General features: G+C 42.0%; 52 protein-coding genes, 3 tRNA genes and 1 riboswitch (1 of these 56 running past the window's edge). Of the genes, 21 read left to right on the forward strand and 34 right to left on the reverse strand.

What is annotated here, in order from left to right; translation table 11 throughout:
* Nucleotides 1-258 precede the first annotated feature (258 nt).
* Both PR675_RS15600 and PR675_RS15605 read right to left on the reverse strand, forming a co-directional pair.
* Nucleotides 259-846 (reverse strand): DUF6630 family protein, encoded by a 588-nt coding sequence (locus PR675_RS15600; RefSeq protein WP_227698337.1) that lies wholly within the window; start codon nt 844-846, stop codon nt 259-261.
* Between the two features lie 373 nt (nt 847-1,219).
* A complete protein-coding gene (locus tag PR675_RS15605; RefSeq protein ID WP_004925011.1) occupies nt 1,220-1,834 on the reverse strand; it encodes a LysE family translocator in 615 nt (204 codons plus the stop codon).
* Nucleotides 1,835-2,003: 169 nt separating this feature from the next.
* Between PR675_RS15605 and folA the strand changes: the two genes are divergently transcribed.
* Complete coding sequence (gene folA / locus PR675_RS15610; protein WP_004925009.1) at nt 2,004-2,507, forward strand: type 3 dihydrofolate reductase; 504 nt, start codon at nt 2,004-2,006, stop codon at nt 2,505-2,507.
* Nucleotides 2,508-2,689: 182 nt separating this feature from the next.
* On the opposite strand, the gene apaH is transcribed toward folA, so the two are convergent.
* The 6 genes from apaH to lptD form a co-directional block, all read right to left on the reverse strand.
* Nucleotides 2,690-3,517: a bis(5'-nucleosyl)-tetraphosphatase (symmetrical) ApaH gene (gene apaH / locus PR675_RS15615; protein WP_004925002.1), complete on the reverse strand. Its 828-nt coding sequence runs from the start codon at nt 3,515-3,517 to the stop codon at nt 2,690-2,692.
* Between the two features lie 2 nt (nt 3,518-3,519).
* Nucleotides 3,520-3,897, reverse strand: coding sequence for a Co2+/Mg2+ efflux protein ApaG (apaG, locus tag PR675_RS15620; RefSeq protein ID WP_004924999.1), 378 nt, complete (start codon nt 3,895-3,897; stop codon nt 3,520-3,522).
* 19 nt (nt 3,898-3,916) lie between these two features.
* The gene (gene rsmA, locus PR675_RS15625; protein WP_014657655.1) at nt 3,917-4,726 is read right to left on the reverse strand and encodes a 16S rRNA (adenine(1518)-N(6)/adenine(1519)-N(6))-dimethyltransferase RsmA; all 810 of its coding nucleotides are present in this window, start codon (nt 4,724-4,726) and stop codon (nt 3,917-3,919) included.
* A complete protein-coding gene (pdxA, locus tag PR675_RS15630) occupies nt 4,723-5,718 on the reverse strand; it encodes a 4-hydroxythreonine-4-phosphate dehydrogenase PdxA (RefSeq protein WP_060561242.1) in 996 nt (331 codons plus the stop codon). The genes rsmA and pdxA overlap by 4 nt, the downstream gene beginning before the upstream one ends.
* Nucleotides 5,699-7,018, reverse strand: a complete 1,320-nt coding sequence (gene surA, locus PR675_RS15635; protein WP_004924993.1) for a peptidylprolyl isomerase SurA — start codon at nt 7,016-7,018, stop codon at nt 5,699-5,701. The genes pdxA and surA overlap by 20 nt, the downstream gene beginning before the upstream one ends.
* Before the next feature lie 138 nt (nt 7,019-7,156).
* Nucleotides 7,157-9,523, reverse strand: a complete 2,367-nt coding sequence (lptD, locus tag PR675_RS15640) for an LPS assembly protein LptD (protein WP_014657657.1) — start codon at nt 9,521-9,523, stop codon at nt 7,157-7,159.
* Between the two features lie 181 nt (nt 9,524-9,704).
* Between lptD and djlA the strand changes: the two genes are divergently transcribed.
* Nucleotides 9,705-10,520, forward strand: coding sequence for a co-chaperone DjlA (gene djlA, locus PR675_RS15645; RefSeq protein WP_004924988.1), 816 nt, complete (start codon nt 9,705-9,707; stop codon nt 10,518-10,520).
* Between the two features lie 95 nt (nt 10,521-10,615).
* Here djlA and rluA read toward each other — a convergent pair whose 3' ends face one another.
* The 6 genes from rluA to thiB form a co-directional block, all read right to left on the reverse strand.
* Nucleotides 10,616-11,269, reverse strand: coding sequence for a bifunctional tRNA pseudouridine(32) synthase/23S rRNA pseudouridine(746) synthase RluA (gene rluA / locus PR675_RS15650; RefSeq protein WP_060561240.1), 654 nt, complete (start codon nt 11,267-11,269; stop codon nt 10,616-10,618).
* 151 nt (nt 11,270-11,420) lie between these two features.
* Complete coding sequence (gene rapA / locus PR675_RS15655; RefSeq protein WP_060561239.1) at nt 11,421-14,327, reverse strand: RNA polymerase-associated protein RapA; 2,907 nt, start codon at nt 14,325-14,327, stop codon at nt 11,421-11,423.
* 380 nt (nt 14,328-14,707) lie between these two features.
* On the reverse strand, nt 14,708-17,059 hold the full coding sequence (locus PR675_RS15660; RefSeq protein ID WP_004924981.1) for a DNA polymerase II: 2,352 nt from the start codon (nt 17,057-17,059) through the stop codon (nt 14,708-14,710).
* 53 nt (nt 17,060-17,112) lie between these two features.
* Nucleotides 17,113-17,820: a thiamine ABC transporter ATP-binding protein ThiQ gene (gene thiQ, locus PR675_RS15665; RefSeq protein WP_004924979.1), complete on the reverse strand. Its 708-nt coding sequence runs from the start codon at nt 17,818-17,820 to the stop codon at nt 17,113-17,115.
* Entirely contained in the window at nt 17,804-19,417 is a 1,614-nt protein-coding gene (gene thiP, locus PR675_RS15670; protein WP_060561238.1) for a thiamine/thiamine pyrophosphate ABC transporter permease ThiP, read from the reverse strand. The genes thiQ and thiP overlap by 17 nt, the downstream gene beginning before the upstream one ends.
* Nucleotides 19,393-20,397: a thiamine ABC transporter substrate binding subunit gene (gene thiB, locus PR675_RS15675; RefSeq protein WP_060561237.1), complete on the reverse strand. Its 1,005-nt coding sequence runs from the start codon at nt 20,395-20,397 to the stop codon at nt 19,393-19,395. The genes thiP and thiB overlap by 25 nt, the downstream gene beginning before the upstream one ends.
* 59 nt (nt 20,398-20,456) lie before the next feature.
* Nucleotides 20,457-20,555: riboswitch (TPP riboswitch) on the reverse strand.
* Nucleotides 20,556-20,668: 113 nt separating this feature from the next.
* On the opposite strand from thiB, the gene rppH reads away from it, so the two are divergent.
* The 13 genes from rppH to PR675_RS15740 all read left to right on the forward strand — a co-directional run bounded on the left by rppH (nt 20,669) and on the right by PR675_RS15740 (nt 39,990).
* Nucleotides 20,669-21,202 carry an RNA pyrophosphohydrolase gene (gene rppH, locus PR675_RS15680; protein ID WP_004924973.1) on the forward strand — a complete coding sequence of 178 codons (534 nt, stop codon included), beginning with the start codon at nt 20,669-20,671 and terminating at the stop codon, nt 21,200-21,202.
* A 4-nt stretch (nt 21,203-21,206) separates the two neighbouring features.
* Nucleotides 21,207-23,453 (forward strand): phosphoenolpyruvate--protein phosphotransferase, encoded by a 2,247-nt coding sequence (ptsP, locus tag PR675_RS15685; protein WP_060561236.1) that lies wholly within the window; start codon nt 21,207-21,209, stop codon nt 23,451-23,453.
* A gap of 75 nt (nt 23,454-23,528) precedes the next feature.
* Nucleotides 23,529-24,431: a prolipoprotein diacylglyceryl transferase gene (gene lgt, locus PR675_RS15690; RefSeq protein WP_004924969.1), complete on the forward strand. Its 903-nt coding sequence runs from the start codon at nt 23,529-23,531 to the stop codon at nt 24,429-24,431.
* 183 nt (nt 24,432-24,614) lie between these two features.
* Nucleotides 24,615-25,466, forward strand: a complete 852-nt coding sequence (locus PR675_RS15695) for a thymidylate synthase (RefSeq protein ID WP_004924967.1) — start codon at nt 24,615-24,617, stop codon at nt 25,464-25,466.
* A 269-nt stretch (nt 25,467-25,735) separates the two neighbouring features.
* A complete protein-coding gene (locus PR675_RS15700; RefSeq protein ID WP_004924961.1) occupies nt 25,736-26,221 on the forward strand; it encodes a prepilin-type N-terminal cleavage/methylation domain-containing protein in 486 nt (161 codons plus the stop codon).
* 9 nt (nt 26,222-26,230) lie between these two features.
* On the forward strand, nt 26,231-26,818 hold the full coding sequence (locus PR675_RS15705; protein ID WP_004924958.1) for a prepilin peptidase-dependent protein: 588 nt from the start codon (nt 26,231-26,233) through the stop codon (nt 26,816-26,818).
* Nucleotides 26,815-27,258, forward strand: coding sequence for a YgdB family protein (locus PR675_RS15710; RefSeq protein WP_060561235.1), 444 nt, complete (start codon nt 26,815-26,817; stop codon nt 27,256-27,258). The genes PR675_RS15705 and PR675_RS15710 overlap by 4 nt, the downstream gene beginning before the upstream one ends.
* Nucleotides 27,255-27,632, forward strand: a complete 378-nt coding sequence (locus PR675_RS15715; protein ID WP_004924951.1) for a prepilin-type N-terminal cleavage/methylation domain-containing protein — start codon at nt 27,255-27,257, stop codon at nt 27,630-27,632. Before PR675_RS15710 ends, PR675_RS15715 begins: the two co-directional genes overlap by 4 nt.
* Nucleotides 27,610-30,984, forward strand: coding sequence for an exodeoxyribonuclease V subunit gamma (gene recC / locus PR675_RS15720; RefSeq protein ID WP_060561234.1), 3,375 nt, complete (start codon nt 27,610-27,612; stop codon nt 30,982-30,984). The genes PR675_RS15715 and recC overlap by 23 nt, the downstream gene beginning before the upstream one ends.
* 18 nt (nt 30,985-31,002) lie before the next feature.
* Nucleotides 31,003-33,900 carry a pitrilysin gene (gene ptrA, locus PR675_RS15725; RefSeq protein ID WP_036943241.1) on the forward strand — a complete coding sequence of 966 codons (2,898 nt, stop codon included), beginning with the start codon at nt 31,003-31,005 and terminating at the stop codon, nt 33,898-33,900.
* Between the two features lie 5 nt (nt 33,901-33,905).
* Nucleotides 33,906-37,514, forward strand: coding sequence for an exodeoxyribonuclease V subunit beta (gene recB / locus PR675_RS15730; RefSeq protein ID WP_239686468.1), 3,609 nt, complete (start codon nt 33,906-33,908; stop codon nt 37,512-37,514).
* The gene (recD, locus tag PR675_RS15735; RefSeq protein WP_171831082.1) at nt 37,514-39,370 is read left to right on the forward strand and encodes an exodeoxyribonuclease V subunit alpha; all 1,857 of its coding nucleotides are present in this window, start codon (nt 37,514-37,516) and stop codon (nt 39,368-39,370) included. Before recB ends, recD begins: the two co-directional genes overlap by 1 nt.
* Before the next feature lie 50 nt (nt 39,371-39,420).
* Complete coding sequence (locus PR675_RS15740; RefSeq protein WP_004924935.1) at nt 39,421-39,990, forward strand: hypothetical protein; 570 nt, start codon at nt 39,421-39,423, stop codon at nt 39,988-39,990.
* A 53-nt stretch (nt 39,991-40,043) separates the two neighbouring features.
* Here the strand turns inward: PR675_RS15740 and argA are convergent, their stop codons facing one another.
* Nucleotides 40,044-41,387, reverse strand: coding sequence for an amino-acid N-acetyltransferase (gene argA / locus PR675_RS15745; RefSeq protein ID WP_040132408.1), 1,344 nt, complete (start codon nt 41,385-41,387; stop codon nt 40,044-40,046).
* 246 nt (nt 41,388-41,633) lie between these two features.
* Here argA and amiC point away from each other — a divergent pair, with 246 nt between their 5' ends.
* A complete protein-coding gene (amiC, locus tag PR675_RS15750) occupies nt 41,634-42,884 on the forward strand; it encodes an N-acetylmuramoyl-L-alanine amidase AmiC (protein WP_014657669.1) in 1,251 nt (416 codons plus the stop codon).
* Nucleotides 42,885-42,980: 96 nt separating this feature from the next.
* On the opposite strand, the gene PR675_RS15755 is transcribed toward amiC, so the two are convergent.
* The 3 genes from PR675_RS15755 to PR675_RS15765 form a co-directional block, all read right to left on the reverse strand.
* Nucleotides 42,981-43,057: transfer RNA gene (locus PR675_RS15755), tRNA-Met, on the reverse strand.
* 29 nt (nt 43,058-43,086) lie between these two features.
* Nucleotides 43,087-43,163 (reverse strand) — tRNA-Met (locus PR675_RS15760).
* A gap of 31 nt (nt 43,164-43,194) precedes the next feature.
* Nucleotides 43,195-43,271 (reverse strand) — tRNA-Met (locus PR675_RS15765).
* Between the two features lie 339 nt (nt 43,272-43,610).
* Between PR675_RS15765 and mltA the strand changes: the two genes are divergently transcribed.
* Together mltA and tcdA are read left to right on the forward strand one after the other, a co-directional pair.
* Complete coding sequence (gene mltA / locus PR675_RS15770; RefSeq protein ID WP_004924922.1) at nt 43,611-44,702, forward strand: murein transglycosylase A; 1,092 nt, start codon at nt 43,611-43,613, stop codon at nt 44,700-44,702.
* A 21-nt stretch (nt 44,703-44,723) separates the two neighbouring features.
* Complete coding sequence (gene tcdA, locus PR675_RS15775) at nt 44,724-45,542, forward strand: tRNA cyclic N6-threonylcarbamoyladenosine(37) synthase TcdA (RefSeq protein WP_014657670.1); 819 nt, start codon at nt 44,724-44,726, stop codon at nt 45,540-45,542.
* Nucleotides 45,543-45,567: 25 nt separating this feature from the next.
* On the opposite strand, the gene csdE is transcribed toward tcdA, so the two are convergent.
* Nucleotides 45,568-46,029, reverse strand: a complete 462-nt coding sequence (csdE, locus tag PR675_RS15780) for a cysteine desulfurase sulfur acceptor subunit CsdE (protein ID WP_004924917.1) — start codon at nt 46,027-46,029, stop codon at nt 45,568-45,570.
* Between the two features lie 9 nt (nt 46,030-46,038).
* Nucleotides 46,039-47,247: a cysteine desulfurase CsdA gene (gene csdA, locus PR675_RS15785; RefSeq protein ID WP_060561232.1), complete on the reverse strand. Its 1,209-nt coding sequence runs from the start codon at nt 47,245-47,247 to the stop codon at nt 46,039-46,041.
* A gap of 612 nt (nt 47,248-47,859) precedes the next feature.
* Between csdA and PR675_RS15790 the strand changes: the two genes are divergently transcribed.
* The 3 genes from PR675_RS15790 (at nt 47,860) to rlmM (ending at nt 50,432) form a co-directional block, all read left to right on the forward strand.
* The gene (locus tag PR675_RS15790) at nt 47,860-48,801 is read left to right on the forward strand and encodes a transcriptional regulator GcvA (protein WP_004916582.1); all 942 of its coding nucleotides are present in this window, start codon (nt 47,860-47,862) and stop codon (nt 48,799-48,801) included.
* A gap of 145 nt (nt 48,802-48,946) precedes the next feature.
* Nucleotides 48,947-49,342 carry a DUF423 domain-containing protein gene (locus tag PR675_RS15795; RefSeq protein WP_014657673.1) on the forward strand — a complete coding sequence of 132 codons (396 nt, stop codon included), beginning with the start codon at nt 48,947-48,949 and terminating at the stop codon, nt 49,340-49,342.
* Nucleotides 49,335-50,432, forward strand: coding sequence for a 23S rRNA (cytidine(2498)-2'-O)-methyltransferase RlmM (rlmM, locus tag PR675_RS15800; RefSeq protein ID WP_004916579.1), 1,098 nt, complete (start codon nt 49,335-49,337; stop codon nt 50,430-50,432). The genes PR675_RS15795 and rlmM overlap by 8 nt, the downstream gene beginning before the upstream one ends.
* An 88-nt stretch (nt 50,433-50,520) precedes the next feature.
* Here the strand turns inward: rlmM and xni are convergent, their stop codons facing one another.
* The 14 genes from xni to PR675_RS15870 form a co-directional block, all read right to left on the reverse strand.
* The gene (gene xni / locus PR675_RS15805) at nt 50,521-51,279 is read right to left on the reverse strand and encodes a flap endonuclease Xni (RefSeq protein WP_036943252.1); all 759 of its coding nucleotides are present in this window, start codon (nt 51,277-51,279) and stop codon (nt 50,521-50,523) included.
* 30 nt (nt 51,280-51,309) lie between these two features.
* Nucleotides 51,310-52,677 (reverse strand): nucleotide 5'-monophosphate nucleosidase PpnN, encoded by a 1,368-nt coding sequence (gene ppnN, locus PR675_RS15810; RefSeq protein WP_014657675.1) that lies wholly within the window; start codon nt 52,675-52,677, stop codon nt 51,310-51,312.
* Nucleotides 52,678-52,742: 65 nt separating this feature from the next.
* Nucleotides 52,743-53,807: a site-specific integrase gene (locus tag PR675_RS15815; protein WP_053110611.1), complete on the reverse strand. Its 1,065-nt coding sequence runs from the start codon at nt 53,805-53,807 to the stop codon at nt 52,743-52,745.
* Nucleotides 53,764-54,021: an excisionase gene (locus PR675_RS15820; protein ID WP_121874706.1), complete on the reverse strand. Its 258-nt coding sequence runs from the start codon at nt 54,019-54,021 to the stop codon at nt 53,764-53,766. Before PR675_RS15820 ends, PR675_RS15815 begins: the two co-directional genes overlap by 44 nt.
* Nucleotides 54,022-54,222 carry a hypothetical protein gene (locus PR675_RS15825; RefSeq protein WP_121874705.1) on the reverse strand — a complete coding sequence of 67 codons (201 nt, stop codon included), beginning with the start codon at nt 54,220-54,222 and terminating at the stop codon, nt 54,022-54,024.
* 7 nt (nt 54,223-54,229) lie between these two features.
* Nucleotides 54,230-54,862 carry an MT-A70 family methyltransferase gene (locus PR675_RS15830; protein ID WP_272582784.1) on the reverse strand — a complete coding sequence of 211 codons (633 nt, stop codon included), beginning with the start codon at nt 54,860-54,862 and terminating at the stop codon, nt 54,230-54,232.
* On the reverse strand, nt 54,849-55,208 hold the full coding sequence (locus PR675_RS15835; RefSeq protein WP_272582785.1) for a phage protein NinX family protein: 360 nt from the start codon (nt 55,206-55,208) through the stop codon (nt 54,849-54,851). Before PR675_RS15835 ends, PR675_RS15830 begins: the two co-directional genes overlap by 14 nt.
* Before the next feature lie 144 nt (nt 55,209-55,352).
* Complete coding sequence (locus PR675_RS15840; RefSeq protein WP_272582786.1) at nt 55,353-55,562, reverse strand: hypothetical protein; 210 nt, start codon at nt 55,560-55,562, stop codon at nt 55,353-55,355.
* Nucleotides 55,563-55,713: 151 nt separating this feature from the next.
* Nucleotides 55,714-55,983 carry a hypothetical protein gene (locus PR675_RS15845; protein WP_272582787.1) on the reverse strand — a complete coding sequence of 90 codons (270 nt, stop codon included), beginning with the start codon at nt 55,981-55,983 and terminating at the stop codon, nt 55,714-55,716.
* Nucleotides 55,983-56,180, reverse strand: a complete 198-nt coding sequence (locus PR675_RS15850) for a hypothetical protein (protein WP_272582788.1) — start codon at nt 56,178-56,180, stop codon at nt 55,983-55,985. Before PR675_RS15850 ends, PR675_RS15845 begins: the two co-directional genes overlap by 1 nt.
* A gap of 168 nt (nt 56,181-56,348) precedes the next feature.
* A complete protein-coding gene (locus tag PR675_RS15855; protein ID WP_163768728.1) occupies nt 56,349-56,507 on the reverse strand; it encodes a hook protein in 159 nt (52 codons plus the stop codon).
* Nucleotides 56,508-56,770: 263 nt separating this feature from the next.
* Nucleotides 56,771-56,947, reverse strand: a complete 177-nt coding sequence (locus PR675_RS15860; RefSeq protein WP_272582789.1) for a hypothetical protein — start codon at nt 56,945-56,947, stop codon at nt 56,771-56,773.
* Nucleotides 56,948-57,146: 199 nt separating this feature from the next.
* Nucleotides 57,147-57,485: a hypothetical protein gene (locus tag PR675_RS15865; protein ID WP_272582790.1), complete on the reverse strand. Its 339-nt coding sequence runs from the start codon at nt 57,483-57,485 to the stop codon at nt 57,147-57,149.
* A gap of 15 nt (nt 57,486-57,500) precedes the next feature.
* Nucleotides 57,501-57,671 carry the final stretch of a single-stranded DNA-binding protein gene (locus PR675_RS15870; protein ID WP_272582791.1) on the reverse strand. The gene runs 357 nt beyond the window's last position, so the window shows 171 of its 528 coding nt (coding positions 358-528); its start codon lies beyond the right edge, outside the window; its stop codon occupies nt 57,501-57,503.

Here is a 57,671-nt window from a genome sequence, read left to right on the forward strand (position 1 = left end):
TGTACAGTTCGGTTAAAACGGGTTTTTGCTGACGTTATTTTAGTCGTGATAGCGTTGATGCATGATGGGATATTGGTCATTTTTATTGAATACCAAATCAAGGCACGATAGTAAGGTGCAGCAAGTTAAGTGAGGCTACTTGTCGGGTTGTGGGGGCTGACAATGAGTCGTGTTATCAGTCATTGTATAGAAAAAGGGTACTTTAAAGCTAATTTCAAGCCTTAAAGCACCGCTAAAATAATGGGGGGATTTACTGATTTAGTTCGGAATAAAATCCATAAACATTTCAGTTTCTATGACCGAATTATTCTCGATACTTGTAATAAAGATAGGGTATGAATCATAATCCACATGTAGCACCCACATTTTATAGCCATACTTTTCAATAAAATCTTGTAAGAGGCTAAACTTTTCTGCGAAGTAATCCGTACTGCTTTCAAACTCTTCATTCTCTAATTCACTGTTATCAACATGCTCTTTAAGCGTTTTGAACAGCTGTTCTTTTTCAAGGGTAGGATCAAATTGGGAGATCCGCTGAGACAAAAAGGTGATTAACTGATCATCATCATCTTCACCACGCCAATCAATAGCGACAACGATATTATGACTGTGACAGAAGATATCAAACAGTAGTTGTAACCTATCGTCGTCATCTTCATCAAACACAGCTTCTAAATCCGAATAGTTTGAATATTTTTCATCTTCTAAAACATCATCGGGATGATGAATAGCTTTTTGCAAAAGTGAATTCCACTCAGCGAGTTCGGAAGGCGGTAATATGGAAGAGGCAAGAGTACTGATTTGTTCCATTTCATCTTCATCAAAAAGAGTCGTATTTTGTTCCATGATCATAAGGCCCATGTTTAATTTTATTTATCTATTAAAGTTAAATTATACAATTTGATGAAAAGGCTGAACAAGATTATTCTTGTTTTTGGTTTTAGTTAAGTCGATGCTTTTTACTGATGATAATGAAAAGTATGAGTTAAATAATTAAGTAATTCGATAGGGGAATTAATTAACTGTAGGAGGAGATCAGATCTTTCAATCTTAGAGTTAGGGTTTAAAGCTATTTGTGAATATTTTTATATTAGCTATCGTTAAATAAGCGTGATTGATAGGGAGTTTTTAACAATAGGCGAGCATGGTTTAAAAACCATTTATGTATTTCCCCCAGACATTAAACAATCATGGCTGAGGGATTTTTTTATTCATCTGATTAACTGAGTGCAACTCGAACCCCGAAAGCAATAAGTACAACGCCAAGCACTTTATCGACATATTTTTGTACTTTAGCTAACCCTTTTCTTACAGGAGCACTCTGGATCAAGCACACCAGCAGTGGCCAGTAAATAGCAGCAAGCCCCCAAATGATAAAGGCGATCCACAGCTTTTCACCAAACGTCGAATCAACACTTAAAACTTGAGTAAAAACAGCAAGAAAGAACAATGTTGCTTTAGGGTTTAAAACATTACAAAGGAAACCTTGCATAAATGCTTTTTTGAAAGTGACGATTTCGTGTTGTGTATTGTTGAGGTCTAGGTTTTGTCCTTTATTTGGCATCAAACTTTTAACACCAATCCAAATCAGATAAGCCGCTCCTGCGTATTTTAATACGTTAAATAACCAAGGTGTGGTGGTGATAAGAACCGCAAGCCCAGCGACACAATAAGTCATATGTAGGGCAACCGCACAAATGACGCCCATTGCAGTCATGAGCGCTGCTGAACGCTGATAGCGCGCTGAGTTTTTAACGATAAGAAAAAAGTCTGGCCCGGGGGAAAGCATGCCTAATGTGGCGATAGTGGCAATTAAAAGGGAGGTCTCGTACATTTGCACTCTCTATATTGATTTTATTTTTAATGTTATTTTTAGTCGGCTTTATCACTAACTGAGTATAAATTAATAATCACTTTTTAAGGAAGATTAAATTTAGTCGACGAAGCATTTCTGTTTACGTATAGTGAGCACAAATTTGTATATTAGCCTCTAAGGTGACTCAATGAATATTAGTTTAATCGCAGCGATGGCGATTGATCAGGTTATCGGCATGGAAAAAGCGATGCCTTGGCATTTACCCGGTGATCTTGCTTGGTTTAAACGTAATACGTTAAATAAGCCAGTCATAATGGGTCGAGTGACTTACGAATCAATTGGTCGTCCGCTTCCACAGCGCGTCAACATTGTATTAAGTAGTAAGCCGGGTTCGGATAAAAATGTTATCTGGGTCTCCTCCGTAGAAGAAGCATTGGCGGCGGCTAAGCAAACCAAGACAGGCTCTGACGATGACGAAGTCATTGTGATTGGAGGCGGAAAAGTTTACCAACAGTTTTTACCTCTGGCGAATAAGCTGTATTTAACTCACGTGGATGCAGAAGTGATTGGCGACACTCATTTCCCAATTTACGAGCCAGATGAGTGGGATTCTATTTTCACCGAGTACCATGAGGCGGATGAGAACAATTCACATGGTTATTGTTTTGAGATTTTAACCAAAAGAATTTAATAGCGTCGTAATTTTAAAAACGGAGCGTATTGCTCCGTTTTTGCTTATTAATATATGAAAGCAGCGAATTAAATCACTATTCAAAAATAAATCTAATGAATTTATTACCACTATTCAGTTTAAATTAAAAAGAATAGCTTTTAAGTTATGTCTATTTAAGGGAAATAAACATAACTTAATGATTAATCTTTACGGCGTTTTTGGTGTGATTTTTGGTGGTAATACTGTTTTGCTTCCCAATGGAACAGCGTCAATTCTCCCCCCCAGCAACAACCAGTATCTAGCCCATACACATTTTCTGGCGTATGTTTCCCTTCCAAAGACGCCCAATGACCAAAAAAGATAGAATAGCCTTCAGGGAGTTTATTGGGCAGTGCAAACCAAGGTTTAAGGGGAGAAGGGGCTTTGGCTGGACTTTCCTTACAAATCATATCCAGTTGACCATGAGGGAAACAGTAGCGCATCCGTGTTAATGCATTTGTACTAAAGCGTAAACGCGGTAGCCCCATTAAATTCTCAGACCAATTATTTGGCATGTCGCCATACATAGAATCAATGAATAGCGGATAAGCATCGCTTGATAAAACCGATTCTACTTCCCGTGCGCACATGCGTGCTGTCGGCAGATCCCACTGTGGTGTGATCCCAGCGTGAGCCATGATGATCTTTTTCTCTTCATCGACCTGTAGCAGCGGTTGGCGGCGTAACCAATTGATTAATTCATCAGCGTCGGGCGCATTGAGTAGCTCATCGAGATGATCTTTCGGTTTATTCCGGCTGATTTTGCAGTAAATACCTAATAAGTGCAGATCGTGGTTACCTAGCACTATGCGTACGGAATCACCGAGGCTTTTGACATAGCGAAGGACCTGTAATGAGTCAGGCCCTCGGGCAACCAGATCGCCAGTGAGCCACAAAGTATCTTTTTGCGGCTCAAAATTCACTTGTTCGAGTAATGCACGCAATTCGCGATAGCAGCCGTGTACATCACCAATAAGATATGTCGACATAATTAATTAATCAAAGTAGGTAAAGCAAGGCGGAATGGAGGAATATCCACATGAATGTGTTCTCCTCGGCTGTTTAACATGACGTAATAACCTTCCATTGTACCCATGGGAGTTTCTAATATTGCTCCACTGGTATAACGGTATACCGCACCGGGCTGGATGATTGGTTGTTCACCGACAACGCCTTCGCCTTGAACTTCAGTTTTATGACCATCACTGTTAGTAATGAGCCAATAGCGGCTCATTAACTGTAGTGGCTCTCGGCCTAAGTTACGGATAGATATGGTATAGGCAAATACATATCGTCCTATTTCAGGTTGAGACTGGCTGACGATATAGACACTCTGTACTTGGATGCTAACATTAGGTTCGTTAAGCATAGTGCCTCCTTTTCGATACTTATTCAGACAAACTTGCTAGGTAGTTCGCCATTTTGCAATAAGCTTCAACGGAAATATTTTCAGCGCGAGTACCGGGATCAATGCCTAGCTCTGTGAGCTGCTCAACATTGAGTAAATCCCCCAAACTATTGCGGATCGTCTTACGACGCTGGTTAAATGCTTGTGTGGTAATACGACTGAGCATTTTAATATCTTTCAGCGGGTAAGGGTTCTCGCGATGAGGTATAAGCCTAACAACCGCAGAATCAACTTTTGGTGGCGGTGCAAAGGCCGTTGGTGGCACTTCTAACACCGGAACAACTTGGCAGTAATATTGCGCCATAACGCTTAAACGGCCGTAGGCTTTACTCCCAGGACCTGCAACTAGGCGGTTTACAACCTCTTTTTGCAGCATAAAGTTCATGTCAGCAATAGAGTTTGTAAAGGTAAATAGGTGGAACATTAGCGGGGTCGAGATATTATAAGGCAGGTTACCAAAAACACGTAAAGGTTGCCCTGCCTGCTTCGCTAATTCACCGAAATCCACTGTCATGGCATCTTGCTGGATAATTGTAAGCTTATCTTTTAACTGTGGGTGAACATGCAAGCGCGCAGCGAGATCACGGTCTAGCTCAACAACCGTCATCTTATCCATTCTACTACCAACAGGTTCAGTTAGTGCGCCAAGACCGGGGCCAATCTCCACGATAGCTTGCCCTGGTTGTGGATGTATTGCATCTACAATACTGTCGATAATAAATTGGTCAGTTAAAAAGTTCTGCCCGAAACGTTTGCGGGCAAGATGCCCCTGATGGACTCGATTATTCATGAATTCTTATATGTCATTTGGATAGCTAACTTCAATGCGGTAATAAAGCTGCCCGCATCGGCACGACCCGTACCTGCTAACTCTAGCGCAGTGCCATGGTCAACAGAAGTACGAATGAAAGGCAGACCCAGCGTAATGTTCACGGCTCTACCAAAACCTTGGTATTTTAACACAGGAAGACCCTGATCGTGATACATTGCGAGTACGGCATCCGCATCTTCTAAATATTTAGGCTGAAATAGGGTATCAGCGGGCAGCGGCCCGATGAGATTCATACCTTCAGCACGAAGACTCTCAAGTGTTGGGATAATGGTTTCTATCTCTTCCATTCCCATATGTCCTCCTTCACCCGCGTGCGGGTTTAGGCCACAGACATAGATATTTGGTGTATCAATCGCAAATTTTGTACGTAAATCGTGATTTAAGATTGTAATCACTTCCCGCAGACTTTGTTGAGTGATTGCCGCTGAAACATCTTTTAAGGGTAAGTGGGTCGTGGCGAGAGCCACACGTAACTCTTCTGTGGCTAACATCATCACCACACGGTGACAATGGCTCCTATCGGCAAAAAATTCAGTATGCCCGCTAAATGGAACCCCCGCATCATTAATCACCCCTTTGTGGACAGGGCCAGTCACAATGGCAGAAAATTCTCCACTTAGGCAACCATCACAGGCCCTTGCTAATGTTTCAGTAACATACTTCCCATTGGCAATGTTTAGCACACCGGCTTGCGCTGGTGCTTTCAAATTGACGGGAAGGATAGACAGAGTTCCCGGTACTTGGCCGTCATGTTCATTACCTGATTGATAGTTTTTTAATGACAGTGGCAGGTTGAGTTGTTTGGCTCGAGCGAGTAGTAATTCAGGATCAGCACACGCAACAAGCTCAACAGGCCAAAACTCTTGGGCAAGTTGAATAAGTAGATCTGGGCCTACCCCGGCAGGCTCGCCGGGGGTTATTACGATTGGTTTATTGAGATTTTTCGTCATTAGATTGGTTATCACGTCCATCGATGACATTAACATATGCCGCCGCACGTTGCTCCTGTACCCAACTTTGTGCTTCTTCGTTGAATTTACGATTGAACAATAAACGGTAGGCTTGATCTTTTTGTGCCGCATCTGTTTTATCAACATTGCGGGTATCTTCTAGCTGAATAAGGTGCCAGCCAAAGTTTGAGCGAACAGGTTGACTGATTTCGCCTTTATTAAGTCTCATCAAGGCATCACGGAAAGCGGGATCGTATACATCTGGCATATTCCAGCCTAACTCACCGCCTTTAAGCGCACTGCCCGGATCTTCAGAGAACTCTTTTGCCGCATTTTCAAATGTGGTCTTGCCGCTACGAATATCCTGTGTGATCTGAGTGAGCTTTTGTCTCGCTTGGTTATCATCCATAATTGGTGATGACTTAATAAGGATATGGCGAGCTTTCACTTCGGTGACTGAAATGGTTTTATTGGCGCTGTTCATTTCGTTAACGCGCAAAATGTGGTAGCCAACACCAGAACGAATAGGGCCTACAACATCGCCTTTCTTCGCACTTTTCAACTGTTCAGCGAAAACAACTGGTAACTCTTGTAGGCGAGACCATCCCATATTACCGCCTTTCAGTGCTTGTGGATCTGCGGAGTAAGCAATAGCCAGTTTGCCGAAGTTGGTGCCTTTTTTGATCTCATCCATGATCTTAGCAACAATCGCATCTGCTTTTTGTAATTGCTCTTGAGTTGGGTTTTCAGGTAATGGAATGAGAATATGACTTAGGTTAACGCTCGCTTCATAGTCTGCTTGGCTGCTGATCTGTTTTGCGAGAGACTCAACTTCTTGGGGTAAAATAGTCACGCGACGGCGTACTTCGTTATTACGCACTTCAGCGATCAGCATCTCTTTACGGATCTCACTACGGTATTTTGCCATATCAATACCATCCGCTTTTAGACGTGCTTGCATCTGCTCAAAAGTTAAACCATTTTGGCGAGCAATATCCGCAATTGTGGCATTAACGGCTTCTTCAGGGATATTGATTTGCATCTGATTTGCCATCTGTAACATGATGTTATCAGTGATCAAACGCTCAAGGATCTGGTGACGAAGAGTCTCATCATCTGGAATTTGTTGGCCAGCATTGCGTGCGTTCAGTTTTACTGTGTTTAACATATTCTGGACGTCACTTTCCAGCACAACTCCGTTATTGACTACAGCAGCAACTTTATCCATTTGCTGTGGTGCAGCCAATGCTGTGGAGCTTGCAAACATCAGTCCCAGAATAAGCGTTTTCCAATTCTTCATAATGGTCCTATCTATTGATTTAGGTTCCGCCAGAGGCAGGTTAATCGTTTTATTTATGCGACACTGCTTACTATTTGGCGAGCAGATAACTCGCCTTATTGTGAGTAAGCAGCGGCATCAAATAGCTTGTGTTTATTATCAGAAAGCACGCTGATAAGGGATGATACCTCTATTAAGCATTTCCTGACTACCTAAACTATGATTGTTATTTAGGCCTCTAAGTTCCACATTGAATGACCATTTATTATCATATTCACTGCTGAACTTGTCTTCTTGCCATCCAACAATCTTACGTTCATAACCTACATTGAACGCCCAACAACAAGTATTGTATTGTAAACCAATTAATTGGCTGGCGGATTGTTGCTGCTTAGTATCATAGTAATAAGAGCCAACAAAGCCCCAACGCTCACTTAATGGCCAACTTAATACCGCACCCACTTGGGAAATCCCTTTTTGGTATTCTGGTAGGGTATAAGTGTTGCCACCTGATTCATCACGACGAAAGGTCGCTTGAATATAGTCACGGTCGACAAAACGGTAGTTTAACTGTAACAAACGATCAGCATCAATGCGATACTCGGTCACAGCATTCCCCATGGTGACGTTGCCTAAACGGCGATCGTATTGTAGCCCACCACGGATCCCCCACTTATCGTTGATACGCCAGTAAGAGTCTGTTGCCCACAATAACGAGCCAGTATTACTTTTATCGTCGATTTTCAGGCTGGAGTTACCCGCACGCGGACGTTCAAAATAGTAGATTTGCCCGACAGAGAAGTTAAAGCGTTCGGCCAAGGATTCATCATAAATACGCGTTGTGATACCTGTCGTGATTTGGTTCGCGGAAGCGACTCTATCAAGACCACTATAAATTCGGTCACGGAACAAACCATTATAGTCTGACTGGAGTAAGGCCGAGTCATAGTTGTTAATGTTGTCCTGATCTTTATATGGAATATAGAGATATTGGACACGAGGCTCTAAGGTTTGAACAAAGTCACTGCCTTCAAGTAGATCTCGTTCGAAAACGACTTTGGCATCGCTCTTAAATATAGGAAGAACACGTGTGACATTTTTCTCTAAGCTGGCGTTGTTATTCGCTTTAGGAATATCTTGATCATAATGGGTTGCCAGCAATTTGAAGCTGTTGTTCATGTTCGCCCAGCCGTTTGACAGCGGAAGGCTTAATTCAGGCTCGATATGCAAACGCGTTGCATCTGGGTTATTTTTGCCAACACTGGTAAAGCGAGCAGCTTGCGCATAGGTGTGTAAGTCAAAGGCACCTAAATTATTTTTGTAGTAGTTAAAGTCCAACTGCGGCTCAGCTTTATAAGCACGGCGATTGGGATCTTCCACAAAAATTTGGAACTGCTTATGCGTTAGGGTTGCATTCCAGTTTTCAGCCGAATAGCCAGTACTGAATTTTTGCGTCGCATAACCGTCTGTTGTATTCCCGTATTGCGAGCTAAAGTCCGTAAAGTATTGGCGATCACTTACTTTGGTGTAATCGGCGTTGAAGTTCCAATGTTGGTTATAAGTTCCTGAATGGCGCCAGTAGAATAACCAGCGGTCATCACTGTCACGTGCATCACGTTTATTACGCTCTTTATCTTTCACATACGCGCGGTCGTGATTAATAAAATCGAAGGCGATAGTTCCCGTTCCCGGCGTGACCAAGTAACGAAACTCGTTATTTAATTTTATGCCACGGTGGGTCATGAATTGTGGGGTAATTGTCGCATCGTAATTAGGCGCGATATTCCAATAGTAAGGCAGTGAAAACTCTAGGCCATCATTATTAGAGTAGCTTCCTGTTGGAATTAAGAAACCGGAGCGACGTTTGTTACCGATAGGTAATTGCATGTATGGGCTATAAAATACCGGGACATCACCCAAGCGAAAACGTGCATGCCAAATTTCAGCCACTTCTTCTTCACGGTCAATAATCACTTCGGAGCCTGCAACGCTCCAGCTATTATTGCCCGGTAAACAGGTGGTGAATGTACCGTCTTCCATAATGGAATAGCGGTTTTCACCACGCATTTTCATTTTTTTCGCTTCACCGCGACCCTGACGACCCACCATCATATAGTTGCCGTCATTCACGTCAGTATTTTTATTATTCAGGTTAGACCAAGCACTAGGGCCTTTGAGAATAATTTGTGGGTCATCATAGTGAACGTTACCTGTTGCAGTAACTTCACGGATTGGATCAGCACTATCAGGGTTAACCTGCGTCAATTTAACGCTATCGGCTGTCAGCGTTTGGTTACCTTGTTGGATATCCACATCGCCGCTGTATTCAATAAAGTTAGGGTATTCGCCCTGAACATCTTCAGCGGTGATACGGATCGGTAAATCTTTGGGATCGCCCTCAACTAGTGGTTTGTCATAAACCGGGACGCCCAGCATACATTGTGCTGCTAGGTCAGCATGCGCTTGCTGACTATAAATTGCCATCCATACCATGGATGCAAGTAGTGTTGGATAACTTTTTTTCATCATTAAATATGCGGTTCCGTCGTAATTGGCATAGCCGACAAACGCTCAAAGACTAACTTAGCCAACTACATTGCGCCAGTATAATGTATAAAACTTTACGCGCTTGTAGTTATGCACCGAGCAGAATGGATAGTATGATAATGCAAAATTGGATTCTGAGCATTGAAGAATTGAGGGATATATGCACTATTGGGGCAAAATTATTGGTGTCGTACTGGCAATAGCCTCTGGTTTTGGCATTTGGGGCACGCTAATTGGTTTAATTTTAGGGCATGGTTTTGATAAGGCCTTGGCACAACGTAAGTTTGCTAGTGCAATGAATAAACGTGATCGTCAGGTTATTTTTTTCGCCAGTACCTTCCAAATATTGGGTCATCTAACTAAGTCAAAAGGCCGTGTAACCGAGACAGACATTCAGTTAGCATCAAATTTGATGGATAGAATGCAAATACATGGGGAAACACGAAAAGCGGCGCAACAAGCGTTTAGGGAAGGTAAATCACCGGACTTTCCACTACGTGATGTACTGAAGCAATTACGTATGGCTTGCTATGGTCGTTTCGACTTAATTCAGATGTTTCTGGAAATTCAGTTACAGGCGGCATTTGCCGATGGCAGCTTGCACCCAAACGAAAGAAAGGTTCTGTTTATTATTGCAGAAGAGCTAGGGATCTCTAAAACACAATTTGAACAGTTTTTAAATATGATCCAAGGTGGCCGACAGTTTGGTCACGGCTATTCTCATCAGCAATCAGGCGGATACTATCAATCATCGAATGGCCCAACTCTTGAAGATGCTTGCAAAGTACTTGGTGTTTCTATTAATGATGAACCAACGAAAATTAAACGGGCGTATCGTAAATTAATGAGTGAACATCACCCTGATAAGTTGATAGCGAAAGGGTTGCCCCCCGAGATGATGGAACTTGCGAAACAGAAGGCTCAGTCAATACAAGCGGCTTATGATTTAATCAAAAAAGAGCGCGGCTTCAAATAAATTTTCTCGCCATATCGCACTCTGCGATGTGGTTTTTATTTAGCCAATAGGCCGTAGCATTGTTGCTATTACGGCCTAATAGTTGATGAATAAATTTAAAAATCGGGTTGGCAGCTAAAATGCATCGGTGTGCCATAGGCAGGGTGCGTGATGTAAAGCTCTTGGGCGTGAAGCTGTAAGCGAGGGGCAAGTGCACGCGCTTGCTCATGGGCATAAAACCTATCTCCAAGAATTGGATGGCCTAGCGCTAACATATGTACGCGGAGTTGATGAGAGCGGCCTGTAATAGGGGATAGCTTTACACGGGTTGCTTGCTCTTCATATTCCAAGACCTGATACTCTGTTTGTGCGGCTTTTCCTGTTTCAAAGCAGACTTTTTGCTTTGGTCGATTTGGCCAGTCGCAAATAAGCGGCAAATCCACAAAACCTTCCTGCTTCTCTAAATGGCCCCAAACTCGGGCAATATAGTGTTTTTTAGGCTCTCGCTCACGGAATTGGCGCTTTAATTCCCGTTCAGCGGCTTTATTTAGTGCGACAACCATGACGCCACTGGTTGCCATGTCTAAGCGATGGACAGACTCAGCGTGTGGATGGTCGCGCTGTATGCGACTCATAATACTATCATGGTGTTCAGGGGCTTTACCGGGAACAGACAGTAACCCACTTGGCTTATTCACCGTAATGATATGTTCATCTTGATACAGAACATATAGCCAAGGATCAGTAGGGGGATGGTAAGGCTCCATCATAGACAATAAGGCTCCAAGATCTCACTAAATCAATGATCAGCATCGCGCGTGGATAAACGCCAAAAGCCAATTCATTGCGTTATCAGCAAGGTTATTTCTCCCTTAGTGAGAGAAATAACCAAGCGGTGTTAGTTTAATTAAAAACGTGTGACTACTGGTGAGTGACAACCACTAAACGAATAGCATCAAGACGCCATGTTGCTTGCCCAATATTGGTGAGCAGTTGCTGACGCTCTTCCTCGATCACATCCAACTCTTCATCACGGATATTTGGGTTAACCGCTCTCAGTGCTTCAAGACGAGCTAATTCTAGTGAAAGAGCTTTATCCGCGGCCTCTTTCGCATTCGCGATAAGCGTTTCGGCTTCTTTTTCCACCATCGCTTCGGACATTTTCAGGACCGAATGCACTTCATTTTGTACTGCATTAACCAATTTACTTGCCATATGGCGATTAATCGCATTGAGCTGACGGTTAAAACTTTCAAACTCAACTTGTGAAGAGAGGTTGTTCCCTTTTAAGTCAATCAACAAGCGGATCGGGGTTGCAGGCAAGAAACGGCTAATCTGCAAGTGCTTCGGTGCTTGTGCTTCTAGGACATACACCAATTCGGTAAGTAATGTTCCAACAGGAAGCGCTTTATTTTTAAGCAGAGAAACGGCACAGCTCCCTGTGTCACCAGACAAGACTAAATCTAAGCCATTGCGGATGATCGGGTGCTCCCAACTAATAAACTGGGTATCTTCACGAGATAACGCTTGCTCACGGTCAAAAGTGATTGTGCAACCATCTTGCGGTAGCCCTGGAAAATCAGGAACTAACATATGATCGGATGGGGTCAAAATCAGCAAGTTATCACTTTTATCTTCTTGGTTAATGCCAACAATATCAAACAAGTTAAGGGCAAAATTAACCAATTCAGTATCATTGTCTTCCGCACCGATCGTTTCGGCTAATTGAATACCTGATTCCCCCCCGTTGGAGTGCATTTCAAGTAGACGGTCGCGGCCTTGTTCTAACTGTGCTTTTAATGCTTCGTGCTCTTCACGGCAGGTTTTTAAGAACTCTTCAAAACCGTCGGTTACCGTTGGCTCAGCCATATATTGCAGCAGTTGTTGATAATATTTATCGTAAATGGAGCGTCCGGTAGGGCAAGTGTGCTCAAAAGCATCTAAACCTTCATGATACCAACGCAATAACACGGCTTGTGCAGTATTTTCTAAGTAAGGTACGCTTAAAACGATGTCGCGTGTTTGCCCAATACGATCTAATCGACCAATACGTTGCTCTAATAGGTCTGGGTTGAAGGGGAGGTCAAACATCACCAATTGGTTAGCAAACTGGAAGTTGCGTCCTTCAGAGCCAATTTCAGAGCAAAGTAGAACCTGTGCGCCATCCTCTTCTGAAGCAAAGTAAGCTGCCGCACGGTCACGCTCAAGTAGTGACAAACCTTCATGGAATACCGCGGCGCGGATCCCTTCACGTTCACGCAATACTTGCTCTAATTGCAACGCTGTGGCGGCTTTTGCACAGATCACCAAAACTTTTTCGTTACGGTTAGCCATTAGGTAGCCCATGAGCCACTCAACGCGAGGGTCAAAGTTCCACCAAGTTGCATTTTCACCTTCGAACTCTTGGTAAATTTGCTCTGGATAGAGCATCTCTTTAGCGCGCGTTTCGAGATCTTTTTTCGACCCCATAATACCTGCAACCTTGATTGCTGTTTGGTATTGGGTAGGAAGCGGCATTTTCAGCGAATGCAATTCACGACGAGGGAAGCCTTTAACCCCATTACGGGTATTTCTAAATAGAAGACGGCTAGTACCATGGCGATCCATTAACATGCTGATCAACTCTTGGCGAGCCGCGTTGCCATCTTCACTGTCAACGTTAGCGGCTTTCAATAACGGCTCAATATCTTGCTCTTTGATCAGATCATTGAGTAGATTTTGTTGGTCATTGGTGAGTTTCTCACCAGTTAATAGCAGTGCGACCGCATCCGCAACAGGGCGATAGTTGGCTTGCTCATCAATAAACTCTTGATAATCATGGAAACGATTGGGATCGAGCAGGCGAAGACGTGCAAAGTGACTTTCTTGGCCCAGTTGCTCCGGCGTTGCGGTTAGCAGCAGAACAGAAGGGATATTCTCTGCCAAGGTTTCAATCACTTGATATTCACGACTAGGAGCTGCTTCACTCCATTGTAAATGGTGAGCTTCGTCGACAATCATCATATCCCAACCCGCTTCAACGAGCTGGTCGAAGCGCTGTTTGTTGCGACGTACAAAGTCTAATGAGCACAGCACCAACTGTTCTGTTTCAAATGGATTATCGCTGTCATGTTGCGCTTCACTATAACGACCATCATCAAACAGTGAAAAACGGAGGTTGAAACGACGTAACATCTCAACGAGCCATTGATGTTGCAAGCTTTCAGGCACAATGATTAACACACGTTCAACACGGCCTGCCATTAACTGTTGATGGATGATCATCCCAGCTTCAATGGTTTTACCCAGACCCACTTCATCGGCCAGTAATACGCGAGGGTGGTGGCGTTTACCTACCTCATTAGCGATATGTAGCTGATGTGGGATAAGGCTTGCGCGAATACCACGTAAACCTGTCGCTTGGTGCTTAACTTGCTCACTTTGAAATTTACGTGCGCGATAACGTAAAGCAAAGCGATCCATACGGTCAATTTGACCTGCAAATAGGCGATCTTGAGGTTTATTGAAGGTGAGTTTGCTGTCGAGAAAAACTTCTCTTAGGCTAACGCCTTGCTCTTCTGTATCAAGGCGAGTACCAATATAAGTGAGTAGGCCGTCATCTTCTGTGACGCTTTCGACCTTGAGTTGCCAGCCTTCATGGCTGGTAATGATATCACCTTCATTGAACATAACTCGGGTAATAGGTGCATCATTACGTGAATAGAGACGATTCTCACCACTGGCGGGAAAAAGTAAAGTCACCATACGGGCATCAATAGCCACAACGGCGCCTAATCCGAGTTCGCTTTCTGTATCGCTTATCCAGCGCTGACCAAGAGTAAATGGCATAGGTTTAACTCAGTTCCATAAATTTAATAGTTTATTTTTAGATTTTTTAAGACAAATTATATATTTGCCTTCACTCTGTGTTAGTAAACAAGGGCAATGTGAATATGAATTGTAGTCGCTGCCCAAAGGACAATTATTGTTAATTGTCTCGCAAACATAGTGTAGAAACGAAGTGCGAGATACCAAAGGGGCGTTATATTAATTCAAGCAAGGCTTATCGTCACCTGTTAAAAAAACAACAATACCAAAGCAATAGTGTTTCTCACTATTGTGCTATCAGGTATTTTCCCTTTTGATTCTAGCAATGAAGGTTTTCAACCAGAAGTTTGGTTGATGGTTTCCCATTTTAGCAAAAAATTGAGTAAAAATTAACCCCAATCTTAAAAGAGTAAAGTTATCTGACCCGTTAAAATAGTATCAAAATCATCTTGTAAAAAAGGTAAAATGGCGTCGGCAATAGGCTTTATCTGCTTCAAAATATAGTGCTCATAGTCAGGCTTTGCCGTGATAATTTCTAAAGGCTCAGGCCCCGCGAGAGTGATGATATAGCTTATCCATCCCCCATTTTGATACTGTTGTGGGCGCTGTTGTTGTAAATTGTATTCATCGGCTTTGCGAGCGGCTCTTACATGAGGCGGCACATTACGTTGATAATCAGATAATTTGCGGCGTAGACGCTTACGGTAAACAAGGCGTTCATCGTATTCGCCATTACGAATCGCTTGCACATAGTCACGGATAAATTCGCGGTAGGGTTGCCGATGAAAAATACGTGTATACAGCTCTTTTTGAAACAATTGTGCTAGCGGGGTCCAATCGGAGCGGATTGTCTCTAATCCCCTAAACACCATTTTATCCCCACTAAGTCCAGCATAACGCTTTTTACTGCCTGACTCGGAACCTCTAATAGTCGGCATTAAAAAACGTCGATAGTGGGTTTCGTACTCTAACTCAAGCACCCCTTCTAGCTGCCATTCATCCCGCAAATGCTGTTTCCACCAATTATTCACGTAATCACGCAGCTCGAAGCCAATTCTTTGTGCTTGCTCCTGTGTATGGGCTTCTTTCAACCAGACAAAAGTGGAGTCAGTATCCCCATAAATTACTTGATAGCCTTTGGCTTCGATTAATTGCTTGGTTATTTTCATGATCTCATGACCCCGCATGGTAATGGATGCGGTAAGACGGGGATCAAAAAAACGACATCCTTCAGCACCAAGGACGCCAGCAAAGGCATTCATAATAATTTTAAGTGCCTGAGATAATGGCGCATTACCTTCTCGTTTGGCTTTATCACGGCCTTGCCATATATGGCTGACAATATCAGGCAAACAGTGTGTTTTACGTGAAAACCAAGCTTGACGAAAACCGCGAACGGAATGTTGCTGATCAGGGTGAGCTAACCCTTCAATCATACCGGCAGGATCAATCAAAAAAGTACGAATAATCGAAGGGTACAAACTTTTATAGTCGAGTACTAATACCGAGTCATATAAACCGGGCTGTGAATCCATCACAAAGCCCCCGGGATTATGTTGTAGCTTTTGCTCTGTCAGGTTTGGTGCCACAAACCCTAAGCGATGCAGGCGGGGAATGTATAAATGTGAAAATGCCGCCACGGAGCCACCCATACGATCTACCGCCAGCCCAGTGACAGTCGAGCGTTCTTGCAAGAAAGCCATTAAATCGGTTTTTTCAAAAATACGATGGACTAATAGGCAGTCTTGAATATTGTAGTGAGCCAACGCGGGCTTATCATGATGAAAGCGGCGATTGATCTCATCCATACGGTCATAAGGGCTGTCAATGGCTTTCCCTTCACCCAGTAAATCTTGCGCAACAAACTCAAGACTGAATGAGGGAAAGTTCCATGTCGCTGCTTTGAGCGCATCTATGCCATCAATAATTAAACGACCTTCTGCCGAAGCGAAAAATACACCTTGTTTGAAGCCATGTTCACGCCACTCCAGCTTTTTCCCTTGGCGACCAAGCTGGAGTGGGATGCCATAACGTTCGGCGTGCTTTTGGAGTACATTTAAATCGAATTGGATGAGATTCCAGCCAATAATGGCATCAGGGTCATACTGTTGTAGCCATTCATTCAGTTTATCAAGCAATTGTGGGCGGCTATTCACATAAACAAGCCGATGGGTATTGTTGAGTGCAGAACCTTGCTCTGGCCCTAACATAAAAACCACATTATCACCGCAGCCGGATAACCCAATTGAATATAATTCACCGTATTGGCTGGTTTCTATGTCTAACGATACAGCTTTAATCAGTGGACGATAGCTATCACAAGGTTTGAGTTGGTATTCACCTTGTTGATTTTGTGAAAACCATACAGGCGCAGTGATAAAACGCTCCATAAGATAGCGCTCGCAGGGGCGAATATCCGTTTCAAGCAATTCAATACCGAGTTCTTGGCAGCGTTTATCCAGATTTTGTAATTGGCGATATTGTTGACAATAAATAGCCGCAACTTTTTCACGACGAAAATCGGATAACTCAACGGGGCGATAGGATAAGTTTGCTTGTTCATCAAGCAGAGGTTTGATCGCCGGTAGTGATGAAAGGGGAACAAAAGCGATGGCTTGTTGCAGAGGAACCGTCACTTTACGAGGGCCATTATCAGTGATAAGCCAATAGCTAACCTCAACCCCATGGCGGGTGTCTTTCCAATGACGACTTAAAATAAAGCCTTTTTCAGCAGGAGACATAAATTGAGGCATAGAGAGGCTCGCATCAATAATTAACAAGCCTACTATACGACATGGGTGGGGTTTTATACAGTATTTTTTGTTATGCCTAATAATTCAGAGGCTGAATTACTACCTGATAACAGTGTTTTGGTACAGCCGTCATACGCCACAGCACCTTCATGAATCACTAGCGTTCTTGGGGCGATTTGTAGTGCATCTTCAATATTATGCGATACCATGACCAGCGTGATATCTCGTGATTGGCAGATCTCATCAAGGAGTAATAGCATCTCATTGCGTAAGGCGGGATCGAGAGCTGAAAAAGGTTCATCCAATAAGAGGATTGGCTGCTGGCGGATCAAACAGCGAGCCAGTGCGGCCCGCTGGCGTTGCCCCCCTGATAATTGGGCGGGTAACCTATCAAGAAACTCATCGAGGCTAACTTGCGTAGCAATTAATTCAACCTGTTGTATTTGTTCTCGGCTTAACCTCAGCCCCGGATGTAACCCTAATCCAATGTTTTGTCTGACCGTTAAATGAGCAAATAGGTTATTTTCCTGAAATAACATCGAAACTGGGCGTTTGGCAGGAGGCGTGAAGGTATGATCAGCCCCTGCTAGCTGAATTGAGCCGCTTTTGGCAAATTGAAAGCCACTAATAAGGCTAAGCAGTGTACTTTTGCCCGCACCGCTAGGCCCCATTACAGCAACGCGCTCGCCTACTTTGATGGAGAAATCAAATTGCATATTCAGGTTATCATATTGATAATCAATGTTATTTAACTTTATCATAATCTTTTCCTGATATACGTTCGAGTAGGCTAAATAAAGTAAAACATAATAAAAGGAGTAACATCGCTGTTACGGCACCGTCATTTGTTCGATAAGCCCCTATTTGCTGATAAAGGTAATAAGGGAGAGTACGAAAATCTTCATTACCGAATAACGCCACGACCCCAAAGTCACCAATAGAAATAACGCAAGCAAAAGCGAGAGCTTGAGCGAGGGGCTTTTTTAACGCTTTTAATTCAATGATCCGTAATCGATTGAAGCCACCAATCGCTAGTGATTGGCAAAGAGGGTTGTAGCGTTCAGCCAGATCCCGCATTGGGTTTTCTAAGACTTTTAATGCATAAGGGATGGCAAGTAGGGCATTAGTCAATATGATTAACGCATAGGGCGATTCAGGAATACCAATCGTTTCATTAAAGAGAATAAAAAAACCAGTCGCAAGTACGATGCCAGGCATGGCTAAAATCACAAGCCCACTTAATTCCATCGCTTGCCCTAATTTTATTGCATGGCGTAAGCGTAATTCGCGGCTACTCCATAACAGCATCATGGTGAGCAAGACACACAATAGGCCAGCACATAACGCGATAAATAGCGATGTGGAAGCGGCTTGCCAAAGCGCGGATTGGTTAAGAACATCCAACAAACGGCCATTAACCCCATCAGCAATAATTGCGAGCAGGGGCGGAAGCAGCAGCAAAATAGCGGCGGTGATCACAAGGGCATCTCGTACTCGGCGAAAAATATTGTCTGCGGGATCATACCAATGATTGTGTTGGCTATGACCAATAGAAAACAAACTGTTTATTTTCTGACTGAGAAACATTAATCCAACACAGAAAAATAACTGGATGAGCGCCAAAATTGCAGCACGCCCCGGATCAAAGTCGTAATTAAGAGCTTGATAAATAGCCAGTTCAATCGTCGTTGCTGCGGGGCCACCACCAAGAGCAAGAACCGTTGCAAAGCTGGCAAAACAGAGCATGAAAATTAACGCTGCGGTAGGTAGCATCTGTCTACGCAAATATGGCCACTCTAAAATACGAAATTGTTGCCACTCATTAAGCCCGAGTTGTGCTGCAATTTGCCGCTGCTCTATTGATATACTTTCGAGCGATTGCAGCAACATACGAGTAGCAAGTGGCATATTAAAGAAAATGTGGGCAAGTAAGATCCCCTTTAGGCCATAAGGGGTGAATTGGTATTCGATACCGACCAACTGAAAGAGTGATGAGAGCCAGCCTGTTTTTCCATAAACAGATAAAATACCAAAAACAGCGACAAGGACGGGTAAAACAAGCGTCATTGCACAGAGGCGTAAAAATAGCGTTCTACCGGGGAAGCAGCGTCGATAGAGCGCTCTGGCAAGGAGAATGGCAGGCAGTACAGAGAACAGCGCTGATAAAAAGGCTTGCCAAAAAGTAAAGCCGATCACATGCCATAAGTAGCGGTCGCTAAAAATCTCACTCCATGAAGTTTCAGGCGAAAAAAGCCACAGTGCACCAAAAGCCAATAGTGCAACAGACACTAATAAACCAGAGGCCAAAGCCCCCGGTATAAGTGATAAATTAATTAACGACTGACGGCGGATTGCCATAAACGGACCCATGACTGACGTTCTTTGGCAACTTCTTGTGCACTAAATTGCAGTGATTTTTTAGGCACAGGAAGGACGTTATAAACTTCAGGGAGTGGTGTATCAATGACAGGATACATCCAATTAGTCGTAGGGAGTGTATTTTGGAATTCAGGCGTTAACATAAATTGTAAAAACTGCTTTGCCAGCTCAGGTTGCGAGCTATTTTTCAATCTTGCTGCAACTTCCACTTGCATATAGTGCCCTTCATCAAATAAGGCAGCCGCATAATTATCTTTATTATCATTGAGTATTTGATAACCCGGCGATGAAGTGTAGCTAAGTACAAAGTCACCTTCGCCCTTGAGGAATAAGCCATAGGACTCACTCCAACCTTTTGTCACTGTTAGGGTTTTATTCGCTATTTTTTGCCACGCATCGGCAGATTTATCGCCATAGAGTTTTTCAATCCACAGCATTAAGCCTAAGCCGGGTGTGCTGGTTCGAGGGTCTTGGTAAATAATTTTCCATGGCTGCTCACTATTGAGTAGCTCATTCATGCTTTTGGGTGGGTTTTTGATTTTATCTGTGTCATAGATAAACGCAAAATAACCATAGTCATATGGGATAAAAGTTGAATTATTCCACTCAATAGGTAATTTCATTGCATCAGTATTGATCTCTGCTGGCGCAAATAACCCTGTGTTCTCGGCAGAATCTATCAAGTTATTATCTAGCCCTAACACGATGTCCGCTTTACTTTTTTTCCCTTCCATACGTAAACGATTGAGAAGAGCGACACCATCTCCTAACGAAACGAGCTTAAGTTCACAATGACATTGTTTTTCGAAATTTTTTTTAATTTGTGGCCCAGGTCCCCATTCGGCAGCAAATGAGTCATAGGTGTAAACGGTTAAAGTCGGCTTTTCTGCCCATGCTATATGGGTAATACCGAGAGCAGTAAGTGCAAAGAGTGACTGAATGAGCGATTTTTTAAACATGTTTTTTCCTGCGTTAGAGAGAAAGCACACAGGATTTGAGAGGGCACCATAACAAATTATGTTGATGGTAGCTCAAATCCCTACGCCGGCATTGCCCGGATCAGGTTCTACGGGTTAATTCTCAGCCTAAATAATGTTTGGCACCCCGTTGAGATAGACGCTATTGTAGTGTCTTTACTCATATCTGCAAACTCTATTGATATAGGTTTACCAGTTAGGGTATGTGTGAAACAATTAGTTATCTTTCAAATTTGGTTATTGAGGTAGTCTGGTGATCGATGATGATGGCTACCGCCCGAATGTAGGAATTGTAATTTGTAATCGGCAAGGGCAGGTTTTATGGGCCCGCCGCTATGGTCAACATTCATGGCAATTTCCTCAGGGAGGAATCAACCCAGGGGAATCGCCAGAACAGGCTATGTACCGTGAATTGTTCGAAGAGGTTGGCCTACAACGTAAAGATGTTAGGTTGTTAGCTTCAACTCGCAATTGGTTGCGTTACAAATTACCCAAGCGTTTGGTGCGTTGGGACACAAAACCTGTTTGTATCGGGCAGAAACAGCGTTGGTTTTTACTACAACTTCAATGCAATGAAGCAGATATAAACGTTCAGCGCAGTAAATCGCCAGAATTTGATGGCTGGCGATGGGTCAGTTATTGGTATCCTGTGAGGCAAGTGGTCTCTTTCAAACGGGAAGTGTATCGCCGTGTTATGAAAGAATTTGCACCTGTTGTCATGTCATTACAGGAACAAAAGCCAGTACAAAGACCTGCATTTACTCACCGTAGGCGTGGAGCGAGATAATATCATGTTGACGCGTCTACGTGAGATTGTTGAAAAAGTTGCCATGGCGACAAGTTTAACCGGAGCGCTAGAAGTTTTGGTCAATGAAACTTGTCATGCCATGCAGACTGACGTTTGTTCAATTTATTTGGCAGACCACTCACGTCAATGCTATTACCTAATGGCAACCCGCGGGTTAAAAAAGCCTAGCGGTGTTGCTATTCGCCTTGGTTTTGATGAGGGAGTCGTTGGTGCGGTTGGACGCCAGTCTGAGATGTTGAATCTTGCCGATATCCGTGAACATCCCGAATTTAAATACCTTCCCCAATTAAAAGAAGAGCGATTGAAAGCCTTTTTAGGTGTCCCTATCGTATATCGTCGCCAATTACTTGGGGTGTTAGTCGTTCAACAACGTGAGCGACGTTTCTTTAGCGAAACCGAAGAATCTTTTATGGTGACGCTATCCATGCAATTAGCCGTAATATTGTCGCAAGCGCAAACCAAAGGGGTGTTTGGTCAATATAGGCAAAGCCGTATTAAAGCCATTTCAGTTTCTCAGGGAATTGTCATGGCATATGGCTGGCAAGATAGCTCACAACCGTCATTCGACAGTATTTGTGAGGCGTGTGCCTTAGACCAAAATGCGGAAAAACAGCGTTTAATAACTGCGATAGAAAATGCCGCCTCAGAATGCCGCCGTATCAGCAAACGTTTTATTGCAAACTCCCAAAAAGAGAGTGCTGCGATTTTCGACCTCTACAATCATCTACTCCATGACCCTCAACTAAAAAAACGCTTATTTTCCGCAATCGAACAAGGCTCAATGGCGGAGTGGGCGGTTAAAATCGTTATTGAAGACTATGTTGAGCAGTTTTCACGCTTACGTGATCTCTACCTTCGCGAAAGAGGAGCCGATCTACGCGCGTTAGGACAGCGTTTGCTATTCCATCTGGATGACAGCTTGACTTCAATGGATCAGTGGCCTGAACGTTTTATTTTAGTGGCGGACGAATTGAGCGCGAGTTTGTTAGCTGAAATGCCATTAGAGCAACTTGCAGGTGTTATCGTGCGAGATGGCGCGACACACTCTCATTCGGCTATTTTGATACGGGCAATGGGGATCCCCGCGATAATGGGGGCGGATATTGACCCTTCATTGCTTCACAACCGCTTTTTGATCCTTGATGGTTATCGTGGTGAAATTTTCATAGAGCCTGAAAATATTGTTGCTCAGGAATATAAACAAATTATTGCAGAGGAAGATGTACTGAGTCGGCTCGCTGAAGGTGCACTTGAGCAGGAATCAGAGTTAAAAAATGGCGAGCGCGTACATATCCATCTGAATGCAGGTTTAAGCCCCCGTTATGAACAGCAGATCAATGTCGCTGTTGATGGTGTTGGGTTATACCGCACAGAACTCCCTTTTATGCTCCATAATGGCTTCCCGTCAGAGGATGAGCAGAAGCAGTTATACCAAGAGATTTTGCAGTTATTTGCCGATAAGCCTGTGGTATTGAGGACATTAGACATTGGTGCAGATAAGCAATTACCTTATATGCCAATAAATGAAGAAAACCCATGCTTAGGTTGGCGAGGCATTCGCGTGATGCTAGATCAGCCAGAAATTTTCTTAATCCAGCTTAGAGCTATGCTACATGCAAATGTTGCAACACAAAACTTGCGCATATTACTGCCGATGATCACGAGTATCAATGAGGTGGATGAAGCGCTCACATTGATTAAGCGGGCAAAAGAAGAAGTAAGTTTAGCAACGGGGCAAACCGTTCCTATGCCGGAAATTGGGGTAATGCTTGAAGTTCCGTCTTTACTGTTTCTTCTTCCTGAGTTAAAAAAACGGATAGATTTTATCTCAATTGGAACGAATGATCTGACGCAATATTTACTTGCAGTTGACCGCAACAATACGCATGTTGCCACCATTTATGACAACCTCCATCCTTCAATGATCCGTTTTTTAGCAAAAGTTCATGAAGAGTGTCAACGGGTTGGGATATCAGTCAGTGTTTGCGGTGAAATGGCGGGGCAACCCCTTGGGGTGATGGCGTTAATTGCATTAGGCTATCGTTCCTTAAGTATGAGTGGAAGAAGCGTACCAAGAGTGAAGTATCTTATTCGAGGGCTACAGCCTGAAAAAGTTGAGCAGCTAGTGCCTGAGCTTTTAACTGCGGAAACAAGCGACAGTATTAGGCAAATAATAAGTCTATTTATGGAGAAAAATGGGCTTGGTGGCTTTGCTCGAGGCGGGATCTAATCTGCCTTATTCACCTGCGTATGAGCTATGCTATGATGCGCTATGATTTTAGATTAACAAATAAAGTGGGGAACGATGAGTAACAGCTACTTAGCATTTCCGGAAATTGATCCCGTAATGTTCTCAATTGGGCCAGTATCACTACACTGGTATGGTTTTATGTATCTTGTAGGGTTTGTTTTCGCATTGTGGCTTGCTAGTCGCCGTGCAAGCAAACCAAATAGCGGTTGGACAAAAAATGAGGTTGAGAACTTACTCTATATTGGCTTTGTAGGTGTCTTTGTCGGTGGAAGACTCGGCTATGTTTTCTTCTACAACCTTCCTGTATTTTTAGATGACCCCCTTTATTTATTTAAGGTTTGGGATGGCGGTATGTCGTTCCATGGCGGTTTAATTGGTGTTATTTGTGCAATGATGTGGTTTGCGCATCGTACACGCCGTCGTTTTTTGCAAGTTTCAGATTTTGTCGCTCCACTGATCCCATTTGGTCTTGGCATGGGGCGGATAGGTAACTTTATTAATGGTGAGTTGTGGGGGCGTGTAACACTTGATACCCCATGGGCATTTTTATTCCCTAATTCCCGTAGTGAAGATATTCAACTTGCGGCACAAGACCCTTCATTAATCCCTATTCTAGAGCAGTATGGCGTGCTTCCTCGCCACCCATCTCAACTTTATGAGATGTTTTTAGAAGGCGTTGTGTTATTCCTTATCCTTAACTTATTTGTCCGTAAACCTCGCCCAATGGGCAGTGTTTCAGGTTTATTCTTAATTGGTTATGGTGCATTCCGCATTATCGTTGAGTTCTTTAGGCAGCCTGATGCTCAGCTAGGCTTATTCAGTGGGATCAGTATGGGCCAAATTTTATCAATACCGATGATTATTATTGGTGTGTTGATGATCATTTGGGCATATAAGTATGGTAAAAATGTTCCCGCACATAAGCCTGATAATAAAGAGCAGCAGCCAAGTAAATAAATCAATATAGGGTTGTCATACTCCAAGTAGTTAGGTTGTCGGCTAAGTTTCCTCACATTTAGCCACAACCTGAATGGTTGATTTATTTGCCGCCAAGCGGTACTTCGCGTTAGTTAAAATCTATTAATATTATAAGGTTACAGTTATCGGCAATTTTGTAGCCTATTGAGTAAGAGAGTGATTATGAAGCAGTATCTTGAGTTATGTCAGCGCATCATTGATGAAGGCCAGTGGGTTGAAAATAAACGTACAGGGGTACGTTGTTTAACTGTGATTAATGCTGATCTGGAATATGATGTTGCGAATAACCAGTTTCCATTAATCACGACCCGAAAAAGCTTTTATAAGGCAGCTATTGCCGAGCTATTAGGCTACCTACGTGGCTATGATAGCGCAGCTCAGTTTCGTGAAATTGGCTGTAATACATGGAATGCTAATGCCAATGAAAACCAAGCATGGCTAAATAACCCCCATCGAAAAGGTGAAGATGATATGGGACGTGTATACGGTGTCCAAGGTCGCTCTTGGCAACGTCCTGATGGTTCACACCTTGATCAGCTTAAAAAGGTAGTTAATAACCTAAAAAATGGTATTGATGACCGCGCTGAAATCATTACTTTTTATAACCCCGGTGAATTTGAAATGGGGTGTCTGCGTCCTTGCATGCACACCCATACATTTTCATTATTAGGTGATACCCTCCATTTGACCTCTTATCAACGTAGTTGTGATGTACCACTAGGTTTAAACTTTAACCAAGTGCAGTGCTTTGTATTATTGGCATTAATGGCACGAATTACGGGTCATAAAGCAGGTAAGGCGTACCATAAAATTGTGAATGCGCATATTTATGAAAACCAATTGCCATTGATGCGTGATGTACAGTTGAAGCGTGAACCTTTCCCTTTGCCTTCATTATCGATAAACCCTCAAATTAAAACGTTGGAAGATATTGAAACTTGGGTTAGCACTGATGACTTCACCCTAGAGGGGTATCAGTGCCACGAAGCTATCAAGTATCCATTTACGGTATAACGCAACCTAGAGATACGTTGATAAACCAAGGCGTATGGTCATTTTGAACCGCGCCTTGGTTTTTTTTTACCTTTTCCAAATTCAGTTTGTTACCTCTTTTTTTCGCCCTCATCATTTTTTGCGAAGCGCTTCCTAAAATAACGAAACAGCTATTATGAATTTCATAATAGTTTGCGAAAGGCTATGTAGAGTGAACTAATCACGCTGTTTTTATTTGCCATCGTCGACAATATTAAGTGCACATTTTGCGAAGATAATGGCGGCGATATATGGAAATTCGAATAGTGAAAGGAGAGAAAGGCTTCACGCTCATTGAGCTTTTAGTGGTGTTATTTATTTGTTCTTTAGCTTTGTTACCCGCGTTATATAACTGGCAGCAACAACAGCAAAAGTTACGCTTAATTGATGCTGCACGGCAGGTTACCGTATTTATTTACCGTCATTTGATGGAGAGTGTTTATTTAAATCGACATCGCATTTTATCGATAGCACTCTCTCAAGGAGAATGGACGTTAAGCATCAAAGAGGCCGGAGCTAGAAAATCCATTGCAGCATTAGCATCGACCCAATTTGAAGGCATTGAAATTAAAACGGCTTCTCGTTTATCTGTTGATTTTTATGGGAAGCAAGGGACTAGCCACTCTTTTCGTCTTGAATTGAAAAATGATTTTGGGCAGATCACGGTATTCATGTCAGCGATGGGGCGGATCAGGGTGTGTAGCAATGATAAACTGACTGGAATTCCGCGTTGTTGAGTTTCTCTTATGAAAATCAATGAACAACACGGTTTTTCCTTAGTTGAAACATTGATAGCAATGGCTATCAGTAGCTTAGTTTGTCTTGCTGCCATTGCTGTTCTCCCGAATTTGTTTAAACAGACTCACCAATCTTATATTCAGTATCAGGTAGATAGGGAGGTTAGGCAGGTGCTTATTAATATGGAAAAGGATTTTAGGCGTATTGGCTATTGTAGTAGTTTCTCTTGCCAAGGAGAGCCTATCAAGATCGGTGCTAAATTTTTAGGTCGTCACCCTAATTCCTGCATTATTTTCGCTTACGATCAAAATTTATCAGGTACATGGAGACCTGTCAGAGGCAGAAATAAGGAGTCTGATTTTTTTGGTTACCGGCTCAATGATAGAAAATTAGAGTCAAACCGTAATGTGATGGATTGTGATGGCAATCGGTGGTTATCCTTGTTTGACCCCTTAATGATTAAAGTGAATTCAATGAGATTTACTTGGGATCAATCACAATCAATACTTGAAATGAGCCTTGATATTGAAAGCCCTCATTTGCCTCACAAAGTGCTGCATTATCGTACCGCTGTTTTGCTGAGAAACTTACGATGAGGCGAGTTAGGGAGCAAAGAGGAAACATTGCGTTAGTCATGGTCATTGTATTGATGACTATGGGGTTATTATTATTAAAAACCTTACATTTTTATCAAGATAATGCCCGTGATGAGTTTTTTCGTGAAAAAAACTATATCGAAGCTTTTAACCAAGCAGAATCAGCGCTAGCGTGGGGGTTAAAGCAATCTTGGCGGTTAACGACGTACAGAGGGGCAAATTGGCAATGCCAACGACCACCAACTCAAACGTGGGTGAGCTGTATTAAACATTATAAGAGTGGGCAGTTTGTTTTATCGGGCAAAGGTCTATATAAAGGGCGGCACTATGTGACGGTTTATCGTTGGGTCGCGCCTATCTCTAAAACCCAAAAAGTCAGGCCACGTATAAAAGGTTGGTTGGATTATTGCCCTGTTAATCAAAAAGGATTTTGTTCATGAGGTCGCCCACCAGTCAACAGGAAGGTTTCGCATTAATAGAATCAATGATCGCCCTCGTTGTTTTTGCTATTTTGTTAATTGCTCTGTTAAACTACAGCCAATATATTACCTTGAATTTCAATTGGATATTTCATAATTCAATAGCATTAAGAGAGTTACAGAGCAATTTGGAACGCACAACGGTGGGTGTGGTGCCCATCCCTGAAAATTCAGGGGGTATGTACCCCGATTGGCAGCTAAGCTCACAGACATTCACCGTATTAGATGGTTGTCGTGATATCAAAGTAACCCTATCAACGACTAGGCAAGCACTTTCTCTAAACCGCTGGTTTTGTAGAACAGGAGATAACAATGTTTCAGGTTTATCATTCTAATCAGTTAGAGCTGTTAAAGGAACTGATAGCTCACTTAATGGAGAATGAGCCTCTTTCTCACCCGTTCGAACAAGAGATAATCTTGGTACAAAGCCCCGGTATGTCTCAATGGTTACAGATAGAATTAGCAAAACGCTTCGGAATAGCAGCGAATATTTATTATCCATTACCGGCAACCTTTATTTGGGATATGTTTCGACGGGTATTACCGGATATACCAAAAGAGAGCGCTTACACTAAGCAGGCGATGACATGGAAGTTGATGAAAATCTTACCTGAAGTGATCGATGAAGATGAATTTGAGCCACTACGCCATTACCTTCATAATGACTTAGATAAACGTAAGCTACATCAACTTGCTGGGCGTGTCGCGGATCTATTTGACCAATATTTAGTATATCGGCCTCAGTGGATTGAAAAATGGCAACAAAATGAGCTTATTGATGGTTTAGGAACCAATCAGCTATGGCAGAAACGGTTATGGCTGCGGTTAGTTGCTTATACTGACTCACTTGGGCAATCCCCATGGCACCGAGCGAATCTTTATCAGAGCTTTATCGATAAATTGTCCACCACTCAGGGCGTACGAGATGCTCTACCAAAACGCATTTTTATTTGCGGTATCTCTTCATTACCACCTGTTTACCTGCAAGCATTGAATGCCATTGCAGAACACACAGATATCCATTTAATGTTTACTAACCCTTGCCGCTACTATTGGGGGGATATCCATAGCCACGCTTTTCTCGCAAAACTTCAAAAAAGAAAACTGCATCATTATATTGATAAGCATGAAATATCACGTTTTAAAATAGATGAGCATGCTCAAGGGTTATTTAATGCAGAGGGAGAGCAAGAGTTAGCGAACCCACTGCTGGCATCATGGGGAAAATTGGGGAGAGATAACCTCTATTTTATTTCACAAATCGATGGTGCAAATGAAATTTCAGCATTTGTGGATACCGATCGTAGTTGTTTACTAGAGCATTTGCAGCAAGACATTTTAGATCTCGAAAACCATGCTCAGCTAGGAACCACATTAACGGATTACAATACAAGTCAAAATAAGCGGGTATTAACCTTATCTGATCAATCCGTCACATTTCATTCTTGCCACAGTGCTCAAAGGGAAGTGGAAGTTTTACAAGACAAATTATTGGCGCTGTTTGAACAAGACCCCTCATTGACCCCGAGGGATATCATTGTGATGGTTTCGGATATTGATAGTTATACTCCATTTATCCAAGCCGTCTTTGGTAATACCGCGTCTAAGCGATATATCCCGTTTTCTATTTCAGATAGAAAAGCCTTACAAGCACACCCAATCTTACAGGCATTTATACTGTTACTCGACCTGCCTCAAAGCCGTTTTTCAACGGAGCAAGTACTCACATTACTTGAGGTCTCTGCTTTTGCTGCACGCTTTGATATTGATGAAAGGGAATTAGGCTTGTTACGCAGGTGGGTTAATGAATCAGGTATCCGCTGGGGATTGGATGATGATAACGTTCGCGCTTTATCGCTTCCAGTGATAGGGCAAAATACCTGGGAGTTTGGTTTAAGTCGCATGCTGTTAGGTTATGCGATGGACAGTCGATATGGCCCTTGGCATGATGTTTTACCGTATGATGAAAGTAGTGGTTTAGCTGCTCAATTAGCAGGTAAACTCGCTTTATTAGTGAATACACTAAAAGAATGGCGAACCTTACTAGACGTTGAAAGAACTCTTGATGAGTGGAAAGAGGTTTGCCAGCAGCTAATTGACAGCTTCTTTCACGTTGACGGAGATGCTGAGTTAGTACTTACTCTTGTTACAGAGCAGTGGCATAAAATTATCCAAAATGCGCAGGGCTCTGGCTATGATGAACAGGTGCCTTTACGCTTAATTCGGGATGAATTGGCAGTCTGTTTCGATGAAGAGAAGATCAGCCAACGCTTTTTAGCGGGAGCTATCAATTTTTGTACACTAATGCCTATGCGTTCAGTGCCCTTTAAGGTGGTCTGCTTGCTAGGCATGAATGATGGTATCTATCCTCGAACAATTCCGCCATTAGGGTTCGATTTAATGGCAGAAAAACCAGCTAGAGGGGATAGGAAGCGTAGGGATGATGACCGTTATCTGTTTTTGGAAGCATTGAATTCAGCTGCACAACAGCTCTATATCAGTTATATCGGCTTATCTATCCAGGATAATCAGGTGTGTAACCCATCGGTATTGGTTACCGAGTTGTTAGATTATATTTGCCAGAGTTTCTGTCTGGAAGGCGATGAAGCCCTTAATATTGATGACAGCGCGATAAAATTAAAAGAGCATTTGGTGTTCCAACACAATAGAGTGCCATTTGCGAAAGAAAACTTTATAGCTAATTCACCCTATCAAAGCTTTGCGAGTGAGTGGTTACCAGCGGCCAAAACAACTTTTCAAGGGAACAAATCATTTATCTCTATCTTGGATGAACGAGAGCCAGTGACCGATATTTCGATTGAACAACTGTTACGCTTCTATCGGCACCCAATTAGGGCTTTTTTCCAGCAGCGCTTAAAAATTCATTTTACGATTGAAGAAACAGAGCTACCAGAAGATGAACCTTTTATTCTGGATAGGTTACAGCGCTATAAAGTGAATGAGCGACTTTTAGCCTTACTCATTAAAGATGAGAATCCGGCACCTTTATATCAGGCATTAAGGGCGGCGGGGCAGTTACCCGCAAAACAATTTGGTCAGCTTTTTTGGGAGCAGCAAGTTAAGGATATTGCGCCACTTGCGGAGAAGATTAAAGAGCAGAATGCACAACTATTTGATCACGTTATTGATATTCAAATTAATGGCATCAAAATTAATGGGGTATTAAAGAATATTCATGAAAAAGGGGTGTTGCGCTATCGGCCTGCCTATTTAACCGCAAATGATGGCGTTCAGCTGTGGGTTGAACACTTATTATTTAATTTTGCTATCGCTGAAGGTGAGAGTATCGCGCTTGGTAGAGAGAATAGCATTTGGCACTTTTCTAGTGTAAAACAAGACGATGCGAAAAAATACTTAGAGCAATTAATCACAGGTTACTGTGATGGGCTAAATTCACCACTATTATTGTTAAATCAAAGCGGTTGGAACTGGTTGTCCGCTTGCTTTGATAAAAAGAGCAAACAGTATGACTTTGTTTCTGAGGAGATTCAGCAAAAAGCACTGTCCGCATTAATGCAAAGTCTTCAAGGTTCTTCAATGAAAAGAGGTGAAATGGAAGACGATTATGTTTTACGAGTTTGTAGAAACATCGATCAGAACTTAATTCAGGCGCTGTTGGAAAATACTCAGCGTTACCTTCTGCCAATGGCAGAACATTTAAAATAAAAAGGGGAGCATTAAAGGATGCTACGTTTATCCAAAAGTATCGCTCAATTTTTCTTGTTGTTGGCCTTAGTGGCTTGGGGGGGAGCGGTAGCCGCACAACCCCTTTGGCAAGTTTTACCTGAGACTATCAATAAGAGTGAAAATGACCCAAGAACTTATCAAGCCATCAAGTTAAATAATGGCATGGTTGTTCTATTGGTGTCCGATCCTAAAGCGACAAAGTCATTAGCGGCGGTATCCATTCCTGTTGGAAGTCTAGAAAATCCAGATAGTCAATTGGGGTTAGCGCACTATTTAGAACACATGGTGTTGATGGGATCTAAAAAATATCCAGAACCAAGCAGTTTGTCTGAGTTTTTGCAAAAACACGGTGGTAGTCATAATGCAAGTACTGCCGCTCATCGTACTGCTTATTATTTGGAAGTTGAAAATAGTGCACTTCAACAAGCAACCGATCGATTGGCTGATGCATTGGCAGATCCATTGCTCGACCCAACTAATGCAGACAGAGAGCGTAATGCGGTCAATGCTGAACTGACGATGGCGCGCTCCCGTGATGGCATGCGGTTATGGCAGGTTCGTTCGGAAACGTTAAATCCTCAGCATCCGAACTCACGTTTTTCCGGTGGGAACTTAGAGACGCTACAAGATAAACCGAACAGTAAATTACAAGCAGAGCTGGTGGGTTTTTATAAGCAATACTACTCTGCAAATTTGATGAATGGTGTGCTTTATGGCGACCAGTCTATAGAGTCATTGGCAAAAATAGCAGCAGAAACCTTTGGACGCATCCCAGATCGTCAAGTCACTGCACCATCGACAGATGTGCCAGCCGTTACAGATAACGAAAAGGGGATCATCATTCACTATGTTCCCGCTCAGCCACAAAAAGCAATTCAGCTTGAGTTTAGCATAAAAAACAATATGGCTGACTTTCGTAGTAAAAGTGATGAGTATATTGGTTACCTAATTGGGAATCGCAGCCCAGGTACGCTTGCTGATTGGTTAATATCTCAAGGGCTTGCCGAAGGGATCAGTGCGTCATCAACACCAAATGCAGATCGCAATGATGGTGTTTTCTCAATTTATATTACGTTAACCGATAAAGGGTTAGCAGAGCGCGATCAGATTATTGCGGCTGTTTTCTCTTATATCGATTTACTGAAAAAAGACGGTATTAATAAAAATTATTTTGAAGAAATTGCCAATGTACTGAATCTCTCTTTTCGTTATGGCTCCATTGTCAGAGATATGAATTACATTGAGTGGTTATCAGACCAAATGATCAATGTACCAGTGAAGCATGTACTGGACTCAGATTATATTGCTGACAAGTATGATCCTGCTGCCATTAAGGCTCGTCTATCTGAATTAACGGCAAAAGATGCGAGGATTTGGTTTATTAGCCCGGATGAGCCTCATAACAAAAAAGCTTACTTTGTGAATGCACCTTATCAGGTTGATAAAATTACAGAAAAGCAGTTAGCACAATGGGATAAATTGGAATCTAAAATGAAATTTAGATTGCCTGAATTAAACCCATACATTCCTGATAACTTGTCATTAATTAAGGTTGATAAGACATATAAGCACCCAGAGCTTATCTATCAAACAGATAACACTCGAGTGCTCTATATGCCTAGCCAATATTTCGCGGACGAACCGAAGGCAACAATTAATTTATCTCTTAGAACGAAAGAGGGGATGCAGGATGCTAAATCGCAAGTGACAGGCGCGTTACTGCAATATATCGCTTCTTTAAAAATGGATGAATTGCAATACCAAGCATCCGTTGCTGGGATGTCTGTTTCTGTTTCCCAAGGACTTGGCTTACAGTTTAATGCGAGTGGTTATACACAGCATTTACCTGAGTTGTTTTTATCAATGACCAAGCTTTATGTCAGCTTTGAACCTACCGAAAGGGAACTGGCTCAGGCGAAATCTTGGTATCAGGAGCAAATTAAAGTTGCTAATAATGCCAAAGCTTATGAATTAGCGATGCAACCACTGCGTCGTATCGATACCGTACCTTATTTTGAGCAAGAAGAACGGTTATCAGTGCTTGATAGCATTTCGCTAAAAGATATTACAGATTATCGTAGCAAAGTTGTGGATAGTGCAGCGCTACAGGCGATGGTTATTGGTAATTTAACCGATAAACAAAGCGTGAAAGTGATCCAAGATGCCCAAAAGTTACTTAAGAGCAAAGGAACAAATTGGTGGCGTGGTGATATCGTCGTTGTTGATAAACCATATTTAGCGGATTTCCATCACCAAGCTCAAAGTACAGATAACGCTTTGGCAGAGATATTTATCCCTGAAGGTTACAGCCGTATTGAAGGGGCGGTATTGTCTGGCCTTCTGTCTAATATCATTCAGCCTTGGTTTTACGATCAACTAAGAACAAATGAGCAACTTGGGTATGCGGTTTTTGCTTTCAAAGTTGGGTTAGGTGACCAGTGGGGAATTGGTTTCTTATTGCAAAGTAACGCAAAAACACCGGACTACTTGAACTCTCGTTACCAAGAGTTTTATCAAGTTGCGCTCGATAAGCTGAACAAACTACCAGCCCAAGAGTTTGAACAGTATAAACAATCGATTATTACTGAAATGAAACAACCTCCACAAACTTTCTATGAAGAGGTTGGACGTTATTCTTCAGACTTTAACCGCAATATTTTTACGTTCGATACCCGAGAGAAAGTACTCGCGTTATTTGAGAAAGTGACTCAGCAGCAAGTGATTGAGTACTACCAAAAAGCGGTGATGAAACGTCAAGGGTTAGCGTTGGCATCTCAAGTTATTGGTCAAGATGTCAATGAAAAAACAGGATATGCACCACTAAAAGGCTGGGTGTTCTATCCGAATGCGTCAGAATTTCAAAAAATCTTGCCAGTTAAGGAAGATGCGAAGTGAGTAAAATGCAGATAAGTTCCCAATTGTTAGATGCTTTTTCGTTACCATTACAAGGCCAACGGTTAATTGAAGCCTCTGCGGGTACAGGCAAAACCTATACGATAGGGATACTCTATCTGCGTTTACTATTAGGGTTAGGGGGGGAGAATGCTTTCCCCCGACCTCTTACAGTTGAAGAAATTCTCGTAGTGACATTTACAGAAGCCGCAACTAATGAATTACGAGGGCGTATACGTGAGCGAATTCATAAAATGCGCCTTGCTTGTATCCGTGATGGGGTCGGTTTCGAAAAAGAGCCGGAATATTTAGAGCTACTCTCGCAAATTCCAACACCAGAGCAACGTGAGTTTGCCATAAATTGGTTACTTACCGCTGAGCGTCAAATGGATGAAGCTGCGATTTATACCATTCATGGCTTTTGTCAGAGAATGTTAGTTCACAATGCTTTTGAATCAGGCGTTTTATTTGAACAGACGATGATCCAAGATGAACTTCCGATTCAAAAGCAAGCTTGTGCTGATTTTTGGCGGCGTCATTTCTATCCACTCGATTATTCAATGGCAAAAGTTGTTTTGTCACAATGGAATAGTCCGGAAGCATTACTGGCGGATATTAAGCCTTTTTTACAAGGTGATATGCCATACATAGTTAATGAAACGCCAAATAAAGAAACCTTTGAAGAGCGTCACCAGCGTTTAATCGAACTCATTACTCAAGTGAAGTCTTTATGGCTAGTAGGGTGCTCTGAGATTGAAAAACGGATTGTTAGCTCAGATGTTGATAAACGTAGTTATAGCTCGCGCTTTTTACCGAGCTGGTTAGATAAAATGGCACGCTGGGCAGAGGAAGAAACACAAGATTACCAACTGCCAAAAGAAATTATTCGGTTTTCGCAAGCTGCCTTACATGATAAATCGAAAAGTGGCTCAGGCCCTGAGCACGAGGTATTCGCGCTCATTGATGAACTTCTTTCGCAATCCCTAACCATTAAAGATCTGATTATTCCCGTTGCCATAACAGAAGTTAGGCAAAACATTGCCCGAGAAAAACACAGTAGAGGCGAAATGGGGTTTGATGATTTGCTCACTCGCTTAGATAACGCATTAAAAAAGCAGGGCGGAGATTACTTAGCTAAAGCCATTAGCCAGCGTTTCCCTGTTGCGATGATTGATGAGTTTCAGGATACCGACCCTCAACAATATCGTATTTTTCAGCGGATTTATCATGAGGTTGAAAATAGTGCATTGTTATTTATTGGTGACCCTAAACAAGCTATTTATGCGTTTCGCGGCGCTGATATTTTTACTTACATTGCAGCGAAAAAGCAGGTTAGTGCTCACTATACACTAGAAACTAACCATCGCTCCTCCGAGCAAATGGTTGAAGCTGTTAACCGTATTTTTAGCCATTGCGAAAAACCTTTTATTTTTGAGCAGATCCCATTTAACCCTGTCAACTTTGCAGCCAAAAATGCGGGCAAGATATTAAAGCATCATGGTCAAGCAGTAAAAGCGCTAACATTTTGGCAAATTGATGCAGAAGCGGTTTCTATTGCTGATTATGAGCAAACAATGGCATCACAATGCGCCGCACAGATCAGTCAATGGTTACAAGGGGGAGCTGAGGGAACAAGCTTATTTCAGCATAGTGATGGAAAACAACATCCGGTTTCTGCGGCTGATATTACAGTCTTGGTGAGAAGCCGACGTGAAGCAACACTGATCCGTGATGCACTCAATCAGTTGGGTATCCCATCTGTCTTCCTATCGAATAGAGAAAGTGTTTTTGCGACCCAAGAAGCGCGTGACCTTTTATGGATTTTACAAGCGGTACTGTCGCCAGAAAAAGAGCGTATTTTACGTAGTGCACTAGCAACGGGAACTTTAGGGCTAAACGCCAAAGAGATTGATGCGCTAAATTACGATGAAAAGGCATGGGAAGCGCTGGTGGATGAGTTTTCTCAATACGCGCTAATTTGGCGTAAGCGCGGGGTTCTGCCGATGCTTCGGGTTCTGATGGCGGAGCGCCATATTGCAGAATCATTGCTTTCTGCCGTGGAAGGTGAACGTCGTTTAATGGATTTGATGCATATTGGTGAACTGCTTCAAGAGATGTCTCTTCAATTAGAAGGAGAGCACACATTAGTGCGTTGGTTAACACAGCAAATTGCTCATCCTGATCATCAATCGAACGCACAGCAAATGCGTTTAGAAAGTGATAAACACCTAGTTCAAATCAGTACCATCCACAAATCAAAAGGCCTTGAATACAAGATTGTTTGGCTGCCATTTGCGAGTAATTTTTTACCACAATCAAAGGCGCTGTACCATGACAGGGAGAATTACGGCACTCATTTAGACTTAGATGATAGTGAAGAGAACGTTGCGCTTGCGGATGAAGAGCGTTTGGCGGAAGACTTACGGCTACTCTATGTTGCCTTAACACGTGCAATCTATCATTGTAGTGTTGGTATTGCGCCAATAATTAAAGGTAACCGCAAGAAAAGTGGTGAAACCGACCTACACTTATCTGCTTTGGGGTATTTAATTCAAAAGGGAGAAGCAGGGGATTTTAGCTTACTCAATAAAGGATTAGCAGAGCTTGCCGGTACAGCGATTAGTGTGGAGCGCATTGAGTATACAGAATCTATCTCAATGTCTTTTGATCAAGATGATAATGAGTCATTGTCAGCTAGGGATATTACTCGCTTCTTTGACTACCATTGGAGAGTAACCAGTTATTCAGGGTTGAGCTATAGCAGTGGTCATAGTGGCAGTGGTAATGAGCAAGCGATAAGTGCTGAGCAGCTTGCGACCTCACTGGCACCTAAAATAGATGTGGAAGCTAGCTTAGATGCCACTTTACCAGAAATCGATGAATTTACGTTGACACCACATCTGTTTCCCCGCGGAACTGCACCGGGAACTTTTCTTCATGAACTTATGGAAGAAATGGACTTTTCACAAGAGATCCCCCTTGAATGGTTAGTTGAGAAATTGCAAGGAGCAGGGTTTGATACCAAATGGGCTGACATGTTACAGGCATGGCTGGCGGCTATTGTGGATGCGCCACTGGCAGATGATGGTTTATGCTTGTCTGCATTAGCGCCTCAAGATATGTTAGATGAACTACAGTTTTATCTTCCTATTGATAACTTGCTTCAAGCTGAAGATGTTGATCGCATTACTCATCGATATGATCCGCTATCTGCGGCTTGCCCTCCGCTTAATTTTGAAAAAGTACAAGGTATTTTAAAAGGGTTTATCGATTTAACGTTTTTATGGAAGGGGAAATTTTATCTCCTTGATTATAAATCAAATTACCTCGGTGATGATGCGGCTAGCTATACGCAATCTGCGATGGCTGAAGCGATGATTGACCACCGTTATGATCTTCAATATCAATTATATTCATTAGCGCTGCATCGTTACCTTAAACAGCGGTTACCTAACTATCAGTATGATGTTCATTTTGGTGGCGTCTATTACCTCTTTCTTCGTGGCATTGATCGGGTAGAGTCAAAAAATGGTATTTTTTATTATCGGCCAGAAAAGGCATTTATCGACGAACTGGACCGACTATTTCGTAACGCACAAGAGGGAAGTGAGCCATGATGAAAGCGCTGTTTAATAAAGCGCTCGAAGCGCGATTATTCACTCCCCTTGATATCCAGTTTGCTTATAACATTACACAAGAGCAAAACCCAACATTATTACTGCTTACCGCATTATTGAGTGCTGAGACGATGGCGGGGCATGTCTGCTTGTCATTATCTGATTTCAGTCAGGAAAAACTGTTTGCAGGGCGCCATCCTGAACTTGCAGACGAATTTTGGCACGCAATAGGTACACCTGATCCAGAAACCATTTATCACCTAGTTAAAAATGCCCCTTTTGTCTGCTTAGCGGGGGAAAGTGAATTATCCCCCTTGGTGTTATCGGGGGAGTTTTTATATTTTCAGCGGCTATGGCAATATGAGCAAAGTGTTTCAGACTACTTTTCACACACCGGACTACCTCAATATGATGCTCTGCGCATTAAAGGAATATTAGACGCTCTTTTCCCGCAAAGTGATGAAATTGACTGGCAAAAAATAGCTGCCGCAGTGGCTGTCACTAGCCGAGTTTCCGTGATTTCAGGGGGGCCTGGCACGGGGAAAACAACCACAGTTGCTCGAATTTTAGCGGCATTGGTTAAATTGGCTGTAGAGAATAAACAACGTATTCAAATTGAATTAGCAGCGCCGACAGGTAAAGCTGCGGCACGTTTAACAGAGTCGTTGGGGGCAGCACTCGATGGCTTGTCATTGACCGATGAAGAGCGACATATGTTGCCTAATCAGGCAAAAACACTGCATAGGCTATTAGGGGCACAACCTGAAAGCCAGCAATTCCGCTATCACCGCGATAATTTATTAACACTGGATATTTTGATTGTTGACGAGGCTTCCATGGTGGATTTACCCATGATGGGTAAATTAATCGAAGCCTTGCCAGTAAATGCCAAATTGATCTTTTTAGGGGATAAAGATCAATTAGCATCCGTCGAAGCGGGGGCTGTACTTGGAGATATTTGCCAATTTGCGGATCAAGGATATAGCCCTCAACGTGCCCAAGAATTGGCTCAACTGACAGGATACGCACTCGATCACTTTACATCAAATACAGGCCCTTTGATCAGAGATAGCCTCTGCCTACTGCGTAAAAGTTACCGTTTTTCGGCTTCTTCGGGTATCGGGCAGCTTGCTTTTGCGGTTAATGATGGAGATACCAAGCGTGCTGAAAAGTTATTAAACAGCACATTAAATGACGTGCATACTTATTTACAAGAAAGTGAGGATGATTATGCACAGATGTTGATAGCGGCATCTAATTTCTATCGAGATTATCTTCTATCAGTAAAAGCTAGACAGGATCCGGCTGAGATTTTATTTAAATTTAATCAATTTCGTTTGTTGACAGCTTTGAGAGATGGCCCCTATGGTGTAACAGGGATAAACGAAAAATTAGAAAAACTGCTTCATCGGCAGGGGCTTATTCATCGGCCATTGAACCAAATAAATAAACATTATGCAGGTAGGCCAATTATGATCAGCCGAAATGATAGTCCATTAGGGCTATTTAATGGCGATATAGGGATAATCCTGCCTGATGAAGAAGGGGCTCTTAGAGCTTATTTTCAGTATCCCGATGGCTCAATTAAGGGGATCCAACCTAATCGGTTGCCTTTACATGAAACAGCATATGCAATGACTGTACATAAATCACAAGGTTCAGAGTTTGCTCATACCGCCTTAGTACTACCGAAGGTATATTCACCAGTCGTCACTCGAGAGCTTGTGTATACTGCAATAACTCGCGCCAAAAAAGAACTTTCTTTGTATTGCACGATTAAGATTTTACGCCGTGCCATTGAGACACCGACGAAACGACGTAGTGGCTTAGCAATACAGCTCATGAATGTAAAATAAACGTAGTAGCCTTGGCTACATAATTAGACTTAAATGCAAAAGGTAATAATATGGATACCCAGCCAACAACGACGGCAATAACAGTCACACTTAAAGCGAGAATTCAGCCAGAAAGACGTGCAGACTTAGAAGATGCCTTTATGCATGTTATGCAAAGTATGGAAAAAGATATTCATGTGACAGGTGGTGGCACGTTACTTTCAGACAATGGTGAAATTGATGAGTGTGATATTGAGTTATCTGTTGCAGAGGCGAATGATGAAAATATCAGCTTAATTATTCAATTGTTTTCATCCATGTTGGCGCCGAAAGGATCACGTTTAGTTATTCATGGTGAAGACATTGTGATTGAATTTGGTGATGAAGAAGGGTTAGCCCTTTATTTAAATGGTACTGATTTGCCCGACGAAGTTTATGAAAATAGCGATATTAACGATATTTTCGATAAATTAGACGAGGCTGTAGAAGATATTGGTGCGATCCATGGTGTGTGGGAAGGCCCTACAGAAACAGCGTTCTATTTCTATGGCGCATCATTTGCCGAAATGTCATCACTGCTACAACCTTTAATCGATAGCATACCGCTATGCCAAAAATCAAGAGTGGTACAAATCGCCTAGGTTGATTGACTAACCTGACAGTAAGTAAATTGTCAGGTTAGTCGAGCTAAAGTCTATTTATCGGCTTTTGCATGTAAATCTAGCATCAAAATTTTAGAACGGCGTTGGTAGTTATATAGCGCCTGTTTTTTCAATGGCAACATCTCAATCTCTGCGGGAATAAAGCCCCTTTCTTGGAACCAATGAATACTACGTGTGGTTAAAACAAATAGCTTTGCTAACCCTAATTGCTTAGCCTGTAGGGAAACACGATGTAAAAGTTCTTCTCCCCGCGAAGAGCTACGGTAGTCAGGATGCACGGCGACACAAGCCATTTCCCCCAGTTTTTCTTCGGGGTAAGGGTAGAGAGCCGCACAAGCAATCACTAAGTTATCTCGTTCAATGATCGTAAATTTATCGATTTCCATCTCAAGTTGCTCCCGTGAACGTCTTACAAGGATGCCTTGCTGCTCAAGAGGGCGAATTAACTCAAGAATACCGCCGATATCATTAATATTAGCACGACGGATTTGTTCGGCGCTTTCCATGACAATTTGCGTACCAATGCCATCGCGCGAAAAGAGCTCTTGGATTAGCGAGCCATCTTCTTGATAACTTAATAAATGGCTGCGACGAACACCGCGGCGGCAAGCTTTCGCCGCGCCACGTAAAAAGCGCACAGTACCTGAATAATAATCCCCTTCGGATTCCAGCTCTTGGATCCTATTTTCGGCTTCATCGGGGAATAATTCTGATAAAATATTGCCATCTTTATCAGCGACTCCTTGTGAAGAACAAAAGCCGATTAACTTTTCAGCCTTCATTTTCACTGCGAGTTGAGTGGCTATTTCCTCAGAAGTGAGATTAAAACTTTCACCAGTAACAGACACGGCAACCGGACCAATAAGTACGATAGAGCCATTATCCAGTTGTTTATTGATAGCATCTTCATCAATGCGGCGGATACGCCCGCTATGGCAGTAATCAACGCCATCATCCACACCGAGTGGTTGCGCGATCACAAAGTTACCGCTGACAACACTAATATGAGCGCCTTGTAAAGGTGTGTTACTCAGACTCATCGATAAACGAGCCGTAATATCAAGTAATAAGGCACCAGAGGCTTGCTTAACGTATTCAAGTGTATTCGCATCCGTTACGCGGGTATGTTTATGATAAACAGCCTCATAATTATGCTCGGCTAAAATATCTTCGATTTGAGGGCGAGCGCCGTAAACTACGATAATGCGGATACCAAGACTATGTAATAATCCTATATCATTGACAATACTCGGAAAATTCTCATGCGCAATTGCTTCTCCACCAAGCATAATAATAAATGTTTTGCCGCGGTGGGCATTGATATAAGGAACCGAATGGCGAAACTCATCTACCAATTCGGTGCTGCGCTCTTTCATAACCACCCTCTTAACTGAATTTTTATTCGCTATTAATGTATTTTTATTCTTTTTAGCGATAAATATCAAGCAAAATATAGGATAAGACTTGTAACATTTTTATTATTTGGGTTTACATATCTCTATATTTAAATGTGTATTCTTGATGACAGTATGCGAATGATTCGCTAGAGTTTATGTTTCTGGCCTCTATTTGGCTTTTGTTCTAAAATCACCTGATATTCAGTTTTAGGTTCGGAATTATTGATGAGTCACCCAGATCACTGTCCATCTAAACGCCGCCTTTTACAAGGAGCGGCAGCGGTTATGTTGCTTAGTGTCAGCCCATTTGGCTTTGCTGCGAATACAAATGTGATCGCAGTACGTATCTGGCCTGCATCAAGTTATACGCGCGTGACGCTAGAATCGAGTGCTCCATTAAAATATCGCCAGTTGGTACTGCATAACCCTGAACGCATCGTTATCGATTTGGAAGGGGTACAGCTGAACAACATTCTGAAGCAGATGGGAACTCAAATCCAATCTCGCGACCCGCATTTAAAATTAGTACGGGTCGGGCAGTTTGATCCAAAAACAGTGCGTCTTGTTTTTGAAGTCAAAAATAAAGTCAGCCCACAGATTTTTACTATCGCGCCCGTTGCTGAATTTAAAAACCGTTTGGTGTTAGATTTCTATCCGGGTAAAGGGGTAGAAACATCGGACGATCCATTGCTTGCCTTATTGGAAGATTATAATAAAGGCGATTTAGAAGAGAAAATGCCTGCTCAGGCGAAGAAACCGGGTAAAGCAGGTCGAGATCGCCCCATTATTATTATGATTGACCCAGGGCATGGGGGGGAAGATCCCGGCGCAATGGGGAAATACAAAACGCGAGAAAAAGATGTGGTTTTACAAATCGCTCGCCGTTTGAAAGCGTTAATCGATAAAGATCCCAAAATGCGTGCCTATATGACTCGTAACGAGGATGTATTTATTCCATTGAAGGTTAGGGTCGCTAAGGCTCGAAAAATGCAGGCAGACTTGTTTGTTTCGATTCACGCTGATGCCTTTACCAATCGCTCAGCTCACGGTTCATCTGTGTTTGCCTTATCGACTAAAGGTGCCACCAGTAATACCGCTCGTTACCTCGCTCAGACACAGAACGAGGCTGACTTAATTGGTGGGGTGAGCAAAAGTGGTGATGTTTACCTTGACCATACCATGCTTGATTTAGTGCAAACAGCAACCATTAATGACAGCCTCAAATTTGGTGATGAGGTTTTAAAGCGCATGGGCAAAGTCAATCGGCTACATAAAAATAAAGTTGATCAGGCAGGCTTTGCGGTATTGAAGGCGCCGGAGATCCCTTCAATCTTGGTTGAAACAGCCTTTATCAGTAACTTAGAAGAAGAGCGTAAATTGAAAACCGCGAAGTTCCAGCAGCAGATGGCGGAATCTATCTTCCAAGGGATTAAAGCCTATTTTCGTAATGGCGGCGAATTAGCGATTAGAAATTAGCCGCTAGAATAAAATCGATAAATTAGAAAAGGTGACTGGCTGAAAAGTGAGTTGCCTTTTTTATTATTGCATTGATTTAATAGGAAAAATAAGAATTGGTTGCGGGGGCCGGATTTGAACCAACGACCTTCGGGTTATGAGCCCGACGAGCTACCAAGCTGCTCCACCCCGCGACTGAAGAGGTAAATATAACAGGGGATATTGGTTGCGGGAGCCGGATTTGAACCGACGACCTTCGGGTTATGAGCCCGACGAGCTACCAGGCTGCTCCATCCCGCGCCTGAAATATTTTTGATACTAATTTGAAGATTGGTTGCGGGGGCCGGATTTGAACCGACGACCTTCGGGTTATGAGCCCGACGAGCTACCAAGCTGCTCCACCCCGCGTCCGATAGCGGGCACTATACTCGGGATGAGATCTGATGCAAGTTTTTTTGTGTATTTTTTTCAAATTTCCGCATAGATAGAACAAAATATACACTTAGTGGTCAAATATTAATCATTTTAATGGGGCGGTGAGATTGATTAACAGGCAATAGGCTAAATCCTTTTTTTAGAGTCGATGATAAAAAATAAATGTGAATTATCCATTGCGGGGAAAAATAATAACCAGTAATAAGTCCACAATTTGTACGGCGATAGGAGAGTAAGTATTTTTAGCCGTTTCATTCTTTATGTGGGTTTGCTATTGTGCGCTTCATATTGGATTGGAGTGGGCGATATAACATGAAATTATGGCAAAAATGGTGTGTAGCAGGTGCGTTTGTATCTTTACTTGTTGGCTGTCAATCTCACCCGACAGATCAAGGGCAGCAGTATAAAGATGGACGTTTAAAGCAAGATCTTCAGCAAGTAAGCCAAGTAAATGTTCAAGGGCGCCCAATCAATTCACAAGATTTTTATCGGCAAGTTAATGAAATCAAGAATGCGTCACCGCGTTTGTTTCAAGGTAACAATGATACCTATCATGCGATTGAAAACTGGCTAGTTGCAGGGGGAGATCCTAAAAAACTGGCGAGTTTCAACTTAACCGCCTTTCAAATGGAAGGGGTGGATAATTATGGTAACGTACAATTTACTGGGTATTACACGCCGGTTATCCAAGCTCGCCGTACCAAACAGGGGGAATTTCAGCACCCACTTTATGCAATGCCACCTAAAGGGAAAAAACGCCTCCCCAGCCGAGCCGCGATATACAATGGTGCTTTAAGCGATAAACTCATTCTAGCCTACAGTAACTCCGCCATGGATAACTTTATGATGGAAGTTCAAGGTAGCGGCTATGTGGATTTTGGTGATGGTAGCCCGCTGAATTTCTTTGGTTATGCGGGGAAAAATGGGCATGCTTATAAGAGCATAGGTAAAGTGCTTGTCGATCGTGGTGAAGTGCCGTTAGAGAAAATGTCACTGCAAGCGATCCACGATTGGGCGAATAGCCATAGCGAACAAGAAGTGCGCGAATTACTCGAACAAAATGCTTCCTTTGTTTTCTTCAAACCACAATCATTTGTTCCTGTCAGAGGCGCTAGTGCAGTACCGTTAATTGCTAAAGCATCAGTTGCATCGGATAAAACACTTATTCCGCCAGGCACAGCGCTATTAGCAGAAATACCTGTACTTGATAATGCAGGGAAATTTACGGGACGCTATGAAATGCGTATGATGATTGCCCTAGATGTTGGTGGTGCAATTAAAGGACATCATTTCGATATCTATCATGGAACAGGTCATGAAGCAGGTAGAATGGCCGGTTTTTATAATCATTACGGAAGAGTGTGGGTGTTGAAAAAGAGCCAGCCACTTTTCGGTCATATGTAGTTATTAAGGTTACTATTTACTATGCAAACTAAGCTTTCAGATGCTTGGATGCAGCGTTTTGCTGGGATCGGACGTCTTTATGGACAGCAAGCGCTATCACTTTTTGCTCGTTCTCATATTTGTGTTATTGGGATTGGGGGCGTCGGCGTTTGGGCTGCGGAAGCACTCGCACGGACGGGAATAGGGCAGATTACCCTGATTGATATGGATGATATCTGTATCACTAATACCAATCGTCAGTTACATGCACTTAAATCCACAGTGGGTCAGCCAAAAGTTGAAGTCATGAAAGCACGGATTTTAGAAATAAATCCTGAATGCGTTGTGAATATCGTGGATGATTTTGTGAGCGTAGATAATGTGGCTGAGCTGCTCTCTACGGGGTTTGATTATGTTATTGATGCCATCGATAGTGTCAGGCCGAAGGCGGCTCTGTTGGCCTACTGTCGGCGTTATAAAATCCCCGTTGTAACGACAGGGGGCGCAGGAGGGCAAATCGACCCAACTCAGATCCAAGTAACAGACTTAGCGAAAACGATCCAAGATCCCCTTGCCGCAAAATTACGTGAGCGCCTGAAATCCGATTTTAATGTTGTTAAAAATAGCAAAGGTAAATTAGGCATAGACTGCGTATTTTCAACAGAGCAATTAGTTTATCCGCAAAGTGATGGCTCCGTCTGTGCGGCTAAAAGTACCGCTGACGGCTCTAAAAGAATGGATTGCGCTTCAGGCTTTGGGGCGGCAACGATGGTGACAGCAAGTTTTGGTTTTATTGCAGTATCACATGCTCTGAAGAAGATGGTCGCAAAATTAGAGCGGGAAAATTCGCTCAAAAGCTGAGGCTATTTTCATAGCCTCTAGTACATTATTCGGCAGGTGTCATTTCGCTGGCAAAGTTGCGAATAGTCGTTATTAATGCGGCTATTCCATTTTGTCGTGATTCACTGAGTTGGCCAGATAACCCGGTTCTATTCAAAATATCCTCAAAATCGACAGCGAGGATCGCTTGGCTATTTTTTTGTTCCACTGCGGCTAATAAAATCGCAAATAGCCCTTTAACAACGCGTCCTTCACTATCGCCATAAAAATGAAATGTTTGGTCATCGTTGAGTCTTGCACCAATCCACACTCTGTTTTCGCAACCTTTCACTTCCTGAGTCTGCTGCTTTTGTTCATCAGTCAGAGTCGGTAGTTGACGAGCGAGTTGGATAAGCAAGCGATATTTATCTTCCCACGCTTTTTGTGCTGAAAATTGTTCAATAATCTCTTCAATTTTCAGTGTCGTACCGAAAGGGTGTGGAACAAATGTCGATATTATTGAAGTCATTCGGCTTCCTTATTCATCATTCAGTATTGAGAGTGCAAATTTTACTGCGTTAATAAATTTATCAATATCTTGCTGATCATTGTAAGGCATGACAGAGATGCGTAAGCAGCCTGTAATAGCAATTGCATCCATTAATGGTTGCGTACAATGTTGCCCATAGCGTAATGCAATTTTTTGTTCAGTCAACAATAGGCCCAAATCGCTATGATGTATGCCAGCGAAATTAAAGGAAAGTAGCGGAGTATTAGGCTGGCTATAGCAGATAAACCCCTCTAATTTGCTGAGTTCTTCGTATGCGTAGTGGATGAGTGAACAACAATAGGCCTCAGATTGGTGTAAATCGATGTGAGATAACCAGTCAAGAGTGGCCGAAAAGGCAATGACGCCAGCAATATTTGGTGTGCCAGCTTCAAAACAATAAGGAACAGGAGCGGGAGTAAAGCCCTCAAAATTAACTTCTGATAACATTTTACCGCCACCATGCCATAGTGACATCGCAGCCAACAATTGTGGTTTGCCATAGCAAACGCCAAGCCCAGTTGGGCCATATAATTTATGGGCGGAGAAAGCATAAAAATCGATATTCAAAGCGGTGACATCAATTGGGGCATGTACCACACCTTGTGCGCCATCAACGACAACGAGCGCCCCAGCCGCATGAGCTAGTGACGTTACTGCTGCTAAATTTGTTTGATAGCCTGTTACGTTTGACATCTGGGTGATAGCGATCACTTTGCTACGTGGATTAAGTAGCGGCTTAAGGCTTTCAATATCGAGGGTGTAGTGTTGAGTGACAGGCCATTTGACAATTTTTGCACCAGTTTGCTGTGCAAGAATCAGCCAAGGTAATAAATTAGAGTGGTGTTCTAATTCGCTAACAATAATTTCATCATTTGCTGTTAAATGATTTCTAAAATAACTTTGGGCAATAAGGTTAATGGACTCGGTGGTTCCTCGGGTCCAAATAATGGTATTTTCACTCTCTGCATTAATCAATTTCGCGACACGTTTCCTGCCTTGTTCATAATTTTCAGTAATTCGTAACGACTCTGGAGATTGACCTCGATAAACTGAACTGCCAGAGTGACGGTAATAGTTATCTGCGGCTTCAATCATTGAGTTTGGTTTTAAGGCTGTTGCTGCACTATCAAGATGAATCGTTTGAGAATTGATAGCTGGAAATTGTTTTCGAAATTGTGTTGCAGAAAAATGGTACATTATATGTGTTCTTTATCTAAATATTTGGCGTTTGGTTTGTAATCATAATTATTGATGATATTCTCGATTTATTCATCGAAATCTTTTGTTACATTTAATTTTACCGCTGGTTTTTATTAGAGCTTTAGAAAAAATTAGGGAAATGATTATGCCTTTTACTGCATATTGCAATCATTTTTCTTTTGTCTTTTCGGTGATCTCATCTTTGGATGGGGAAAATTCAAGAATTATCTTAAATATTTAACTGATAATATTTTTTGTAAACTGGTTAAAACCTGTCTTGAAAATGTTATTTGCAATTGTTAGGCAAAAAAAAGCACCGCAATTAAAGCGGTGCATCATAAAATCACTATGGACAGACAGGGTAAATGTACAGGAAGTGAAAAAAAACAGTAGCTAAAGCTACAAAGTCTGGCATTCCCAGACAACTTGCAAACACAACATCACAACCACAAAGCCAAAAGTTTCAAAGTAACTAAACTCTGTAACTTTTCGTTCCGGCTTAGGAAGTGTGCATACTATAGGTATTTACTGGCGTATCCTCAATGGACAATTTATAATGCTTCGGATGAGAAAAACTAATGCGTATAACCCTATCAAGTAGAAGTGATTATGTCTAAAAGATTACCGCCACTTAATGCGTTAAGAGTGTTTGATGCTGCCGCTCGTCATTTAAGTTTTACTAAAGCGGCGGAAGAGTTGTTTGTGACCCAAGCCGCTGTGAGTCACCAAATGAAAAGTTTGGAAGATTTCCTCGGGTTAAAGTTATTTCGCCGGCGCAATCGTTCTTTGCTGTTAACAGAAGAAGGCCAAAGTTATTATCTTGATATTAAAGAGATATTTTCTTCTATTAATGAGGCGACAAGGAAATTACAGGCGCGAAGTGCTAAGGGAGCATTAACGGTTAGTTTATCCCCTAGTTTTGCAATACAGTGGCTTGTCCCGCGTCTTTCTAGCTTTAACCAAGCTTATCCGGGGATTGATGTTCGTATTCAGGCCGTTGATAGGGAAGAAGATAAATTAGCGGATGATGTTGATGTGGCTATTTTCTATGGGCGAGGAAATTGGTCTGGTCTAAGGACGGATAGGCTGTATGCTGAATATTTAATGCCAGTTTGTTCTCCGTTATTATTAACGGGGGCGCATCAATTAAAGCAGCCTGAAGACTTAGTCAATCATACGTTATTACATGATTCTTCTCGTCGGGATTGGCAAGCTTATATTCGCCAATTAGAATTGCACAATATTATCAATGTACAACAAGGCCCTATTTTTAGTCATAGTGCTATGGTCATTCAAGCCGCAGTACATGGTCAGGGTGTCGCTTTAACAAATAATGTTATGGCAAAAAATGAAATTGATGCAGGTCGTTTGGTTTGCCCATTCAACGAGGTATTGGTGAGTAAAAACGCGTTTTACCTTGTTTGTCAGGAAAACCAAGCTGATTTGGGAAAAATAGCTGCATTTCGTCAATGGATCTTGACTCAAGCAGCAAGCGAGCAAGAAAAACTGGGGTTTATTACGGGTGACCAAGATATGGCGCTTATTCAGTAATCATATATACCCGTTATTTTTCAAGTTGCAGTTGGTTGCATAGATAGGTAAAACGGCACTCAGTTTATCGTGTTTATCGGGATTTTAAATTAACCCCTTGATGCAACTGGGATTATTTAGGGTATGGTTAATAAAAGGTGTTACTGTGAATAGTCGTTTGATGTTAATTTTTGCTGGGATTAGTGGCTTTTTTACTGTGGCTTTTGGTGCCATTGGCTCTCATGCGCTTTCGTCGATTATGAGTGCTCATCAGATGGAATGGATTGAAATCGGTTTGCGGTATCAGATGCTACATACAGTAGCTTTAATGGTGCTAGGGGCGATTTTATTGCGTAAAGTGGTTCTATGGTTTTACTGGTGTGGCGTTTTTTTCGCCGTAGGCATACTTCTTTTCAGTGGTAGCCTTTATTGTATGGCCTTGTTACAGGTAAAATACTTTTCCTATTTTACGCCAATAGGGGGAGTTTGTTTTCTTATTGGCTGGCTGTTGGTCGTTATCGGCGCTATGCGTCTAAGGAAACCGGCGTTACGCCATGAGTAATAAAATTGCATTATATTGCCGTCCAGGCTTTGAAAAAGAGTGTGCGGCCGAAATTACAGATAAAGCTGGGCAAAAAGAGGTTTATGGTTTTGCGCGCGTCAAAGAAAATAGCGGTTATGTTATTTTTGAATGCTATCAAGCTGAAGATGCCGATAAACTTGCCCGCGAGCTACCTTTTCGTGAGCTGATTTTTGCTCGTCAAATGTTTGTGGTTGGGGAACTGCTTAAAGATTTACCTCCAGAAGATCGTGTTACCCCCATTGTGAATGCGCTGAGCCAGCAGGTTGAACGAGCAGGCGATCTTCGCGTTGAAGTTGCTGATACTAATGAAAGCAAAGAGTTGATGAAATTTTGCCGTAAATTTACGGTGCCTTTGCGTAATGCTTTACGACAAGAAAAAGTTTTACTGGCTAAAGAGAATTTCAAACGTCCGGTTATCCATGTTTTCTTTATTGCTTCAGGCTGTTGTTATACCGGATATTCTTACAGTTCGAATAGCTCGCCATTTTATATGGGGATCCCTCGGCTTAAGTTTCCATCGGATGCACCTAGTCGCTCAACATTGAAATTAGAAGAGGCATTTCACATATTTATCCCTTACGATGAGTGGGATGAGCGGCTAGCAAGCGGTATGAATGCGGTGGATCTTGGTGCATGTCCGGGGGGATGGACCTACCAATTAGTTAAGCGCAGTATGATGGTTCATGCCGTGGATAATGGTCCGATGGCGCAAAGCTTGATGGACACGGGGCAAGTTAGGCACCATCAAGTCGATGGTTTTAAATTCGAGCCAAATACGAAAAATATTACTTGGTTAGTGTGTGATATGGTTGAAAAACCGGCGAAAGTCGCTGCGTTAATCACGGAGTGGCTATTGCATGGGTGGTGCCGTGAAACCATTTTCAACTTAAAGCTACCGATGAAAAAGCGCTATGAGGAAGTGTCTCATATCCTTGAAAAGATGCGTACACAATTGGCAGAAAATGGCATCAATGTGCGGATCCAAGCGAAACAGCTGTACCATGACCGCGAAGAAATTACCGTTCATGTACAACGTATTTGGTCTGCTTATGCACCAATACGCGACTAAATCTGATATTTAGTAAGAACATATCATATAGCAAAAACTGCTTCCTAAACGCTGGTTAACAGTGAATGAAGAGGCAGTTTTTTATTGCTTATGGTTTGGGGTGATAGCGCAATTGGTTCAGGTTCCCTTGCAACTGAATATCTGTTCTTAAGGTTGCAATATCGCGGCAAACTTTTGCTATATCAAACTGACCAATAAGCTTTTTTCTCCATTTTTCATCAACGCTATCTAAATGAGCAAATAAGTTCTCAATGGAGTGGTATTGTTGTAGCAGTTGTGTGGCACTTTTAGCACCAATTCCCGCGACACCAGGCACTTTACTGCTGCTGATCCCCGCTAACCCCCAGTAATCAGGTAATTGGCAAGGTTTTACGCCAAATTCTTTTTCGATAAAAGGCACATCTAACCAGCGTTTTTGAAAATAGTCGCGAATACGAATTGAAGGCGACAGTAGTTGGCAATAGCCTTTATCAGTAGAAACGATAGTGACAGTTTGCCCTGCATCGGCGATTTTCTTGGCTAAAGTTGCCGCTAAATCATCCGCTTCGTCACCACTTGATTGCCAGCAGTGGACGCCTTTTGCTTCGAATTGTTTGACTAATGAAGGTAGCTCAGCATATAAATTTTCAGGCATGGGCTGACGGCCTGCTTTATAGTCAGGCAGTTTTTCATGCCGCCAGCTATTGTGCCTACCTTCCTCATCGAATACTGCAACAATATGGGTCGGTGAGGTGTGAGAGATAAGCTGTGCTACCGCAGATAAGCAGGCATCGCCGCAAGGACTGCCTTGTACGGCATGTATGCGGCGAATTAAATTAAGTGCATCAATTATCAGTAAGTGGATCATAAAATTTACGCCATCCTTGGCCTCATTATATTATTTCACTATTTCGTAGCAAGGCTCATAGGCTGTTCCACCCGGCAGTTTCATTCGATGTTGGTCGACAAAACCGCGCAGTAGAATATCCATGCGTTGCATAATTTCTTTATCACCATGAATTTTAAACGGGCCATACTGTTCAATAGCCTTCATACCGACTTCTTTCACGTTACCCGCAACGATACCAGAGAAGGCTCTTCTAAGATCAGAGGCCAGTTTTTCTGGTGATTGACCTGGATACAGATTCAGTGACGCCATATTTTCATGAGTCGGCTCGAAAGGATGCTGTAATTCAGGGTTGATCTTAATTGACCAGTTAAAGCTATAAGCATCGCCTGTGCTACGACGGTTGTCTTTCACCAATGGCATGTGTTTTTTCATTACACGAGCGACTTCTTGGGGATCATCAATGATGATTTGATAGTGTTTGCTGGCTTCTTCACCAAGTGTATGACGAATAAAATCATCTAACACAGAGAAGTACTCGGCACTTTCTTTTGGCCCCGTTAAAACCAATGGCAATACTTGTTCGCTATTTTCAGGATCCATCAAAATGCCTAGCAAATAGAGAAGCTCTTCTGCTGTACCGACGCCCCCAGGGAAAATAATGATCCCATGCGCTAAGCGAACGAACGCTTCAAGGCGCTTTTCGATATCAGGCATGATGATAAGCTCATTGACTAAAGGGTTAGGTGGCTCAGCAGCAATGATAGATGGCTCTGTTAGGCCGATAAAACGGCTATTTTTATAGCGTTGTTGAGCATGGCCAACAGCCGCCCCTTTCATTGGGGCTTCCATGGCTCCGGGGCCACAACCTGTGCAGATATTTAGCTCTCTTAAACCAAGCTCATTACCGACTTTACGGCCATATAGGTACTCGGTTTCGTTGATAGAGTGACCACCCCAGCAAACAATCATGCTTGGATCTTCATCAAGATGCAGTGTACGCGCGTTACGTAATATAGAGAAAATGACGTTAGTTAGGTGAGTGCCATTTCCCAGATCTAAATGCATTTTTTGCTCTGCATTGATGATTTGAGCATGAACAAAGAGGATATCACGCAGTACCGCAAACAGGTTTGCTTGTATAGAACGGATGATTTTACCATCGACAAAAGCATCTTGAGGTGGGTTAATTAGCTCAAGTTTGACACCGCGCTCACGTCGTAATACGTTGATATCGAAGTCAGTATGCTTATCCAATAAATCTTTACTGTTGTCTGTTAAGCTCCCTGAATTTAAAACCGCTAATGAGCAGTTTCTGAACAAGCGATACAAATGACTGCTTGCGGTACGCTTTAACATATCAACTTCAAGTTGAGATAAGAGATCCATGGATCCTAATGGACTGATATGAGTAATCATTTTTTTCCCTTTTAAATCATTTTATTACGGATTGCTCTCCGAAATAATTCGAAATAAATCCAATATCAAATTTCGATTTTTTTCCAACTAAGACCCCTATCATCCTGATACATTCTGGTCATATCCATTGATTTGTGTCCTAAAAGCTGGTTAGCGAACTCATTTGATTTTTCATTCCCATACACTCTGGATGCTAGGCTTCGGATTTCGTGGAACGTCGGCGGAGAACCCTCCCATGACAAACCACTTTTGCTTCTGGCTAGTGAAAAAGCCTTACCAATGGTTTTATCTGCTAGCATATCACCCTTCTGTGAAACCAGCACGAATTCCTTTCCGTTCAATTCATGCTTGCACCTATCTAGCACTGATTGCAAAGTTTTATTAGCTATATTATTTGAAATGGTGAGCGGTATTGCTATTTTAGTTCCTGTTTTCTCTTGCTCTATCCATAAGTAACCATCATAAATATCACTCCATTTTAATTTTCGAATATCACCAGAACGCTGTCCTGTTAATATAGCCAAATCCATGCTCATACTAACCCAAGGCTGACAGTGCTCTACTGCTGTGTTGTATATTTGAATGTAATCACTTTCTGACATCCTAGTTCTAGCTATTTTATTCCTTGGAACTCTGGTTGCTATTACGGGATTAAAATCAACAACACCATCAGACATCGCTTCGTTAAACATATCCTTTAAAATACTTCGCATTAACCTTGCTGTGGTTATATTTCCATCAGAAACAATATTATTTATATAATCGGCAATATCTTTTGTTTTTATTTCATCTAAAGGAACATTATTGAAGCTATTTTTTATCCTTTTTAACCGTCCTTGGTAGTCATCTAGGGTCTTTTTCTTTAAATCACGGAGAAGTATAATCTCACCAAATCTGTCTATCCAATCATGAAATTTTATTGCATCGTTACTTGCCATTCTGTTTATTAATGATTCTTTTTTTCCATAAATAAACAAGTTAGCCGAGATGGCTTCATTTACCGCCTCGGCTTTATTTCTTCCTATACCGTATTCAATGCCGGTTTCGGGGTTTCGGTAGCTGTAATATCCTTTTCTACAATATAGGTTAGGTGGTAGGTGAGCGTTTTTGGGACTTCTGTTTCTTGCCATCTGTCTCAATCCTTTTTAACAGTTTGCAGTTTTTATTTAATAGAATGCTTGGGCTAAGCTTTTCGTAGTTTGTTATTTTTTGTGCGGATGGGTGTATTAAATATTGATACCCATCAAATGTTGGTGCTGGATATATTTTCCCAGCGCTTATCCACCGCCTTATCGTTTCATCACTTCTTCTGTGTTTTTTTGCGAATTCTCTGACTGTTTGCATTTATGCACCTCTATTCTTCCTTCTATATTTCTCATCATCATCACCGCAATCTTTACTGCAATATGCGCTATTTGGTTTTGCTGGCATTTCTTCACACCAGATGCACATTCCGTTTATTGATTTAACTATCGGCTGGCGATTTGATAATGCTGCTTGAATTCTTAATTCGTTGAGTTCGTTTGCTGAGTCGATAATGTCCATAATTCACCTATGCTATTTTCAATGCGTTATTAAATTGAATATTGCTTTCCACCTGATCCCCGAATACATCCCAATCGCCAAATTTTTCACGAGCGAATAATTCGATGCGTGGCACGTCTCCATATAGTTCCTCTAACCTGTGATGTACTTCCTTTGGCTTTTCACTATGATCACCAAGGCATGAGTAAATAACTTGTCGAACACTGGCGGACTGACGTGGTAGACCATTACCACGAACAGCTATCAGGCATATTTCTGCATTTGCACGAGTGTAATTACCACCATTAATTTTCGTTTCGTTATTTAAAATATCCATATAATCGTAGGCATCGAATAGCTCACCGTTTTGTATTTGCTTTGTTATTCTTTCCATTGCCAATTTATTTAATTTAACCCACACGAAACCAAGCATAGTTTTAACTTTAAATCCCCATGCTTCGGATAGCTTAATTGCTTCAAGTGCAAAATTACCCGTGTACCACATGCACAGTACGGAGTTTTCAGAGGCTATAGTTTCTATGGGTAATCTGGATAGGGAATATAAGTCGGTAGTATTGTAATGATTGGTTGCCGCTCCGTTTGATGCTTTATTATTATATTGCCAAGGCGGGTCAGCGAGAATTAAGTCATACTTTTTCATTCTCCGCATCCTTCATTAGTAGAAATAATTCCATAGCCTTGCGATAAAAATTATCGTTGTAGTTTTCCAACCCATTCCACACGCTTAACTCTGGGCATTTAGCACAGCTAACATCCCACGCTATTCCATCATGAGTTATAGATATGAGGTTATCTTTAATAATTGTCATTGCGTTGGCTGGACTGTTGCAAGGGTCAAAGTAGGCTATGGGAAGAAAATCTCCGCCATCCATTGTTGCTAAATACACTTCTTGCTTTTCTTCTGAAGCGATGTAGTATCCATTCAAAACATGACTAGCAACCTTTTTATTAATCTCGAAGTCAGATAGTTCGGTGTATTTATTCATTGATTAACTCCAAATTATAAACACTACATACAATCACTAATCCATCATCAAATATTATGCAAAGCCTTTTATGTTCATGGTTAGAGTCTGAAACGCGACCACTGCCAAAATATACATGATATACCCTATCGCCGGCTTTAAATTTCATTCTATTCTCTCCATCTTATCCCAGCCCAATAATTCAGCGGCGGCATTAAAACTATCGACATAATCGTTATAATTACGGTTCCAACGTGAGCCTACTACATCGTAATAACCTTTATACCCCTGCATGTATTCTAATATTTTAGCTTGATATTCGGATGCTAATTCCTCTAGCAAATCTTTTGGAACTTGAATTAGTTCACTTTCCACGAATCACCTCTCCACACTTAATTTCAACATCCCGCACCATCATTATCTGCACAGCACGGCTCTCGCATTCTTGCTGTGTGTACAATGTATCGGTTACAGGCGTAACATATCCCTGCCAAATTAATAACAGTACAAATAGTTTCATTATTATTTAATCCAATCGATATAGTGGGATATTTATTTTTTCAGTTCTTTCTTCATTAAGATGTGTATATCCATATTCTCTGATATTATCAAAACTGCTTTCCATTATATAACCAACAGGCTCTAAGTTATTAATTAAACTCTCGCGTGACGCTTGCCATGCCATCCATTGGCGCCGGTGTATTCTCGTTATCGAAATCATGCCTAATCCGTTACGCTTCATCTCCTCTTTTTGTGGTGCAAACCACTCTTCAAATTGCTGCCTTGATTTATCCATCACTCCACCTTATTAATGTGGTTCATTACAAATTTAGTTACTTTCCGTATTTGTTGCGCAGTCGGCTTTACTGCAAATTTCTTTTCAGCTAAAAGCTCACAACCATCAGAAGAAACTTTAACGAAGCAAAGTAAGAAGTGACTTTCTTTAATAGTTGTTCTTTCTGCTGACATATAATAAATCGGCTTCTCAATCATATTTATTCATCTTATTGCATCTATTTAATCGATATGATTAAAACGTTTCATGGCAAATACCTATTTACCTTCTACACTTAAGCCAGAAAGAGTAGTTGCAAGCTGTGCAATTTTCGCCGACCTCCCTGTGTCGGCATTTTTTTATTCATTGCATCCCTGCGAGTTAAATTAATCTTCCGTTAAGTCAATAACATCATCAATAACACTTTGCTTTACTGCGTAATAGCCATCTTCGCCATTGAGTGTGATTTCTTCCGTGTTTTTGTAAATGCTGATAATCGCCTGTTTCAACTTCGCATTTTCTTCTTGTAACTGTTCAATAGTCATATCTATCTCCTGTTTGCATCCTTGCAATAATTAATTTGAATGCCAATTTGGGTATAATCTAACTAACTCCTTAATTAATTCATGTACACATTCATTCGGAATATTTACATAATCAAAAAAAGGGTCAGTTGTGTTCTCTCCTATTTCTAGCACATGCTCAAACCGGCCAACCCTTACTGTCTTTTTGGTGCCTCGGTGATTTATTTCAATGTTTTTATACATGATATTCTCCGTCGTTTGCATCCTTGCAAATATTCCCTGAGCTATTTAAATTGACGCTCTATTTCTTCGGCTGCTTTATTTTCGTAATAATCAAAAGTAACGCTTTCTATTAAATCGTCCTGCTCTTGCTCGGATAGTTTGTCAAAGTCTTCTTCTGAAATAGCTACTGTTAAAATAACTTCTTCGTTTGTATTTGAATCTCGTATTGTTAGATTCATAGTTATATCCTTTAGTTATTGACTGTCGATGAAGCATTGCTCACAACAGTAAACAGTATTGCCGCCTATAAATACTTCATCGTCATTTATTATTTCTACATCGCAATAATCGCAGTATGAGCAATCTTCCTTTTGCTCTTCCGTTAAAACCCTGTCTTTGTATGGACTATCGCACCAAGCCATAGTGTTTCTCCTCTTGTTAATTCCAGTATGAAATCTCTTCCTCAATTAAGTCGTCTATTTCGTCGTTAGTAGCTTCTTTGTTGAGAAACAAACGTGCCTTTGTCATATATTTTTCTCGGTTCTCATCAAAGAACTTTGAGAATTCAGGCGACCATCCGTGGTATTCCCCATCAAAATCAAATTTGGCATTATTAAAAGCCATATCTTCAATCATACCGTCAGCAGTAATCACTCCAGATTCACGACAAAATCCCTTTAAGTCGCGTTTTCTGAAATAAGGTGAAACCTTAGAATCACAAACGCTTTTGAATCGTTGCTTCCATCTCTGAATGCAACGACCGTGTAAACTTTTCATGGTTATATCCTTTGGTTAAATCACATAAATAGCGTGGCGTGGGTATTGCAGCCCGATAGGGGCAAAGGGGATGTCATCATCAAAATCAATGGGCGGCTCTTTAGCCCAATCAGCACGCTGAGGCTTTAATTCATTTTGCCCCAACAACTGTGATTGTTGCTGTTGTTTTTGACCTCCTGCCTGATT

The organism is Providencia sp. PROV261, assembly GCF_028477945.1.
Lineage (GTDB): Bacteria > Pseudomonadota > Gammaproteobacteria > Enterobacterales > Enterobacteriaceae > Providencia > Providencia stuartii.

Bases quoted from the DNA above. Each gene is read 5' to 3' on its own strand.
- PR675_RS15600 (WP_227698337.1), bottom strand. From the start codon at position 846: ATGGAACAAAATACGACTCTTTTTGATGAAGATGAAATGGAACAAATC.
- PR675_RS15605 (WP_004925011.1), bottom strand. From the start codon at position 1,834: ATGTACGAGACCTCCCTTTTAATTGCCACTATCGCCACATTAGGCATG.
- folA (WP_004925009.1), top strand. From the start codon at position 2,004: ATGAATATTAGTTTAATCGCAGCGATGGCGATTGATCAGGTTATCGGC.
- apaH (WP_004925002.1), bottom strand. From the start codon at position 3,517: ATGTCGACATATCTTATTGGTGATGTACACGGCTGCTATCGCGAATTG.
- apaG (WP_004924999.1), bottom strand. From the start codon at position 3,897: ATGCTTAACGAACCTAATGTTAGCATCCAAGTACAGAGTGTCTATATC.
- rsmA (WP_014657655.1), bottom strand. From the start codon at position 4,726: ATGAATAATCGAGTCCATCAGGGGCATCTTGCCCGCAAACGTTTCGGG.
- pdxA (WP_060561242.1), bottom strand. From the start codon at position 5,718: ATGACGAAAAATCTCAATAAACCAATCGTAATAACCCCCGGCGAGCCT.
- surA (WP_004924993.1), bottom strand. From the start codon at position 7,018: ATGAAGAATTGGAAAACGCTTATTCTGGGACTGATGTTTGCAAGCTCC.
- lptD (WP_014657657.1), bottom strand. From the start codon at position 9,523: ATGAAAAAAAGTTATCCAACACTACTTGCATCCATGGTATGGATGGCA.
- djlA (WP_004924988.1), top strand. From the start codon at position 9,705: ATGCACTATTGGGGCAAAATTATTGGTGTCGTACTGGCAATAGCCTCT.
- rluA (WP_060561240.1), bottom strand. From the start codon at position 11,269: ATGATGGAGCCTTACCATCCCCCTACTGATCCTTGGCTATATGTTCTG.
- rapA (WP_060561239.1), bottom strand. From the start codon at position 14,327: ATGCCATTTACTCTTGGTCAGCGCTGGATAAGCGATACAGAAAGCGAA.
- PR675_RS15660 (WP_004924981.1), bottom strand. From the start codon at position 17,059: ATGCCTCAATTTATGTCTCCTGCTGAAAAAGGCTTTATTTTAAGTCGT.
- thiQ (WP_004924979.1), bottom strand. From the start codon at position 17,820: ATGATAAAGTTAAATAACATTGATTATCAATATGATAACCTGAATATG.
- thiP (WP_060561238.1), bottom strand. From the start codon at position 19,417: ATGGCAATCCGCCGTCAGTCGTTAATTAATTTATCACTTATACCGGGG.
- thiB (WP_060561237.1), bottom strand. From the start codon at position 20,397: ATGTTTAAAAAATCGCTCATTCAGTCACTCTTTGCACTTACTGCTCTC.
- ptsP (WP_060561236.1), top strand. From the start codon at position 21,207: ATGTTGACGCGTCTACGTGAGATTGTTGAAAAAGTTGCCATGGCGACA.
- lgt (WP_004924969.1), top strand. From the start codon at position 23,529: ATGAGTAACAGCTACTTAGCATTTCCGGAAATTGATCCCGTAATGTTC.
- PR675_RS15695 (WP_004924967.1), top strand. From the start codon at position 24,615: ATGAAGCAGTATCTTGAGTTATGTCAGCGCATCATTGATGAAGGCCAG.
- PR675_RS15700 (WP_004924961.1), top strand. From the start codon at position 25,736: ATGGAAATTCGAATAGTGAAAGGAGAGAAAGGCTTCACGCTCATTGAG.
- PR675_RS15705 (WP_004924958.1), top strand. From the start codon at position 26,231: ATGAAAATCAATGAACAACACGGTTTTTCCTTAGTTGAAACATTGATA.
- PR675_RS15710 (WP_060561235.1), top strand. From the start codon at position 26,815: ATGAGGCGAGTTAGGGAGCAAAGAGGAAACATTGCGTTAGTCATGGTC.
- PR675_RS15715 (WP_004924951.1), top strand. From the start codon at position 27,255: ATGAGGTCGCCCACCAGTCAACAGGAAGGTTTCGCATTAATAGAATCA.
- recC (WP_060561234.1), top strand. From the start codon at position 27,610: ATGTTTCAGGTTTATCATTCTAATCAGTTAGAGCTGTTAAAGGAACTG.
- ptrA (WP_036943241.1), top strand. From the start codon at position 31,003: ATGCTACGTTTATCCAAAAGTATCGCTCAATTTTTCTTGTTGTTGGCC.
- recB (WP_239686468.1), top strand. From the start codon at position 33,906: ATGCAGATAAGTTCCCAATTGTTAGATGCTTTTTCGTTACCATTACAA.
- recD (WP_171831082.1), top strand. From the start codon at position 37,514: ATGAAAGCGCTGTTTAATAAAGCGCTCGAAGCGCGATTATTCACTCCC.
- PR675_RS15740 (WP_004924935.1), top strand. From the start codon at position 39,421: ATGGATACCCAGCCAACAACGACGGCAATAACAGTCACACTTAAAGCG.
- argA (WP_040132408.1), bottom strand. From the start codon at position 41,387: ATGAAAGAGCGCAGCACCGAATTGGTAGATGAGTTTCGCCATTCGGTT.
- amiC (WP_014657669.1), top strand. From the start codon at position 41,634: ATGAGTCACCCAGATCACTGTCCATCTAAACGCCGCCTTTTACAAGGA.
- mltA (WP_004924922.1), top strand. From the start codon at position 43,611: ATGAAATTATGGCAAAAATGGTGTGTAGCAGGTGCGTTTGTATCTTTA.
- tcdA (WP_014657670.1), top strand. From the start codon at position 44,724: ATGCAAACTAAGCTTTCAGATGCTTGGATGCAGCGTTTTGCTGGGATC.
- csdE (WP_004924917.1), bottom strand. From the start codon at position 46,029: ATGACTTCAATAATATCGACATTTGTTCCACACCCTTTCGGTACGACA.
- csdA (WP_060561232.1), bottom strand. From the start codon at position 47,247: ATGTACCATTTTTCTGCAACACAATTTCGAAAACAATTTCCAGCTATC.
- PR675_RS15790 (WP_004916582.1), top strand. From the start codon at position 47,860: ATGTCTAAAAGATTACCGCCACTTAATGCGTTAAGAGTGTTTGATGCT.
- rlmM (WP_004916579.1), top strand. From the start codon at position 49,335: ATGAGTAATAAAATTGCATTATATTGCCGTCCAGGCTTTGAAAAAGAG.
- xni (WP_036943252.1), bottom strand. From the start codon at position 51,279: ATGATCCACTTACTGATAATTGATGCACTTAATTTAATTCGCCGCATA.
- ppnN (WP_014657675.1), bottom strand. From the start codon at position 52,677: ATGATTACTCATATCAGTCCATTAGGATCCATGGATCTCTTATCTCAA.
- PR675_RS15815 (WP_053110611.1), bottom strand. From the start codon at position 53,807: ATGGCAAGAAACAGAAGTCCCAAAAACGCTCACCTACCACCTAACCTA.
- PR675_RS15820 (WP_121874706.1), bottom strand. From the start codon at position 54,021: ATGCAAACAGTCAGAGAATTCGCAAAAAAACACAGAAGAAGTGATGAA.
- PR675_RS15825 (WP_121874705.1), bottom strand. From the start codon at position 54,222: ATGGACATTATCGACTCAGCAAACGAACTCAACGAATTAAGAATTCAA.
- PR675_RS15830 (WP_272582784.1), bottom strand. From the start codon at position 54,862: ATGAAAAAGTATGACTTAATTCTCGCTGACCCGCCTTGGCAATATAAT.
- PR675_RS15835 (WP_272582785.1), bottom strand. From the start codon at position 55,208: ATGAATAAATACACCGAACTATCTGACTTCGAGATTAATAAAAAGGTT.
- PR675_RS15845 (WP_272582787.1), bottom strand. From the start codon at position 55,983: ATGGATAAATCAAGGCAGCAATTTGAAGAGTGGTTTGCACCACAAAAA.
- PR675_RS15850 (WP_272582788.1), bottom strand. From the start codon at position 56,180: ATGATTGAGAAGCCGATTTATTATATGTCAGCAGAAAGAACAACTATT.
- PR675_RS15855 (WP_163768728.1), bottom strand. From the start codon at position 56,507: ATGACTATTGAACAGTTACAAGAAGAAAATGCGAAGTTGAAACAGGCG.
- PR675_RS15860 (WP_272582789.1), bottom strand. From the start codon at position 56,947: ATGAATCTAACAATACGAGATTCAAATACAAACGAAGAAGTTATTTTA.
- PR675_RS15865 (WP_272582790.1), bottom strand. From the start codon at position 57,485: ATGAAAAGTTTACACGGTCGTTGCATTCAGAGATGGAAGCAACGATTC.